The 57,671-nt window shown below is 68.3% G+C and carries 46 protein-coding genes, 2 pseudogenes and 2 riboswitches (2 of these 50 cut by a window edge); of the genes and pseudogenes, 20 read left to right on the top strand and 28 right to left on the bottom strand.

Annotation, left to right across the window (positions count from 1 at the left end):
* Positions 1 to 1,529, bottom strand: the 5' portion of a protein-coding gene (locus G6N66_RS13500) for a CoA transferase (protein ID WP_085234570.1). The gene continues 883 nt to the left of window position 1, outside the view; the window shows 1,529 of its 2,412 coding nt (coding positions 1-1,529); its start codon is at positions 1,527 to 1,529; its stop codon lies off the left edge, out of view.
* Positions 1,530 to 1,571: 42 nt separating this feature from the next.
* Here G6N66_RS13500 and G6N66_RS13495 point away from each other — a divergent pair, with 42 nt between their 5' ends.
* Positions 1,572 to 2,471, top strand: coding sequence for an undecaprenyl-diphosphate phosphatase (locus tag G6N66_RS13495; RefSeq protein WP_085234468.1), 900 nt, complete (start codon positions 1,572 to 1,574; stop codon positions 2,469 to 2,471).
* Here the strand turns inward: G6N66_RS13495 and G6N66_RS13490 are convergent.
* Positions 2,468 to 2,971, bottom strand: a complete 504-nt coding sequence (locus G6N66_RS13490; protein WP_085234467.1) for a GNAT family N-acetyltransferase — start codon at positions 2,969 to 2,971, stop codon at positions 2,468 to 2,470. The genes G6N66_RS13495 and G6N66_RS13490 overlap by 4 nt on opposite strands.
* A gap of 136 nt (positions 2,972 to 3,107) precedes the next feature.
* Here G6N66_RS13490 and G6N66_RS13485 point away from each other — a divergent pair, with 136 nt between their 5' ends.
* On the top strand, positions 3,108 to 4,160 hold the full coding sequence (locus tag G6N66_RS13485) for a hypothetical protein (protein ID WP_139825353.1): 1,053 nt from the start codon (positions 3,108 to 3,110) through the stop codon (positions 4,158 to 4,160).
* On the opposite strand, the gene G6N66_RS13480 is transcribed toward G6N66_RS13485, so the two are convergent.
* From G6N66_RS13480 to G6N66_RS13465, 4 genes are all read right to left on the bottom strand, one after another.
* Positions 4,157 to 6,847: an ATP-binding protein gene (locus tag G6N66_RS13480; protein WP_232079295.1), complete on the bottom strand. Its 2,691-nt coding sequence runs from the start codon at positions 6,845 to 6,847 to the stop codon at positions 4,157 to 4,159. The two genes, G6N66_RS13485 and G6N66_RS13480, sit on opposite strands and share 4 nt — an antisense overlap.
* 45 nt (positions 6,848 to 6,892) lie before the next feature.
* Positions 6,893 to 7,420, bottom strand: a complete 528-nt coding sequence (locus G6N66_RS13475) for an ester cyclase (RefSeq protein ID WP_232079294.1) — start codon at positions 7,418 to 7,420, stop codon at positions 6,893 to 6,895.
* Between the two features lie 71 nt (positions 7,421 to 7,491).
* Positions 7,492 to 7,965, bottom strand: coding sequence for a CHAP domain-containing protein (locus tag G6N66_RS13470; protein ID WP_232079293.1), 474 nt, complete (start codon positions 7,963 to 7,965; stop codon positions 7,492 to 7,494).
* Between the two features lie 273 nt (positions 7,966 to 8,238).
* Positions 8,239 to 10,845, bottom strand: a complete 2,607-nt coding sequence (locus G6N66_RS13465; RefSeq protein ID WP_085234463.1) for a flavin-containing monooxygenase — start codon at positions 10,843 to 10,845, stop codon at positions 8,239 to 8,241.
* Positions 10,846 to 10,929: 84 nt separating this feature from the next.
* On the opposite strand from G6N66_RS13465, the gene G6N66_RS13460 reads away from it, so the two are divergent.
* From G6N66_RS13460 to G6N66_RS13445, 4 genes are all read left to right on the top strand, one after another.
* Positions 10,930 to 11,778 carry an SDR family oxidoreductase gene (locus tag G6N66_RS13460; RefSeq protein ID WP_085234462.1) on the top strand — a complete coding sequence of 283 codons (849 nt, stop codon included), beginning with the start codon at positions 10,930 to 10,932 and terminating at the stop codon, positions 11,776 to 11,778.
* Positions 11,779 to 11,824: 46 nt separating this feature from the next.
* Positions 11,825 to 14,203 carry a phosphoketolase family protein gene (locus G6N66_RS13455; RefSeq protein WP_085234461.1) on the top strand — a complete coding sequence of 793 codons (2,379 nt, stop codon included), beginning with the start codon at positions 11,825 to 11,827 and terminating at the stop codon, positions 14,201 to 14,203.
* An 89-nt stretch (positions 14,204 to 14,292) separates the two neighbouring features.
* On the top strand, positions 14,293 to 14,946 hold the full coding sequence (locus G6N66_RS13450; RefSeq protein ID WP_232079504.1) for an MOSC domain-containing protein: 654 nt from the start codon (positions 14,293 to 14,295) through the stop codon (positions 14,944 to 14,946).
* Positions 14,947 to 14,982: 36 nt separating this feature from the next.
* Positions 14,983 to 15,708 carry a CPBP family intramembrane glutamic endopeptidase gene (locus tag G6N66_RS13445; RefSeq protein ID WP_139825352.1) on the top strand — a complete coding sequence of 242 codons (726 nt, stop codon included), beginning with the start codon at positions 14,983 to 14,985 and terminating at the stop codon, positions 15,706 to 15,708.
* A 1-nt stretch (position 15,709) separates the two neighbouring features.
* Here G6N66_RS13445 and G6N66_RS13440 read toward each other — a convergent pair whose 3' ends face one another.
* The 7 genes and pseudogenes from G6N66_RS13440 to modA form a co-directional block, all read right to left on the bottom strand.
* The gene (locus G6N66_RS13440; RefSeq protein ID WP_085234459.1) at positions 15,710 to 16,723 is read right to left on the bottom strand and encodes a zinc-binding alcohol dehydrogenase family protein; all 1,014 of its coding nucleotides are present in this window, start codon (positions 16,721 to 16,723) and stop codon (positions 15,710 to 15,712) included.
* Between the two features lie 7 nt (positions 16,724 to 16,730).
* Positions 16,731 to 17,018, bottom strand: a complete 288-nt coding sequence (locus G6N66_RS13435) for a GlsB/YeaQ/YmgE family stress response membrane protein (RefSeq protein WP_085234458.1) — start codon at positions 17,016 to 17,018, stop codon at positions 16,731 to 16,733.
* 24 nt (positions 17,019 to 17,042) lie between these two features.
* Positions 17,043 to 18,107 carry an alanine and proline-rich secreted protein Apa gene (locus G6N66_RS13430; protein ID WP_085234457.1) on the bottom strand — a complete coding sequence of 355 codons (1,065 nt, stop codon included), beginning with the start codon at positions 18,105 to 18,107 and terminating at the stop codon, positions 17,043 to 17,045.
* Positions 18,108 to 18,190: 83 nt separating this feature from the next.
* Positions 18,191 to 19,303: a sulfate/molybdate ABC transporter ATP-binding protein gene (locus G6N66_RS13425; RefSeq protein ID WP_085234456.1), complete on the bottom strand. Its 1,113-nt coding sequence runs from the start codon at positions 19,301 to 19,303 to the stop codon at positions 18,191 to 18,193.
* Positions 19,300 to 20,097 carry an ABC transporter permease gene (locus tag G6N66_RS13420; RefSeq protein ID WP_179968349.1) on the bottom strand — a complete coding sequence of 266 codons (798 nt, stop codon included), beginning with the start codon at positions 20,095 to 20,097 and terminating at the stop codon, positions 19,300 to 19,302. The genes G6N66_RS13425 and G6N66_RS13420 overlap by 4 nt, the downstream gene beginning before the upstream one ends.
* 75 nt (positions 20,098 to 20,172) lie before the next feature.
* Positions 20,173 to 22,081: pseudogene (locus G6N66_RS30425) on the bottom strand (PE family protein).
* A gap of 181 nt (positions 22,082 to 22,262) precedes the next feature.
* Complete coding sequence (modA, locus tag G6N66_RS13405; RefSeq protein WP_085230991.1) at positions 22,263 to 23,069, bottom strand: molybdate ABC transporter substrate-binding protein; 807 nt, start codon at positions 23,067 to 23,069, stop codon at positions 22,263 to 22,265.
* 215 nt (positions 23,070 to 23,284) lie between these two features.
* On the opposite strand from modA, the gene G6N66_RS13400 reads away from it, so the two are divergent.
* From G6N66_RS13400 to G6N66_RS13390, 3 genes are all read left to right on the top strand, one after another.
* The gene (locus tag G6N66_RS13400) at positions 23,285 to 23,962 is read left to right on the top strand and encodes an SDR family oxidoreductase (protein ID WP_085230992.1); all 678 of its coding nucleotides are present in this window, start codon (positions 23,285 to 23,287) and stop codon (positions 23,960 to 23,962) included.
* A 43-nt stretch (positions 23,963 to 24,005) separates the two neighbouring features.
* Entirely contained in the window at positions 24,006 to 24,914 is a 909-nt protein-coding gene (locus tag G6N66_RS13395; protein ID WP_085231018.1) for an LLM class F420-dependent oxidoreductase, read from the top strand.
* Positions 24,915 to 25,055: 141 nt separating this feature from the next.
* Positions 25,056 to 26,444, top strand: coding sequence for an NAD(P)/FAD-dependent oxidoreductase (locus tag G6N66_RS13390; RefSeq protein WP_085230993.1), 1,389 nt, complete (start codon positions 25,056 to 25,058; stop codon positions 26,442 to 26,444).
* 7 nt (positions 26,445 to 26,451) lie between these two features.
* Here the strand turns inward: G6N66_RS13390 and G6N66_RS13385 are convergent, their stop codons facing one another.
* Positions 26,452 to 26,868 carry a PaaI family thioesterase gene (locus G6N66_RS13385; RefSeq protein WP_085230994.1) on the bottom strand — a complete coding sequence of 139 codons (417 nt, stop codon included), beginning with the start codon at positions 26,866 to 26,868 and terminating at the stop codon, positions 26,452 to 26,454.
* A gap of 357 nt (positions 26,869 to 27,225) precedes the next feature.
* Between G6N66_RS13385 and G6N66_RS13380 the strand changes: the two genes are divergently transcribed.
* From G6N66_RS13380 to G6N66_RS13340, 9 genes are all read left to right on the top strand, one after another.
* A complete protein-coding gene (locus tag G6N66_RS13380) occupies positions 27,226 to 27,642 on the top strand; it encodes a BlaI/MecI/CopY family transcriptional regulator (protein ID WP_085230995.1) in 417 nt (138 codons plus the stop codon).
* Positions 27,643 to 27,656: 14 nt separating this feature from the next.
* Complete coding sequence (locus G6N66_RS13375) at positions 27,657 to 28,607, top strand: M56 family metallopeptidase (protein WP_085230996.1); 951 nt, start codon at positions 27,657 to 27,659, stop codon at positions 28,605 to 28,607.
* 88 nt (positions 28,608 to 28,695) lie between these two features.
* Positions 28,696 to 30,162 carry an NADP-dependent phosphogluconate dehydrogenase gene (gene gndA, locus G6N66_RS13370; protein ID WP_085230997.1) on the top strand — a complete coding sequence of 489 codons (1,467 nt, stop codon included), beginning with the start codon at positions 28,696 to 28,698 and terminating at the stop codon, positions 30,160 to 30,162.
* Between the two features lie 21 nt (positions 30,163 to 30,183).
* Positions 30,184 to 31,632 carry a GuaB1 family IMP dehydrogenase-related protein gene (locus G6N66_RS13365; protein ID WP_085230998.1) on the top strand — a complete coding sequence of 483 codons (1,449 nt, stop codon included), beginning with the start codon at positions 30,184 to 30,186 and terminating at the stop codon, positions 31,630 to 31,632.
* A gap of 91 nt (positions 31,633 to 31,723) precedes the next feature.
* Complete coding sequence (locus tag G6N66_RS13360; RefSeq protein WP_085230999.1) at positions 31,724 to 33,103, top strand: hemolysin family protein; 1,380 nt, start codon at positions 31,724 to 31,726, stop codon at positions 33,101 to 33,103.
* The gene (locus tag G6N66_RS13355; protein ID WP_085231000.1) at positions 33,103 to 34,143 is read left to right on the top strand and encodes a hemolysin family protein; all 1,041 of its coding nucleotides are present in this window, start codon (positions 33,103 to 33,105) and stop codon (positions 34,141 to 34,143) included. Before G6N66_RS13360 ends, G6N66_RS13355 begins: the two co-directional genes overlap by 1 nt.
* 223 nt (positions 34,144 to 34,366) lie before the next feature.
* Positions 34,367 to 36,574, top strand: coding sequence for a malate synthase G (locus G6N66_RS13350; protein WP_085231001.1), 2,208 nt, complete (start codon positions 34,367 to 34,369; stop codon positions 36,572 to 36,574).
* Between the two features lie 53 nt (positions 36,575 to 36,627).
* A complete protein-coding gene (locus G6N66_RS13345; protein ID WP_085231002.1) occupies positions 36,628 to 38,571 on the top strand; it encodes a substrate-binding domain-containing protein in 1,944 nt (647 codons plus the stop codon).
* Between the two features lie 126 nt (positions 38,572 to 38,697).
* Positions 38,698 to 39,522: an MBL fold metallo-hydrolase gene (locus tag G6N66_RS13340; RefSeq protein WP_085231003.1), complete on the top strand. Its 825-nt coding sequence runs from the start codon at positions 38,698 to 38,700 to the stop codon at positions 39,520 to 39,522.
* On the opposite strand, the gene gcvP is transcribed toward G6N66_RS13340, so the two are convergent.
* From gcvP to G6N66_RS13280, 12 genes are all read right to left on the bottom strand, one after another.
* Entirely contained in the window at positions 39,519 to 42,341 is a 2,823-nt protein-coding gene (gcvP, locus tag G6N66_RS13335) for an aminomethyl-transferring glycine dehydrogenase (RefSeq protein WP_085231004.1), read from the bottom strand. The two genes, G6N66_RS13340 and gcvP, sit on opposite strands and share 4 nt — an antisense overlap.
* A gap of 44 nt (positions 42,342 to 42,385) precedes the next feature.
* A riboswitch (glycine riboswitch) is annotated at positions 42,386 to 42,507 on the bottom strand.
* Positions 42,508 to 42,605, bottom strand: a riboswitch (glycine riboswitch).
* A gap of 100 nt (positions 42,606 to 42,705) precedes the next feature.
* Entirely contained in the window at positions 42,706 to 43,344 is a 639-nt protein-coding gene (locus tag G6N66_RS13330; RefSeq protein WP_085231005.1) for a MerR family transcriptional regulator, read from the bottom strand.
* A 252-nt stretch (positions 43,345 to 43,596) separates the two neighbouring features.
* The gene (locus tag G6N66_RS13325; protein WP_085231006.1) at positions 43,597 to 44,091 is read right to left on the bottom strand and encodes a bifunctional nuclease family protein; all 495 of its coding nucleotides are present in this window, start codon (positions 44,089 to 44,091) and stop codon (positions 43,597 to 43,599) included.
* Between the two features lie 59 nt (positions 44,092 to 44,150).
* On the bottom strand, positions 44,151 to 44,909 hold the full coding sequence (gene ftsR, locus G6N66_RS13320; protein WP_085231007.1) for a transcriptional regulator FtsR: 759 nt from the start codon (positions 44,907 to 44,909) through the stop codon (positions 44,151 to 44,153).
* Positions 44,909 to 45,391, bottom strand: coding sequence for a glycogen accumulation regulator GarA (garA, locus tag G6N66_RS13315; protein ID WP_085231008.1), 483 nt, complete (start codon positions 45,389 to 45,391; stop codon positions 44,909 to 44,911). Before garA ends, ftsR begins: the two co-directional genes overlap by 1 nt.
* Before the next feature lie 284 nt (positions 45,392 to 45,675).
* Positions 45,676 to 46,074: a glycine cleavage system protein GcvH gene (gene gcvH / locus G6N66_RS13310; RefSeq protein WP_085231009.1), complete on the bottom strand. Its 399-nt coding sequence runs from the start codon at positions 46,072 to 46,074 to the stop codon at positions 45,676 to 45,678.
* 34 nt (positions 46,075 to 46,108) lie between these two features.
* On the bottom strand, positions 46,109 to 46,852 hold the full coding sequence (locus G6N66_RS13305) for a DUF881 domain-containing protein (protein ID WP_085231010.1): 744 nt from the start codon (positions 46,850 to 46,852) through the stop codon (positions 46,109 to 46,111).
* Between the two features lie 10 nt (positions 46,853 to 46,862).
* Positions 46,863 to 47,195, bottom strand: a complete 333-nt coding sequence (locus G6N66_RS13300; protein WP_085231011.1) for a small basic family protein — start codon at positions 47,193 to 47,195, stop codon at positions 46,863 to 46,865.
* Between the two features lie 19 nt (positions 47,196 to 47,214).
* A complete protein-coding gene (locus tag G6N66_RS13295; RefSeq protein WP_085231012.1) occupies positions 47,215 to 48,129 on the bottom strand; it encodes a DUF881 domain-containing protein in 915 nt (304 codons plus the stop codon).
* On the bottom strand, positions 48,122 to 48,748 hold the full coding sequence (locus tag G6N66_RS13290) for a CDP-alcohol phosphatidyltransferase family protein (RefSeq protein WP_085231013.1): 627 nt from the start codon (positions 48,746 to 48,748) through the stop codon (positions 48,122 to 48,124). Before G6N66_RS13290 ends, G6N66_RS13295 begins: the two co-directional genes overlap by 8 nt.
* A 159-nt stretch (positions 48,749 to 48,907) precedes the next feature.
* Entirely contained in the window at positions 48,908 to 51,232 is a 2,325-nt protein-coding gene (gene secA2 / locus G6N66_RS13285; RefSeq protein WP_085231014.1) for an accessory Sec system translocase SecA2, read from the bottom strand.
* Between the two features lie 97 nt (positions 51,233 to 51,329).
* Positions 51,330 to 52,973, bottom strand: coding sequence for an acetolactate synthase (locus G6N66_RS13280; protein WP_085231015.1), 1,644 nt, complete (start codon positions 52,971 to 52,973; stop codon positions 51,330 to 51,332).
* A gap of 94 nt (positions 52,974 to 53,067) precedes the next feature.
* Here G6N66_RS13280 and G6N66_RS13275 point away from each other — a divergent pair, with 94 nt between their 5' ends.
* Together G6N66_RS13275 and G6N66_RS30060 are read left to right on the top strand one after the other, a co-directional pair.
* Positions 53,068 to 54,978 (top strand): ABC transporter ATP-binding protein/permease, encoded by a 1,911-nt coding sequence (locus G6N66_RS13275; protein ID WP_085231016.1) that lies wholly within the window; start codon positions 53,068 to 53,070, stop codon positions 54,976 to 54,978.
* 136 nt (positions 54,979 to 55,114) lie between these two features.
* Positions 55,115 to 56,161 (top strand): annotated as a pseudogene (locus tag G6N66_RS30060) (PE family protein); the annotation flags it as partial.
* A gap of 11 nt (positions 56,162 to 56,172) precedes the next feature.
* Here the strand turns inward: G6N66_RS30060 and G6N66_RS13265 are convergent.
* Complete coding sequence (locus G6N66_RS13265) at positions 56,173 to 57,630, bottom strand: FAD-binding protein (protein ID WP_139825403.1); 1,458 nt, start codon at positions 57,628 to 57,630, stop codon at positions 56,173 to 56,175.
* Positions 57,627 to 57,671, bottom strand: partial view of a VOC family protein gene (locus G6N66_RS13260; RefSeq protein WP_085235093.1) — the 3' portion only. The gene runs 456 nt beyond the window's last position; 45 of the gene's 501 nt are visible here — the last part of the coding sequence; its start codon lies beyond the right edge, outside the window; the stop codon is at positions 57,627 to 57,629. Before G6N66_RS13260 ends, G6N66_RS13265 begins: the two co-directional genes overlap by 4 nt.

The following is a 57,671-nucleotide window of genomic DNA, read 5'->3' as shown; positions in this document are numbered from 1 at the left end:
CCCGCGAGCACGATCCGGGGATTCAAGCTGCGCAAGGTGTCGAACGAAAACCCAAGCGCGCTAAGGGTTCCCGGTTTGAAGTTGGCGAACACCGCGTCGGCGTCGGCGACCAGGCGGCCGAAAATTTCCTTTCCCTCCGCGGTGCGCAGGTCAAGGCCCAGCGCGAGGTGGTTGCGGTGCGTCCAGGCGAACGACTCGCTCATCACGGCGCCGAAGCGAGATTGTCGCAGCCCGTCGGGATAGTCGGCGCTTTCGACCTTGATGACCTGCGCTCCCATGTCGCCGAACAGCCGGCTCAGCTCACCCCCGGCGACGATCACCCCCAGATCGAGGATGCGCAGGCCCGCGAACGGATAGTCGCCGAGGCGGCCCGGTTTGGGGCCGGATAGCGGCGTCTCCGGATCGGCCAGCCAGCGCGGTTGATCGTGCCCGGCGACCGGGGCGGGGGTGCGAAAGCCACAGCGCTCGTCGTCGACGACGAAATATCCGGTGGGCACGTCGGTGCGGACGCCGGGGACGAGTTCGGCGTGGGTGATCGCGCCCACCGCCTGAAAGTGTTCGGAGCCCAGGATCCGCGACGGCGTCAGCACTGCCGCGATCGGCACGCCGTGCGCCTGCCCCTCGGCGACCAGCTCCTTCATCGTCTTGTCGGCGAACAACGCGTCGACCAGCACGCTCAGTCGCGGCCACGCGGCGAAGCGCGGGCCGAGCGCGTCGTAGGCGGGGTCCTGGAATTCTTCCGGCTCCCCCAGCCAGCGGCGCAGGCCGCGCCATTGCCGTGGCGCCATCACGCACAACCGGACGAAGCCGTCCTGGCAGGGGCAGATCGGGTAGGGGTCCTGATTCTTCGGGCGGCCCCGCCATCCGCTGCTGCGCTGCCCGGCGCTGGCCTGCCCGTGTGAACCGAACGCCGGGTCGAGCGCCGTCACGATGGCGTCGAAGCGGGCAAAGTCGATGTAATCGCCTGTGCCGCAACGCAACCGGTTGTAGTACGCGACGAGTGTGGCCCAGGCGGCCTGCACTGCGGTGGTGGCCGTAGCGATGCCGTCGGGCGGCAACACCGGGGTGCCGGTGGGCGGGCCCGAGCGCGACAGCGAGCCCGACATCGCGAACAGCACGGGATCGGTCGCACGCCACGACGAGCGCGGGCCGGTGGCGCCGAAGTCGGTGATCGACACGGCCACTAGGTGTGGGTAACGGTCGGCCAGCTCGGCACACGACGTCCCGAAGGCGCCCGCCTGCCCGCCGCCGTCGACGACGATGTCGGCCTGCGCGGCGATCTCGCAGAACCGTTTTCGGTCGTTGTCGTCGTGCGGGTCCAGCACGGTGCTGCGCTTGTTGGCGTTGTGCACGGCGAACGGGATGCTGGCGCCGGCGAGTGCCGGAAGTGCGTGGCGGGCGGGGCTGCCGCCGGGCGGCTCCACCTTGAGTACGTCGGCGCCCAGGTCGGCGAACAGGCGGGTCACCGTGTCGGTGACCCCGCTCGCCGCGTCGAGCACCCGCACGGCCTCAAGCAGCCTGGTAGCCATCTGCTCACCGTATTGGGTGCGCGGACCATTACGCTCGCCCGGATGAGTGCGCACCTGAGCTACCTCGAAGCCGTCATCGTCGGCGCCGCCCAGGGCATCACCGAGTTGTTCCCGGTCTCCAGCCTCGGGCACTCGGTGTTGGTGCCGGCGCTGGCCGGCGGCCGATGGGCCCAAGATCTGAACGTTTCCGCACCGCAATCGCCCTACCTGGCGTTCCTGGTGGGCCTGCACGTCGCGACCGCCGCCGCCCTGCTGGTGTTCTTTTGGCGGGACTGGGTGCGCGTGCTGGCCGGGTTCGCCAGCTCGGTGCGGCATCGGCGCATCCAGACCTCCGGGGAGCGGTTGGCCTGGCTGCTGGTGGCGGGCACCATCCCGGTGGGTCTGGCCGGGCTGGCCTTGGAAAAGACATTTCGCACGACGCTGGGCAAACCCATTCCCGCGGCGGTGTTTCTGATTCTCAACGGCGTGGTGCTGTATGCGGGCGAGGTTTTGCGCAAGCGCGCGAGCCCCACCAGCGAAGCCGAACCCGAGCACGGCGGGGAGGCAGTCGACAACCGGCTCGCTCGAATGCCGATGCGCCGGGGCGTGCTGATCGGCTCGGCCCAAATCTTGGCGCTGCTGCCCGGGATCAGCCGGTCCGGCATCGCCATCGTGGCCGGGCTGTGGCGCGGGTTGTCACACGAGGACGCCGCGCGGTTCTCGTTCCTGCTGGCGACACCGATCATCCTGGCCGCCGGGGTGTACAAGATCCCGGAGTTGTTCGGGCCACTGGGCAGCGGGATCGGCGGTCAGGTGCTGGCCGGCAGCGTGGCGTCGTTCGTGTGCGCCTACCTCGCCGTGCGGTATCTGACCCGCTACTTCGAAACCCGCACGCTGACGCCGTTCGCGATCTATTGCGCCCTGGCCGGGGCGGCCAGCCTGGCCTGGCTGACGCTGCGCTAGAGATCGCGCCGGTAGCGCAGTTCTTGCACGGGCGCACCGCCATAGGTCCTAGTGCGCCGGGTGCCATCGAAGCCCCAGCCGTCGCGTTCGTAGAATCGCCGCGCGCGAGCGTTCCCGTCCAGCACCCACAGCGCGGCCTGCGGGTAAACCGTGCGCAGCCGCTCGCGAGCGGCGGCTATCAGCGCGCGCCCGACTCCGGTGCCCACGTGCGCGGGGTCGACGTAGATCGCCATCAGCTCACCGCAATTCGACAGCTCCGCGTCGCGGCACCTGCCGGTGGTTGCCAAGCCGCGGATCGTCGAGGCGTCGACCGCGACCAGGGTGTACGGCAACCCGATCCCGATGCGGCCGAACGTGTATGTGCCGGAATAGGTTTCCGGATCGAGGCCGTCGAGGTAGCTCTGGGCGATCAGTCCGCGGTACGCCCACTGCCACGACCGGACCTGCACGCTGGCGACGTCATGTGCGTCCTCAGGGACAGCCGGTCGCACCTGCGTCATTCCGGGGAAGCGTTCATGTCGCAGGAGTGCGTCACCATCGCGGAGGCGGTCATCGGGACATTGCACACCAACCCCAGCGACGGGTCGACCCCTGAATGCAAAACGCGACCGAGTCAAGGCGCCATTGGGATCGGTAGTGGTTCCGGTGCCCGATACTTTTGGCATGAGCGTCAACGAGCACTCGGCACCGTCGCGCCAGTTCGTAGCTTCCGCCCCGCCCATGGCCACCCAGATGAATGCGTTTGCCACCGGGAAGGGCCGGTACCTCGTGCAGGCGCCGATGTGTGCGGTGATCTTGGTGGTCGTCGCGTCGTTCGTCACCCGGCGGAGCGAGGGCTACACGATCGCCGTGGCTGGCCTCGTAGCGCTGTCAATCTTCGCTCTGGCCGGAACCGGCTACGTGTGGTGGCGGTCGCGGCGAAAGGTCCTGATCGGCGTCACCAGCGACGGCCTGACCGTCAATCAGCGGCGCGACGCTTTTCCCTTCGTCGATGCAAAGCTGGGCCCCTGGCCGAACATGGGTGTGGCCCTTCACCTCCAAAATGGTTCTCGCCGCTTCGTTCTCGGCGGACGAGACCGTCGCATTGCTCCCACCACACGGCTCGACGCGCAACCGGTCCAGGCCGTCGATGCGTGGTTGTGGGCCAACGAGTTCGACGAGCTTCTCGCCAGCGGTGGGCTGGCTGTGCGCGGGCCTGTGCCGGGGGAACCGACGCGGTGCTTGTTGTTTCCCAACCCCTATCTGGCCGAAGAAATGGGGTCGTTCGCACTCCGAAAGCAAATGCGCCATCAGCAATCGCTCTCGCAACCGAGCCTGATCCTCGACGTGGACAACCACGCTCTGCGGGTGATCGACCCGGACGGCGACGCGCGAAATGCCTCGGCTTCGCGTGCGCACGTGACGGCGACACCGGCAACGTTTCAGGCCGACAGCGTCCACAGCGGCGACGGCAGCACCTATGACTATCCCGCGACGCCCGGCCTGACCGTGCGTCTTCCCGGTGTGCAACCACTGACCATCGGCTGTCTCGACTTGGTGGGGTTGGAATCTCGCTTTTCGTGGCGCGGTAACTCGCCTCGGTCGAACGAACGGCCATCGTACGTGGCCTCAGCGGCGGATTTGCGAACGCTCGCTGAGGAATTCGGCTTGGCCGCGCAGCTGGAAGACAAGGCCAGGCGCGAAGATTAGCGCGTGGCCGCCTTCAGTTCTGCTGACGCCTGGTCGATTTGGTCGAGTGCATACACGGCTATGGCGGGTGCCGTCATCGCGCCGCCTTTGCGGGCCAGCGATTCGTATGCCGGCTCGCCGAGCACCTCTCGCAGATGGGCCACTGCAGTGTTGAGTTCGGGCAGTCCCGCGATGTTGAGCGGGTTGACTCCGAAGCCGGCGATCGTGGCCGCGGGTGCGTAGCGACCCAGCCGGTCGAAATGGGTGGCGAGCACTGCCAAAGCGGTACCGAGTGTCGCGGTGTTGCCGGAGTCGTGGACGGTGCGGATGGTCACGGTGATGTATTCCAAGGCGGCCAGCGGGTCGCCGTGCTTGGCCTCTAATCGGGCCAACACAGCCGCCAGGACGCTGATGTTGTACCGGCTACCGCTGGCTTGCGCGATCGCCATGCCCCGGCGCAGGGCTTCCAACGCGCGGATGGGATCGACCTCGCTGAAGGCGTAGCCATAGCTGAACAATGCATACGAGTGGCACCACGGGTTGCGGGTGGCCTCCGGGGAATCGACGAGGTTGTGCGCCAGTGCCATCGCCTCATCGGTGCGACCGGCCCACACCAGCGCGAGGACGAGGTTAGCGGCGGTGATTCCATAGGTATCGCGATTTCGGGCAAGTTGGGCGCTGCCCCACTCGACCGCACGTTCGGGTTGGCCGATGACGCTGTACGCACCCGCGAGGATGCCCTCCTCGCCGTAGCGCAAATCGTCGAATTCGCCACTCTCGATCACGGGCCGGCCGGCGTCGGCGTACTGAACCGCATCCTCGACCCGTCCAAGGACGTAGCACAGCGCCGCATACACGTATAGGGCCGCGAGCTTCGGATGGCGGACGGCTCGCGCGGGTTCGATGAGTCCTTCGGCCCATGTGAGGGGCTCGTATTTTTCGCTTTGAACGCCAAGCATCGACCCGTAGATCGCAATCGTCGCGGCGACGTCGAGATCAGCCTGGTCGGCGGCCCACCGATACGCGGTGCGCAAGTTGGCCAGCTCGGCGGTGAACCACGCGTAGGCATCAACCGGGCGCGGGCTGTCCCACACCGTCATGATGTCGGCTGCACGCCCCACGAAGTAGCGGGCATGCGCACGGCGGGTCGTTTCCGCTTCACCGCAAGCGACGAGCTGGTCCTCGGCGAACTGGCGGATCGTCTCCAGCATCGAGTACCGGGTCCGCCCCGTCGAGCGGTTGACGATGAGCAATGATTTGCGCACCAGCGCGTCCAGTAGATCGAGGATTGCATAATCGTCGACGTCCTGGGATTCGCTCAATCCGCTTATTGCGCAGGCACTTTGGAGGTCAAATCCGCCAGCGAATACCGAACACCTTGCCAGCAAGGTTCTTTCGGCTTCACCAAGAAGTTCGTAAGACCATGCCACCGCGTGGCGCAGGGTTTGGTGGCGTGACAGACCGCGCCGCGAACCGACCAGGAGGCGGAACCGCTGATCTAGCCGATCGCGCACCTCACCGGCGGTCATCGACGCCATCCGCGAGGCCGCCAATTCGATGGCTAACGGGATGCCGTCGAGTTTGCGGCAGATATCTATTACGGCCTCCGCTTCGAGGGGTTGGAGCAGCGAAAAGTCCGACACGACGCTTTGGGCACGGTCGAGGAAGAGGTGCACACCGGCGGATTCGGTTCCGGAGTTGACGTCGAGCGAGGGCACACGCCATAACTTTTCGTCGCCGGACCCCAACCCTTCGCGACTGGTCGCGAGGATCGTCACGGTCGCCGATGCGGCCAGAATCGCCTCGACGAGATCCGCGGCGCTGTCGACAACGTGTTCGCAGTTGTCGAACACCAGCAGCCGGACTCTGTCCTCCAACGCGGACGCGACGCTCTCCTCCACGGTTTTGCCCGGCTGCTGGACGATGCCCAGCGCCGCGGCCACCGCGTCCGGCACCGCGGCCGGGTCGGTGACCGCAGCCAAGTCGAGAAACCAAACACCGTCGGGGAATTCACCGGCCAGCCGTGCCGCGACTTCCAACGCAAGGCGAGTTTTGCCGACCCCGCCCACCCCGGTGAGTGTGACCAAGCGATTCGCTTTCAGTGCGGATTGCAGGTCGGCGACCTCCGACTCTCGTCCGATGAAGCTCGTGGTCGGAGGTCGCAGGTTCCCCGGAGTCGTATCCAGCGTCCGCAACCCGGGAAAGTCCGCCGGCAGGCCGGCCGCGCGGACCTGGAACAACCCGATCGCGGTCGGCAAATCCCGCAACCGGCGCGGCCCCAAATCCACCAGATCGACCCCGCCCAGCAGGCCGGCCGTCGACTCGGCCAATAGGATCTGACCCCCGTGCCCTGCGGCCATCACCCGTGCCGCACGGTTCAGCACGGCACCGAAATAGTCGCCGTCGCGGAGTTCCGCTTCGCCGGTGGCGATGCCCATCCGTACCGGCAGCTCCAGCGCCCTTTGCGCGGCCACCGCCGCGTCGACCGCACCGCTTGGCGAGGCGAACGCGGCGCACACCCCGTCACCCGTGTGCTTGAACAACCACCCACCCTGCGCGTTGATCGCCTCGCGCAGCACCGTGTCGTGCGCGGCCAGTGCCGCCCGCATGCCCTCGGCGTCGGCCTCCCACCGACGGGTGGACCCCTCAATGTCGGTGAACAGAAAAGTCACCACGCCCGAAGGAGCAGCAGCCGCGGACACGCCCACAGAATTTCACAGGACGCCCGCTCCCATCCCGAACATCGGTGGGTTTCACATGAACTTGCGGGTCATCAGTGTGTTGCTGGGCAGAGAAACGTCGAGTACTTTGCGCGCGGTCTCGACCCCAGCGATGGGAAGGCCGTCGAGATCGAGCAGACCCAGCTGAACGAGCACACTGGCTTGGTCCCAGTAGATGTGCTCGTGCACGAGTTTGTCTTCCTCAAATTGCACGACGGCCACCGTCGGAATTTCCACCGCGCGTCCGGTGGGCTCAATGCCGGGCAGCATCCAATCCATCCGAGTGGTGTGCGTGAAGCGGACGACGAACTCGTCGACGAGGGAACTCTCCCCGACCGTTCGGCTGACGGGAATCAGTTCGAAGTCGGGTGGATTCTGCCCGATGAAATGGTGCGCGTAGAAATGTCGCAAGCTCTCGAAGCCGACGCCGCCGGTCATGGTGGGGATGTGGTTGACGTAGGGTTCCGCCACCATGGTGGACATGGTGGCGTCCACGTCCCGCGTTTCGAACTCGTAGCGGCAGTGCGCGTCCCACAACGCGGCAAAATCGTAAGCGGCCATTGCCAGCACCTCTCTCGCGGAGCCCAGCCTACGACTGGCCGGCTGGCAACTCACGGTCGTCATCCGACGACTCACGGAATCAAGATGTAGCTGATTCCCGGGCCATCTTCGACGGTGCGCGTGTCGAATTGGTGGAAACCCGACGTGTGGTATCCGTTCGCGACGGTGGCCCCGTAGCCGGCGTTCATCTCGGTGATGGTTATGCGCCTGCCGTTGACGGCGTCGACCCAGGCGACATGTCCGACGCCCCCGACGACCGAGCTGCTGAAGACGGCGATCGAGTTGGGCTGAGCTTCGCCCACCACTGTCCAACCCGCCGCTTCGGCTTGATACGCCCAGTTTTCGGCGTTGCCGGTCAGCGCCTTGATGTAGTAGCCGGTGTGCTCGTGGATTTGTTCCTGGGCGCCCCAGGTGCAGTAGCCCTCATAAGGGCCGCTGTAAGGGTTGTGGTCAGTCGTGGCGCCCTTGGTTCGGTCCGCGTGGGCCGGTGGCGTCGTCAGCGACGCACCAAGCGAGAGTGCGCTGCCCACGGCGACGGCAGCCACAATTCCTCTGGCTTTCATTCGCCTCCCTTTCCCGGCGGTCGAGGCGCGAACGCATCAACTCGTTACCTTTCCTTTATCGCCGGGTGATCGGAATTCGTTTCACCATGACCGCGCCTAGCGGGCGGCGCCGCCGCTACGCTGCGCGAAGGCAATCGCCTCGTCGGTGGATAAAGCCGCGCCCGCGGCCCATTCGGAGGCGAATTCGTGCTCGCTGGAACCGGGCGCATCTGCACGCAGCAAACCGCGACCGGCGCTCTTTATTGCATCGCCACCTCAGGAGGCGGGCTCGGGGGTGCGCGTCGCGGCGAAGAAGCCGCGCAACGCGGCCGCCATCCGCGCGCGTATCGGTGCGCCTGAGATGACCGCGTCGACCATGGGCACCGACAGGTGGGTGTGCCCGCGGGCGCGGACATACTCGGTCGGTACCCCGGCCGCATCGAGCGCGGCGGCGTAGGCCTCACCGACATCACGCAGCGGATCGAACTCGGCCGTCACCACGATTGCCGGCGGCAACCCGGTCAGGTCGGCGGCCTCCAGGGGGGCGAACCGCGGGTCAGCGCGATCCGCCACGTCGATGTAATGGTCGTAGAACCAACCGAGTAGCGGCGTCGTGAGGCCGTAGCCGTCGGCGTTCTCGGCGAAGGATGCGCGCGTCATGTCGCCGGACGTCAACGGCGTCAACAACGCCTGACCGACGATGGTGGGCCCACCCATGTCTCGCGCCAATCGGCACACCACCGCCGCGATGCCTCCACCCGCGCTCCAGCCACACACGGCGAGCCGGCCCGGTCTGCCGCCGAGTGCCTCGGTGTTGTCCGCGACCCACCGCAGCGCGGCCATGCCGTCATCGATCGCCGCGGGAAATCGGTGCTCGGGCGCGTGGCGATAGTCCGCCGAGATGACGATCGCGTCGCTGCGCACACAAAGGTCCCGGCACAGGGGATCATCCGAAGTCGCGCCGCCCAGGACGTAGCCGCCGCCGTGGAAGTAGACGATGACCGGATGCGGGCCCGGGGTCGGCGGACGATAGAGTCGGTACGCCAAATCCCCTGCGGGGCCGGGCATTACGTCGTCGATGATTTCGCCAACGTCCGGCCCGGGCGGAAGCGTCGTCGACATCTGCTGGTACAGCGCGCGGGCGTCATCGACGGGCAACGATTCGATCCGCGGCGGATTCAGCGCCGCCGCCTCCATCAGGACCATTTCCACGTCTGGTTGCAGCCGGCGCACCACGCCGTCGTTGCACCGCGAGCCGTGGGGACCCGACAGCCTGAAGCCGAGGTAATCGCGTGCCGCCACCTCGTCGCAGCTGACGCGGTAGAAGTCGACGCCGGCACAGTACGGCAGAAACACCCGTGGCTTACCGGGCACGTTGGCGCCCATGTACCACGAGTTCGCGGCCGGGTAGAGCGTGATGTCGGCGCAGTCGTTGACGTGTTGCATCCAACCGGCTTCGGCGAGCTCGGTGGCCTCGATGACATCGAACCCGGAGGCGCTCAGGTGACCGAGGCAGTCGAGCACCCAGTCCGCGTGTTGTTCGATCGACACCGCCATGTTCGACAGCACGGAGGGGCTGCCGGGGCCGGTGATGAAAAACAGATTGGGAAAGCCGACCGTGGTCAAGCCGAGGTAGGTGTGCGGCCCGTCCGCCCATTTGTCCTTGAGGGCCAAGCCATTACGTCCCCTGAAGTCGACGGCGGTGATCGCTCCCGTCACGGCGTCGAAACCGGTGGCGAACACGATCGCGTCGAAGTCGAACGATTCGTCGGCGGTATCGATGCCGGTTTCCGTGACGTGCCGGATCGGATGTTTCCGGATGTTCACCAGCCGCACGTGCGGCAGGTTGTAAGTGGCGTAGTAGTTCGTGTCCAGGCAGGGTCGCTTCGTGCCGATGGGGTGATCGGTGGGGCACAGATCGGCTGCCGTCTGCGGATCCGCGACGATGGAGCGGATCTTGTTGCGGAAGAACTCGGCCAACTCGTGGTTAGCCGCGGGATTGCTGAGAACGTCGGAGAAAACAGTAAAGGTATCGAATAGCAGGCCACCCTGCCAGGCGCGCTCAAAGCGTTCCTGTCGTTCGGGCTCCGAGACGCTGAAGGTCTGGATGATGCTGCGTTCTCCCGGAATGCCACCCCACGAAATACGCGCCGCCGCACGGTATTCCGATTCATCGGTCAGTTGCGCGAGCTTTTCGGCCGATAGTGGGCCGTTGCGCGCTGGGATCGAGAAGTTCGGGGTGCGTTGAAATACCACCAGCTCTCGGGCTTCCTGCGCGATGACCGGAATCAATTGCACGCCAGAGGAACCCGTTCCGATCACCGCCACAATCTTGTTCGCGAAATCAACGGGTTCGTGCGGCCATCGGCTGGTGAAGTACACCTCACCACCGAATCGCTCGAGTCCGTCGACCTCGGGCGGCTTGGGCATGGACAGACAACCGGTGGCCATCACGACGAAGCGGGCGCTGACCTCGTCGCCGCCGTCGGTGCGGACACGCCATAGCGATGCGTCGTCGTCCCAGCGTGCCCGTTCTACCCGCGTCGAGAAGGTGAGGTGACGCCGCAGGTCGTGCTTGTCCGCGACATGGTTCAGGTAGCGCAGGATTTCCGGCTGGGTGGCGTATTTCTCCGACCATTGCCAGTCCCGCCGCCAGTCGGGGTCGAAGCTGAACATGTAATCGACGCTGGGCACGTCGACTCGCGCACCCGGATACCGGTTCCAATACCAGGTGCCGCCGAGATCGTCGCCGGCTTCGAACACGCGAAATCCGTACCCGGCGCGGCTGAGGCGGTAGGCGAGATAGAGGCCGGCGATACCTGCGCCCACCACGACCACGTCGACGGCGGGCGCCGTTCGATCGGTATTGACTGGAGCGGTCATCTTGTGATCATCACGCCGCGCCGGTCCGCTGTCACGAGTACCGCAGTACTTCATAATTTCCGGCCGTCGTGCTGTGCTTACCGCATGGCAGACACGGCATCGATCGGCGTCAAGGTCCGAGGAAAAGTCATCGTGATCACCGGCGGTGCACGCGGGATCGGACTGGCCACCGCGACCGCGCTGCACAAGTTGGGCGCCAAGGTCGCGATCGGCGACGTCGACGAGGCCAAGGTGAAGGACTCCGGTGCCGACCTCGGGCTCGACGTCTACGGCAAGCTCGATGTCACCGACAAGGATTCGTTTGCCGATTTCCTCGACCAGGTGGAGCGCCAGCTCGGACCGATCGACGTGCTGGTCAACAACGCCGGCATCATGCCCGTCGGCCGCATCATCGACGAGCCGGACGCCGTCACCCGGCGCATCCTGGACATCAACGTCTACGGCGTGATCCTGGGCAGCAAACTGGCCGTCCAGCGGATGGTGCCGCGCGGGCGCGGGCACGTCATCAACGTCGCCTCGCTGGCCGGTGAGCTCAACGTCGTCGGGCTGGCCACCTACTGCGCCAGCAAGCACGCGGTGATCGGCTTCACCGATTCGGCCCGGCTCGAGTACCGGTCCGCGGGTGTGAAGTTCTCGATGGTCTCGCCGACCTTCGTCAACACCGAGCTCACCGCGGGCACCGCCGGGGTCAAGGGATTGCGCAACGCCGAGCCCGCCGAGATCGCCGACGCGATCGTGGGCCTGGTGGCCCGCCCCAAGCCGCGGGTGCGGATCACCAGGGCGGCCGGCGCCATGGTGGTGTCGCAGAAATTCTGGCCGCGCGCCATCGGAGAGGCCCTGAACCGGCGGCTCGGCGGCGACCATGTGTTCACCGACGACGTCGACGTCGAGAAGCGCCGGGCCTACGAGGCTCGGGCCCGCGGCGAGGAGTGACCTTAGTTTCTAGCGGCGTTCACCAGCGGGGCGGACAATCGGCCGGGTGAGCCTGGAAACCGACACCGCGACCGCAATCCTTTCCGACGACGAACTGGCCGTGATCGACGCGTATTGGCGCGCCGCCAACTATCTCTCGGTCGGTCAGATCTACCTGTTGGACAACCCGCTGCTGACCGAACCGCTGTCCGCCGAGCACGTCAAACCGCGGCTGCTGGGACACTGGGGCACCACGCCCGGGCTGAACCTGATCTATGCGCACCTCAACCGGATCATCCGCACCCGCGACGCCAACGTCATCTACATCACCGGACCAGGTCACGGTGGCCCCGGGCTGGTGGCCAACGCGTATCTCGAAGGCACTTACAGCGAGGTGTACACCGGCATCGACGAAAGCATCGACGGAATGCGAAAGTTGTTCCGGCAGTTCTCTTTTCCCGGCGGCATCCCCAGCCACGTCGCCGCCCAGACGCCGGGATCCATTCACGAGGGCGGCGAACTCGGCTACGCGCTGGTGCACGCCTATGGCGCGGCGTTCGACAACCCCGATCTGGTGGTCGCGTGTGTGATCGGCGACGGCGAAGCCGAGACCGGGCCGCTGGCGGCCGGGTGGCACTCGAACAAATTCCTCAACCCGGCCGTCGACGGCGCGGTGTTGCCGATCCTGCATCTCAACGGCTACAAGATCGCCAATCCCACTGTCCTGGCGCGTATTCCGCATGCCGAGCTGGAATCGCTGCTGCGCGGCTACGGCTACCGCCCGATCACGGTCGCCGGGGACGACCCGGCCGGCGTGCACCAAAAACTGGCGGCCGCGCTGGAGGATGCGTTCGACGACATCGCGGCCATTCAGCGCGCCGCGCGCGTGTCGGATCACGCCGCGCGGCCGGTGTGGCCGATGATCGTGCTGCGCACACCGAAAGGCTGGACCGGGCCAAAAGTGGTGGACGGCAAGCACGTTGAGGGCACCTGGCGCTCACACCAGGTTCCGCTGGCCGAGACGCACGACAACCCCGAGCACCGCGCGCAGCTCGAAGAATGGCTGCGCAGCTATCGGCCCGCGGAGCTGTTCGACGAGAACGGCGCGCTGCGGGCCGAGTTGCGGGCACTGGCGCCGTCGGGTGATCGGCGGATGAGCGCCAACCCGCACGCCAACGGCGGCCTGTTGCTGCAAGACCTGGACCTGCCGGACTTCCGCGACTATGCGGTGCCCGTCGAGCAGCCGGCCGTCGCGACCCACGAGGCGACCCGGGTGCTCGGCACCTTCCTGCGCGATGTCATCACCCGCAACCTCGACAACTTCCGGCTGATGGGTCCCGACGAGACCGCCTCCAACCGGCTTTCGGCCGTCTTCGAGTCGACCGGCAAGGTGTGGCTGTCCGAGACCGGGCCCGACGACGACCACCTGGCCCCCGACGGCCGCGTCATGGAGGTGCTCTCCGAGCACCTGTGCCAGGGCTGGCTGGAGGGCTACCTGCTGACCGGGCGGCACGGCCTGTTCAACTGCTACGAGGCGTTCGTGCACATCGTCGACTCGATGTTCAATCAGCACGCGAAATGGTTGTCCACCAGCCGGGAGCTACCGTGGCGGCGGCCGATCGCATCGCTGAACTACCTGCTGAGCTCCCACGTGTGGCGCCAGGACCACAACGGCGCGTCGCACCAGGACCCCGGGTTCATCGACCTGGTCGCCAACAAGCGCGCCGAGGTGGTGCGGGTCTACCTGCCGCCGGATGGCAACACGCTGCTGTCGGTGGCGGATCACTGCCTGCGCAGCCGCGACTACGTCAACGTCATCGTGGCGGGCAAGCAGCCCGCGCTGTCCTACCTGTCCATCGACGACGCCATCCTGCACTGCACCCGCGGGCTGGGCATCTGGCCGTGGGCGAGCACGGCGAGCGGTGAGCCCGATGTGGTGCTGGCCTGCGCCGGCGACATTCCCACGCTGGAGACGGTGGCCGCCGCCGACATCCTGCGCCGCGAGCTGCCGAAGCTGCAGGTGCGGGTGGTCAACGTCGTTGACCTGATGCGGCTGCAGCCCGAGTCCGAACACCCACATGGCTTGCCCGACAAGGAATTTGACGCGCTGTTCACCGCCGACAAGCCGGTGATCTTCGCCTACCACGGCTATCCGTGGCTGATCCACCGGCTCACCTATCGCCGCGCCAACCACGCCGGAATGCACGTGCGGGGATTCAAGGAGCGGGGCACCACGACGACGCCGTTCGACATGGTCATGCTCAACGACCTCGACCGCTTCCATCTGGTGATGGACGTCATCGACCGGGTGGACGGGCTGGCCAGCCGGGCCGCCGTGCTGCGTCAGCGCATGGTCGACGCGCGGCTGGCCGCGCGCCGCTACACCCGCGAGCACGGCGAGGACGACCCGCAGATCGCCGGCTGGACCTGGGCGGCCCGCGGATAGGTCATCGAGTCTGCGTACAGAGCGCTTCGGCGCCCGATTTTTCGATCTGAGCGCAGTTTCGGCGCTGTTACGGTGAATCCGTGTCGAGCGTGATATCGGTCAACGTGGCGCAGGCGATGGCGAACCCGGATCCGCGCGCGATGTCGAACGTGACCGGCATCGACAAACTGGCGGCCGGCGAGCCGGTCATGGTGCGCGCGCCTGAAGGGGTGGGCAGCGGGCTGGTCGGCGATTTCATCGGCAATCCCAAGTTCCACGGCGGTGACGACCAGGCCGTCTACGTCTACGCGCGCGAAGACCTCGACGAGTGGGAGCGTCAACTCCAGCGACCACTCGCCAACGGAAACTTCGGCGAGAACCTGACCACTTCGGGCATCGACGTGACGGGGGCGCGGATCGGTGAACTGTGGCGCATCGGTTCCGACGGCCTGCTGCTGGAGGTCTCCGCGCCGCGCACACCATGCCGGACATTTCAGGCCTTCCTCAACTTAAATCACTGGATCAAGACCTTCACCGAGGGGGGAAAACCCGGCGCCTACTTGCGGGTGATTTCGCCGGGGACCGTGCGGGCGGGCGACGCCATCAGCCTCGAACACCGTCCCGACCACGACGTGACGATCGGTCTGGTCTTCTGCGCCCGAATGTCCGAACCGGCCTTGCTCCCCCAGCTGCTGGTGGCCGACGCGCTCTCGGCGGAACTGAAGGACTATGCGCGCCAGCGAGTCGTCTCGAACGTCGAGTAAGCCGGGCGGCCACAATCGCGCGGGTAAACTTGCCAGGTGCCCGACATCACCGCCGCAGCCGACACCAGGTTCCGACTGCATGTCGACATCGCGGTGGTCGTCCTGACCTTGGTGCTGACGAATCTGATCGCGCACTTCACCACCCCGTGGGCGAGCATCGCCACCGTGCCGGCCGCGGCCGTCGGGCTGGTGATCCTGGTTCGTTATCGGGGATTGGGCTGGGCCGAACTGGGTCTGGGCCGGGAGCATTGGAAGTCCGGGCTGGGGTATGCGCTGGGTGCCGTGGCCCTCGTCGGATCGGTGATCGCCATCGGTGTCCTGCTGCCGATGACCCGGCCGATGTTCCTCAACCACCACTACGCGACGATTTCCGGTGCACTGGTCGCCTCGATGGTCGTCATCCCGCTGCAGACCGTCATCCCGGAGGAATTGGCGTTTCGCGGGGTGCTGCACGGCGCGCTGCATCGGGCCTGGGGGTTTCGCGGTGTGGCGCTGGCGGGTTCGCTGCTGTTCGGACTTTGGCACGTTGCGACGTCGCTCGGCCTGACGAGCAGCAATGTCGGGTTTACGCGGCTGTTCGGCGGCGGCGTCGCCGGGATGCTGGCCGGCGTCACGCTCGCGGTGCTGGCCACCGGGGCGGCGGGGTTTGTCTTCAGCTGGCTGCGCCGGCGCAGCGGCAGCCTGATCGCGCCGATCGCGCTGCACTGGTCACTGAACGGGCTGGGCGCCCTGGCCGCCGCGCTGGTCTGGCATTTCGCCTAATTCACACCAGCAGCACGGCGGCCCCGGCGATACGACCCTCGCTGAGGTCGGTCAGCGCCTGATCCGCTTGCCCGAGTGGGTATTCCGGCGTGGTGACCTCGATGTGGTGCTCGGCGGCGAAGGCAAGGAACTCGCGGGCGTCGGCGCGGGTGTTCGACGTCACCGACCGGATCTGACGTTCCTGGAACAGGTGCCGCTGGTAGTTCAGCGCCGGAATGTCGGACAGGTGAATGCCGGCGATCGCCAGCGTGCCACCGCGGTCGAGCGCCTCCAGCGCGGGCAACACCAGATCACCGACGGGTGCGAACAGGATCGCGGCGTCCAGCGGCACCGGCGGCGGGTCGGCGGCACCCTGGGCCGACGCGGCGCCGAGTTCCATCGCCAGCCGCTGGGCGCTTTCCCCGCGCGTCATCACATGCACCTCGGCCCCTTGCGCCAACGCCACCTGCGCCGTGATGTGGGCGCTGCCGCCAAAGCCGTAAAGCCCGAGGCGACCGCCGGGCGGCAGCTCGGCGCGCAGCAGCGACCGATACCCGATGATGCCGGCGCACAACAGCGGCGCCAGCTCGGTGTCCCCGTAGCCGTCCGGTAAGTGGTGCGCGAAAGCCGCAGGGACAGTGGCGAATTCGGCGTATCCGCCGTCGGCGTCCCAGCCGGTGTAGCGGGACTTCGGACACAGGTTCTCGTCGCCCCGACGGCAATACGTGCACACGCCGCAGGTGTAGCGCAGCCAGGCGATGCCGACGCGGTCCCCCACACTGAATCCGTCGCCCGCCTCGGGGCCGACCTCGACAACCTCGCCGACCACTTCATGCCCGGGGGTGACGTGTTCGCGGTGCACGGGCAGATCGCCCTCGGTGACGTGCAGGTCGGTGCGGCACACCCCGCACGCGCGCACGGCCACCAGCAACTCGGCGGGTCCCGGGCGGGGCACATCGGTGGTGACCCGCTCGAGCGGGCGAGTCTTCATGGGGCCAGGCCGGCGCACGCGCCAGGCCGTCATGCTCGCGGGCATTGTCTATCTAACGCCTGCGCACCAGGCTGACGACCCAGAGCAGAACGACCGCTCCGAGGAGTGAGATGAAGAACGTAAACCATATGCGCCCATGCTCGACATCGACGTGAAGCCAGCCGAGGATCATGCCGCCGATGAATCCGCCGACGACGCCGATGGCGACGTTCAACAGGATGCCGGCGTTGCCGACCTTGACGATCTTGCCGGCTACCCAGCCGGCGATTCCGCCGATGACGATGTAGGCGAGCCAGCTCACCGCCGTGGGCGGAGCGAGGGACGCCGCCGAGACATCCATGCGACTCTCCTGACCCTGGAGTCCTTAAGCGGGCTGGGTCTGCTGCGGCGTCGGGGTGGGCGTCGGGGTGACTTCCCCGGCCGGGGCCTGGGCGGGCGCCGGAGCCGGTGCGCCCGGTGCGGGCGCCGGAGCTGGAGCGCCCTGGACCGGGGCGGGTACCTCAGGCGCAGGGGCCGCCGGAGGTGGCGGGCCGATGACCGGAGCACCCGGGGGCAGAGCCCCCGGAACGGGAGCCCCGGCGGGCGGCGGAGTCCAGGGCTGAATCGACTCGGCGAGCGCTTTGGCCGCGACCTTGTCGACGGGGTCGTTCGAGGTTCCGAGCCACACCACAAACCACCGCTGCGGCGGGCCGGCGTTGCTCGCCGGCGCGCCGATCACGCCGGTCCAGATCTGGCCGTTCGGCTTGGCCGCATCGCTGAACTTGACCTCGTAATACGACGCGCTGCCGGATAACCCATTGGCGGCGAGCGGCGTGGCGTCCTGGTTAATTCGCATGCCGGGGTACGGCATGAAGAATTCACCCATGTCCGAGCCGAGCCGCACCGCGGCCTTGGCGTCGTTGGCTTCGGCACTGGCATAAAGCTTTTGGTCCAGCCGCCCGAGCACGACGCGGGTGTCGTTGGCCACCGGCGGCGGCTGGCCGGGCATGGGCGGCTGCCCCGTCGTCTTGCTCAGCATCGCCGAGCCGTAGTCGAGATGCGAGGCGTCGGACTCCACCCAGCCCGGGGGCACGACGAAGCTGAATCCACCCACTGCATTGGTGACGCGGCCGGCGTTCGGGTCGACCGGGGGTGGCTGCGGCGCGTTCGGGTCCACCGGAGGTGGTGGCGGCGCGGCGTTAGGTGGTGGCGGCGCGGCATTGGGGTCCCCCGGCGGCGCTGGCGGCGGTGTGGCGGGCGCACCCGGTGCGGCGGGCGCGGGCGAAGCGGCGGGCGGCGGCGCGGTGTTGGTCGGCGGCGCGGGTACCGGATCGGCCGTGGAGGTCGCCGGCAGCGCGATCGCGACGGCGCTGGCGCTGGTCACCGCGGTGATCGCCAGCGTCGCCCAAAGTCCCTTGTGACGGGTCGAGCTCGGGTCCACCTGGTCCATGGCGACGAACCTACCGCGTTACGGCTGTGACGCAAGGGTGCCGTGCTGAGGATGTGGTGTGGTTTTCCGGATCGCGACGCAGCTCATCGGTGCGCCATCGGGTACAGCGCCACCTCGAGCGTTTTGACGCTGAACCACACGCGATCCCCGGGGGTGAGCCGCAGCTCCGCGGCGGCCTCGACAGTGATCTCGGCGGCCAGACCGGGCGCCCCATCGGGCTGCTCGGGACCACGCACCAGCACCGCGGCTCCCCGCACATCCAGCTCCGCGACGGTCTGCTCGACGGTGTTGCGGGGGCTGCCGTGCGGTTCGTCCCGATAGACGGCCACCGCCGTCGGCGGAAACACCGCGACGCCGTCGTGTCCCTCCGGGAGCGCTTCGGCAAGCTCGGGGGCCGGAATCCCGTGCCAGTGCACACCCGACCGGGCACGCAGCGAACCGTCCGGGCCGATGGTGCCGTTGACCAGGTTGACGCCGGCGATGCGAGCGCCGAAATGACTGCGCGGCGCGGCGAGCACGTCGGCGACGGCCCCGATCTCGGCGATCTTGCCCGATTCGAGGACCAGCACCCGATCGGCCAGGGTGAACACGTCGAGCAGGTCGTGGGTGATCAGGATGACGGCGCAGCCGCTGCGGCTGACCACGGCGCGCAGCACCGCCCGGATTGACGCGGCCGCCGCGACGTCGAGCCCGGTCAGCGGCTCGTCGAGCAGCAGCACCGCGGGTTCGGCGGCCAGCGCCCGCGCGATCGCCACCCGCTGGGCCTGACCGCCGGACAGCTGGCGCGGCTTGCGGTCGGCGAACTGCTCGGCGTCCACCTCGCGCAGCCAGCGCAGCGCGGTCGCCTTGTCCTTAGTGCGCGCAAACAGCCGGGCCATTCCGCCCCGGCTGTGCGCCCCGAACGCGACATTGGCGGCGACGCTCATGTGCGGGAACAGCAACGGGTCCTGCAGCAGCAGTCCGACGCGCCGGTCATGCGTGGGCACGTTCACCCCGGTTTCGGTGTCGGTCAACACCCGGTCGCCCAGGCGCACGCGACCCGCGTCCGGGTGGACCAGCCCGGCGATGACGTGCAGTGCGGTGGATTTGCCCGCGCCGTTGGGACCCAGCACGGCCAGTACCTCCCCGGCGCCCACCGAGAACTCCACATCCAGCTGGCGCTCGGCCACCACCGCGCGAAGCTGCAATTCGCTCACGTCGGATCGCTTCCGGTCAGGCTGCGCGCGCCCAACCCCAAGACCACCGCCGCGGCCACCGCGACCAGCAGAATCGACAGGGCCACAGCGGCATTCGGGTCGCTGACCCGTTGCAGATAGATCTCCAGCGGCAGCGTGCGGGTGACGCCCTGCCGGGAACCGGCGAACGTCAGCGTCGCGCCGAACTCCCCCAGCGAGCGGGCGAACGCCAGCACGGCCCCTGACAGCATGCCCGGCACCAGCAGCGGGAGGGTGACCCGCCACCAGACGGTGCTGGGTCGCGCGCCGAGCGTGGCCGCCACCACTTCGTAGTCGGCTCCGGCGGTGCGGGCGGCCCCCTCAAGGGAGATCACCAAAAACGGCAACGAGACGAACGTCTGCGCCAACACGACTGCAGTCGTGCTGAACGCGATGGAAAGGCCGGCGGCCTCGAGGTAGCGCCCGATGAGTCCGAGCCGGCCGAACGCATACAGCAGCGCGATGCCGCCCACGACCGGGGGCAGCACCAGCGGCAGCAGAATCAGCGGGCGCAACAAGCGCACCAGGCGCGCGCGGCTGCGGGCCAGCACCAGCGCCATCGGAACGCCAAGCAGGACGCACAGCGTAGTGCTGGCCGCGGCGGTCTTAAGGCTGAGTAGCAGCGCCGTCTTCGAGGAGTCGCTGGTGATCAGCGACCAGAAATTCGGCCAGTCGACCTTGACCGCGACCGCCAGCAGCGGCAGCACCACAAAGAGCGTCCCCACCGCGGCGGGGAGGTACACCCAACGGGGTAGTTCGCTGCGACGCTTGCTAATCCGAAGACCCTAACCGCCAGAACGCAGGAGATCGTCAAATCAAGAACAGTGAGCCAAAGATACGGCGTGGTCGAGTTAGGCGTGTTGGCCGTTGCCGCCATCGTTGACGCCGCCTACGCCTAGGCCACCCGCGCCGCCATTGCCGGCTGCGCCGCCGTTGCCTCCGCTGTTGTTTTCGGTACCGCCTGTGGCGCGCTGGCCACCGGTGCCGCCAGCGCCGCCGGCGGCGCCGGCCCCACCGTTGCCCGCCAAGCCCGGCGGCGGCGCAACGGTGGGGTCGACGGTGGCGCCGCCGCCCCCACCACCGCCGGTGTCTGCGCCGCCCGATCCACCGGCGCCCCCGCTGGGAGCGGCAGGGACGCCGCCGATGACGCCGACCGCACCGCCGCCGGCGCCGCCGTGACCACCGGTGCGGCCGGCGACGGCACCACCGCCGCCACCGCCGCCCCCGCCCCACGCTTGACCCCCGGAGTTAACGGTGCCGCCCGCGCCGCCTCCGCCGCCGGCTCCGCCGGAGCCGCCGATGCCGCCCGAGCCGGCTGCGCCGTTCCCGCCACCGCCCCCGAGGCCGCCCGACGCGACATTGGGGCTGAGGTTGAGGTGGGCGTTGCCGCCGTTGCCACCGGCGCCGCCGTTGCCGCCGGTGCCGGCGTTGCCGCCGCTGCCACCGGTGCCGGCGTTGCCGCCCGTGCCGCCGGCGCCTCCGCCGCCGCCGCCACCGCCGAAAAAGGTTCCGGTCGAGGTGGTTCCGCCGGTGCCGCCGGCACCCCCGTTGCCGCCGGCGCCGCCGGTGCCGTTGGTTCCGGTCGTGCTAGCGGCGCCGCCGGCCCCGCCGGCCCCGCCGGCGCCGCCATTTCCGCCATTGCCGCTGATGGCGGAAGCGTTGACGGTGCCGTTGGATCCGCCGGCGCCGCCGGTGCCGCCGAGGCCGCCGTGACCGCCGTTTCCGGCGTGCCCAAACAACCCTCCGCCGGCGCCGCCCGCCCCACCGGCTCCACCGGTTGCGCCAACCCCACCGGCTCCGCCGTTCCCGCCAACGGTGGGGTCGCCCGCGCCGCCCTGCCCGCCGTTGCCGCCGTTTCCGCCGGCCCCGCCCGCCCCGCCGGTCCCGCCTAGCCACGCTTGGTTGGCGCCGCCAACCCCACCATCACCGCTGGCCCCGCCAGGTTTGCCGGTCTCCCCGACGGGGTTGGCCGCGGCGCCCGGCAGACCCGTGCCACCGGCGCCGCCGGCCCCGCCGGCCCCACCGACGCCGTGGAGCGACAACAGTTGCCGGTTGGCCCCGCCGGCCCCGCCGGAGCCACCGGGCGAGCCCGCCCACCCGCCCGCCGGCGCCGCCGTTCCCGCCGTTTCCGCCGCCGATCAAGCCATTGGCCCCGCCGGCGCCACCGTTACCGCCTTGGCCGATGACGCCGCCGACGGCTCCGGCGCCGCCGTTGCCGCCGTGGCCCCACAGGCCCGCTGCTCCACCGGCCCCGCCGTTACCGCCGGTTCCGAAAAGCTGGCTTGCGCCTGCCCCTCCGTTGCCGCCGTTACCGATCAGCCACCCGCCGTCCGCGCCTTTACCGCCAGAGCCGCCGGGGGTGCTCGCGTTCGCGCCGTTGGCGCCGTTGCCGACAAGCGGTCGCCCCGTCATGTCCTTCACGGGTGAGAACACCGCCAAGCTCTGAGCGCCCTGCACCGCGGCTGTCAAGGGTGACGCATTAGCCGCCTCGGCGGCCGCATAGGCGCTCGCGGCGTTATTGAGGGCCTGCACAAACTGGCTATGAAGCACCGCCGCCCGAGCGCTAAGCGCTTGAAAGTCCTTGCCGTGATTGGAAAACAGCGCAGCGACGGCCGTCGACACCTCGTCGGCAGCCGCGCTCATGACCGCCGTTATCGGCGCCCCTGCGGCACTGCTGGCCGCGCTGAGCGACGAGCCGATGCCCGCCGCGTCAGCCGCTGCCGCCTGCACTAGTTCCGGAGCCGCGATCACACACGACATATCGACCACCTACTCGCAAGCCCCCCTGGTTGTCAGGAGCCCGGCGGTCCCCGGCCGTCAGAACCAGCTAATTGTAGGCGTCTGGTGTGTCCTTTGCTGGCTTTCCATTGGAGCTTGATTTAGCCGCGCCAGATCGGCATCAACCCGAGTTGCGAGCCCTTCGGCGTGACCTGGCCACCCGTCAGGGCTTGGCAAACCCCGCCTGCGCCAGGATGTTCTGGCCGGCGTCGCCGGTCACCAAGGCCACGAACCTTTTTGCCAGCGCCGGTTGGGGGGCCTTCTTCAGCACCCCAATCGGATAGACGTTCACCGCGCCCGCCGCCTCGGGGAACTTCACCGTCGTCACCTTGTCTTTGGCGCTGAGCGCATCGGTCACGTAAACCAGCGCCGCGTCGGCCTGCCCGGTGGTGACCTTGTTGAGCACGTCGGTCACGCTGAGTTCCTCACTGACCGGGTGCAGCTGGACCCCGGTGCTGTCCTCGACGCGCTGGGTCGCCGATCCGCACGGCACCGGCTTCTGGCAGATCACCACGTTGAGCCCGGGCTTATTCAGGTCGGCGAAGGATCCGATCTGTTTCGGGTTGCCCGGCGCGGTGACGATGACCAACGTGTTGGCGGCGAAGTTCGTCGGGTTGCCGTTTACCAGGCCGGCCTTGACGACCGTGTCCATCTGCGCGGTATCCGCTGATGCGAAGACATCCGCCGTCGCACCCTGCGTCAACTGAGTCGCCAGCTCGGAGGAGCCCATGAACTCGAAATTGACGTCGCTGCCCGGATTGTCGGCCTTGAACTGCTGACCGATCTTGGTGAACGAGGGCTTCAACGACGCCGCCGCGAAAACGACGATCGTCCCGGATGCCTGCGAGGGTGCCGAGGGGTGTGAGGACTGGGCAGACGGCGGCGATGTGGAGCTGCACGCGACCGTTGCGCCCAGCAGGCCAGCCACCAGCATCGTCGACAAACCCGTCAGCACGCCGATCCGAAGCACGAGTCAAACCCTAACCGGGCCATGTTCGCGGCGACGGTACTAAGTGATGGCCGAATAGTTACGAAAAATCATCCGCGCGTCGCGCGATTAAGATTTCCTTAAATAGCTACTGTCCAGTAACATCAACGTCGATTGATGCCATAACACGCTGAGATCCCCGGCGGCGGACCCCTGAACTGCCAGGATCTGAGTTCGACACCGAACGCGAGGAGGTCATCGCAGTGGAGGTCTTGGTCACCGGCGGCGATACCGACCTGGGGCGCGCGGTCGCCGAGGGCTTCCGCGACGACGGCCACAAGGTAACCCTGTTGGGTGCCCGTCGCGGTGACCTGGAGGTCGCTGCCAAAGAGCTCGACGTGGACGGGATCGTCTGCGACACCACCGATCCGGCCAGCCTCAGTGAGGTTCGCGGGGTGTTCCCGCATCACCTGGACACCATCGTCCACGTGCCGGCGCCGAGCTTCGACGCGGGCGACCCCCGCACCTACGCGCTGTCCGATACCGCCAATGCGTGGCGCAACACGCTGGACGCGACGGTGCTCTCGGCGGTGCTGACGGTGCAGGCCCTCGGTGATTACCTGCGGTCCGGGGGCTCGATTATCACCGTGATGGCCGAAAACCCGCCCGCGGGAAGCGCCGACGCCGCGATCAAGGCCGCCCTGTCGAGCTGGGTCACCGGGCAAGCGGGCGTGTACGGAACCCGCGGCATCACGGTCAACGCCATCGCCTGCGGGCGCGGCGTCCAGCCCGGCTACGACGGCCTGTCTCGGACGCCGCCATCGGTCGCGGCCGAGGTCGCCCGGCTGGCACTGTTTTTGACCACCACCGGCGCGCGCCACATCACCGGTCAGACGCTGCACGTCAGCCATGGCGCACTGACCCAGTTCGCCTGAGCGCTCTCTTTCTCCAATAGCGCCGAAAGCTACGGTGGAAGCCGTGACTATTCGGCTGGGCTACCAGATCCCCAACTTCTCCTACGGCACCGGTGTGGAAAAGCTTTTCCCGACGGTGATCGCCCAAGCCCAGGAGGCCGAGGCGGCGGGCTACGACTCCTTGTTCGTGATGGACCACTTCTACCAACTGCCGGTGATCGCGCCGCCCGAGGAGCCGATGCTCGAGGCCTACACCGCCCTGGGCGCGCTGGCGACCGCCACGCAGCGCCTGCAGCTGGGCACCTTGGTCACCGGCAACACCTACCGCAACCCGGCGCTGCTGGCCAAGATCATCACCACGCTCGACGTGGTGAGCCAGGGCCGGGCGATCCTGGGTATCGGTGCCGGCTGGTTCCAACTCGAACATGACCAACTCGGATTCGAATTCGGCACCTTCACCGACAGGTTCAACAGGCTCGACGAAGCCCTGCAGATCATCCTGCCGATGATCAGGGGCGAGCGTCCCACGTTCTCGGGCAAGTGGTACCGAGCCAGCGAGGCCATGGCGAATCCCCGCTTCCGCGACCACATTCCGCTGATGATCGGCGGCGGCGGTGAAATGAAGACCTTTGGACTCGCCGCGCGCTACTTCGACCATCTCAATATCATTGCGTCCCTTGACGATCTGCCGCGCAAGATGGACGCGCTGAAGGCCCGCTGCGACGAGGCCGACCGGGACCCCGCGACGCTCGAGACGAGCCTGATGTTGACCGTGATCTTCGACGAGAACTTCGACCAGGCGAAAGCGAGCCCGCGCCGGATCGCCGGCGGCGCGGCCCAGATCGCCGACCAGATCCAGGCCAAAATTCTCGACGTCGGCATCGGCGGAGTGATCATCAACCTGCCCAACGGCCACACGCCCGGAGTGATCACCGCGGTCGCGGAGGCGGTGCGCCCGCTGCTGGGCGTGTAACCCAGGCCGTGGCGGGCCCTCGTTGTGGCTGATGACACACGCCCGCGGCTTGGGGTTGCCGACCGCGTTTGACTAGGCTGAGAAGGGTTACTAGCTAACTGCATTCGCGCACCGAGGAGACCTCGTCAGGAGCAGCCCGAAATGAGCCCCCAGCCAGAAGGCACAGCTGAAGCGCCGCGTCGCCACCGCGTGGTCATCATCGGTTCAGGGTTCGGCGGGCTGAATGCAGCAAAGAAACTCAAGCACGCCGACGTCGACGTCAAATTGATCGCCCGGACCACGCATCACCTGTTCCAGCCGTTGCTGTACCAGGTGGCCACCGGCATTCTTTCGGAGGGCGAGATCGCCCCGGCAACCCGCGTGGTGTTGCGCCGGCAGCGCAACGTCGAGGTGCTTTTGGGCAACGTCACCCACATCGACCTCGCCAACCGGACCGTCGTCTCCGAACTGCTCGACCACACCTACGACACGCCTTACGACACCCTGATCGTCGCCGCCGGCGCCGGCCAGTCCTACTTCGGCAACGACCAGTTCGCCGAGTTCGCGCCCGGCATGAAATCCATCGACGACGCCCTGGAATTGCGCGGCCGCATCCTGAGCGCTTTCGAGGCGGCCGAGCGGTCCAACGACCCGGAGCGCCGCCAGCGGCTCCTGACGTTCACCGTGGTCGGCGCCGGGCCCACCGGAGTGGAAATGGCCGGGCAGATCGCCGAGCTGGCCGACCACACGCTGAAGGGTGCCTTCCGGCGCATCGACACCACCAGGGCGCGGGTGATCCTGCTCGACGCCGCCCCCGCGGTGCTGCCGTCGATGGGCGAAAAGCTCGGCCAGCGCGCGGCCGCGCGGCTGGCAAAGATGGGCGTGGAAGTCCAGCTCAACGCCATGGTCACCGGCGTCGATCGCACCGGCATCACGGTCAAGGACCCCGACGGCACCGAGCGGCGCATCGAGTCGGCGTGCAAGGTGTGGTCTGCCGGAGTCCAGGCCAGCCGTTTGGGCCGCGACCTCGCCGAACAATCCGCCGCCGAACTGGACCGGTCCGGCCGGCTCAAGGTGCTTCCCGATCTGTCGGTCCCCGGACATCCCAACGTGTTCGTCGTCGGCGACATGGCCGCCGTCGAAGGCGTTCCGGGGGTGGCGCAGGGCGCCATCCAGGGCGCCAAGTATGTCGCCAACATCGTCAAGGCCGAACTGGCCGGCGCCGATCCCGCCGAACGCGAACCCTTCCAGTACTTCGACAAGGGCTCGATGGCGACGGTGTCGCGGTTTTCGGCGGTCGCCAAGATCGGCCCGCTGGAGTTCAGCGGCTTTATCGCCTGGCTGGCCTGGCTGGTGCTGCACCTGGTCTACCTGGTCGGATTCAAGACCAAGGTCAGCACGCTGCTGTCCTGGACGGTGACGTTCGTCAGCACGCACCGGGGTCAGCTGGCCATCACCGAACAGCAGGCGTTTGCCCGGACGCGGCTCGAACAGCTGGCCGAGCTGGCCGCCGAGGCACGAGATGCGGCCGCCACCAGGGCCGCCAGCTAATCCCGCTCTAAGCCTCGAGGTTCTGCAACCGCACCTGCCCGCGGGCCACTGCCCGGCTGTCGTCGTCGGTGATCGTCACCAGCCACAGCTGCTGGCGGCGACCGCGGTGGATCGGCTCCGCGGTCCCGTACACCGTTCCCGAGCCGATGGAACGCAGAAAGTCGGTGTTGTTGTTCACGCCGACGACGTTGCCGCCCGTGCCGTTGCCGGAGTTCAGCCAGGTGAACGCCGCCACGCTGGCCATGCTCTCGATGATCGAGCAGTACACGCCGCCGTGAACCAGGCCCATCGGCTGCAGCAGCTTGGGCGTGACCTCCAGCTGGGCGCGAGCGCCGTCGGGCGTGAGCTCGGTGAACCGCAGCCCCAATTCCTGGTCGAACGGCGCGGTGAAATCAGGCGGGATGATCGCTTCCGGCGGCTGCACGTCCTTGTGTTTACACCATCACACCAGCACCGCACGCGAGCCGAACCGTGCTGCGAAAATCCGCGCCGGAATTCGCAGCCTGGTTCGGTTCGCGGTAATGCGCGCGCTCCAGACACGGGCGAGCCCCGTGCGTATAGGGCACGGGGCTCGCCGATCGAGTAGACCCGGGGTCACTGCAGCCCTCAGGACGCCGCTGCGGTCATAGTCGCTCGATCGTGGATTAGCATAGGCAAGGCTTCCCTAATTTTGCAAGCGTTTTTGCGGCATACTGACGGGAACCCCTCGGGCCTTGCATACGACAGTCGGTAGTAAGCCGGAGTACGCTGGACACCAACTTTCGGGAGATGGAACGAACCAATGGCCAAGCTGACGCGGCTCGGAGATTTAGAACGCGCTGTCATGGACCACCTCTGGTCCACGCCGGAGCCGCAGACGGTCCGGCAGGTGCATGAAGCGCTGTCGGCACAACGCGACCTCGCCTACACGACGATCATGACCGTGCTGCAGCGGCTGGCGAAAAAGAATCTGGTGTCGCAGCTGCGCGACGACCGCGCCCACCGCTACGCCCCCGTGCACGGCCGCGACGAACTGGTGGCCGGGCTGATGGTGGACGCGCTGGCCCAGGCCGAGGACAAGGGGGGCAGGCAGGCCGCGCTGGTGAATTTCGTCGAGCGTGTCGGCGCCGACGAGGCCGACGCGCTGCGCCGCGCCCTCGCGGAATTGGAAGCCGCGCAACGTAATACGCCGTCGGTTGGCGTTACTGCGGAGGAGTAAGGGAGACTTACACCGTGTCCGCGCTGGTATTCACCGTTCTCGCGGTGCTACTGGTCGGCCCGGTACCGGCCCTGTTAGCCCGAGCGACGTGGCCGCTGCGCGCGCCCCGCGCCGCGATGGTGTTATGGCAGGCCGTCGCCCTGGCCGCCGTCTTCTCGGCGTTCAGCGCGGGCATCGCGATCGCGACTCGGGTGCTCATGCCCGGCCCCGACGGCCGGCCGACCGCCAGCATCGTCGGCGCGGCCGACCGGCTCGGGTGGCCGCTGTGGACGGCATACATCGCGGTCTTCGCGCTGACGGTGCTGATCGGGGTCCGGCTGATGGTGGCGCTGGCGCGGGTGGCCATCGCCAATCGGCGACGGCGCGCGCATCACCGCATGGTGGTGGACCTGGTCGGCGTCGGCCACGATGCGGCCCTGGCGCAGGCGCGCGCGAACACGCGCGATCTGCGGGTCCTGGACGTCCCGCAACCCCTTGCCTATTGCCTGCCGGGCGTGCGTAGCCGAGTGGTGGTCAGCGAGGGAACGCTGAACACGCTCACCGACGCCGAAGTCGCGGCCATCCTCACCCACGAGCGGGCCCATCTGCGCGCCCGCCACGACCTGGTCCTCGAGGCGTTCACCGCGGCGCACGCCGCCTTCCCGCGATTCGTCCGCAGCGCCAACGCGCTGCGCGCGGTGCAACTGCTCGTCGAGTTGCTCGCCGACGACGCCGCCGTGCGCGCCACCGGGCGCACTCCCCTGGCTCGGGCATTGGTCGCCTGCGCGTCCGGACGGGCGCCGTCCGGCGCGTTGGCCGCGAACGGGCCCAACGCGGTGCTGCGGGTGCGTCGGCTGTCCGGGCGCGGCAACAGCGCGGTGCTGGCCGCGGCCGCGTACCTGGCCGCGGTCGGCGTCTTCGTGGTGCCCACCGTGGCGGTGGCCGTACCGTGGCTCACCGAGCTGCGCCGCCTGTTCAACGTCTAAACACCCCGGAATGCCAGTCGGAGTCGGCTGTGCCACAGTGTGATCCGACGGCGTGTCGAGAATGCTCTGCAACCTGAGAGGCAGAACCATGAGTGCCCAAAAGTCCGATGGATCGAAGACGGGAACGGCGCAGATCGGCGTTACCGGCCTGGCGGTGATGGGGTCGAACCTCGCCCGCAATTTCGCCCACCACGGCTACACGGTGGCGCTGCACAACCGCTCGGTCGCCAAGACCGATGCCCTGCTAGAGCAGCACGGTGACGAGGGCAAGTTCGTCCGGTCGGAGACCATCGAGGAATTTTTGGACGCGCTGGAAAAGCCGCGGCGGGTGATCATCATGGTCAAGGCCGGCGACCCGACCGACGCCGTCATCAACGAGCTCGCCGAAGCGATGGAAGAGGGCGACATCATCATCGACGGCGGCAACGCGCTCTACACCGACACCATCCGCCGCGAGAAGGCGATCCGCGAGCGCGGCCTGCACTTCGTCGGCGCCGGGATCTCCGGCGGCGAGGAGGGCGCACTGAACGGGCCGTCGATCATGCCGGGCGGCCCCGCCGAGTCCTACAAGTCGCTGGGCCCGCTGCTCGAGGAGATCTCGGCGCACGTCGACGGCGTGCCGTGCTGCACCCACATCGGCCCCGACGGCTCCGGGCACTTCGTCAAGATGGTGCACAACGGCATCGAGTACTCCGACATGCAGCTCATCGGCGAGGCCTACCAGCTGCTGCGCGACGGGCTCGGCAAGACCGCCCCCGAGATCGCCGACGTCTTCGCCGAATGGAACAAGGGCGATCTGGACAGCTACCTGATCGAGATCACCGCCGAAGTGCTGCGCCAAACCGACGCCAAGACCGGCAAGCCGCTCGTCGACGTCATCCTCGACGAGGCCGAGCAGAAGGGCACCGGCCGCTGGACGGTGAAGTCGGCCCTGGACCTTGGTGTGCCCGTCACCGGCATCGCCGAGGCCGTCTTCGCCCGCGCGCTGTCGGGTTCGGTGGCCCAGCGCAAGGCCACCACTGGGCTGGCGTCGGGCGGGCTGGGCAGCCGGCCGAGCGACGCGGCCCAGTTCATCGAGGACGTCCGTCAAGCGCTCTACGCGTCGAAGATCATCGCCTACGCCCAGGGGTTCAACCAGATTCAGGCCGGCAGCGCCGAATACGACTGGGGCATCACGCCTGGCGACCTGGCCACCATCTGGCGCGGCGGCTGCATCATCCGGGCCAAGTTCCTCAACCGCATCAAGGAGGCGTACGACTCCGACCCGGATTTGGCGACGCTGATCGTGGCGCCGTATTTCCGCAGCGCGATCGAGGCCGCCGTCGACGGCTGGCGACGTGTGGTGGTGACCGCGACCCAACTGGGTATCCCGATTCCGGGTTTCGCCTCGGCCCTGTCCTACTACGACGCGCTGCGCACCGAACGGTTGCCCGCCGCGTTGACCCAGGGTTTGCGGGACTTCTTCGGTGCGCACACCTATGGGCGCACCGACGAGGAGCCGAGCAAGAAGTTCCACACGCTGTGGAGCGGGGACCGCAGCGAAGTGCCGGTCTAGTTAGGGGGCAAGCCGACAGCGATGAGGTTTCTGAACGGGCACTCGCCCGGGTACGACCTGACCTACAACGACGTCTTCATCATGCCCAACCGCTCAGACGTCGACTCGCGGTTCGACGTCGATCTGTCTTCCGCCGACGGCTCGGGGACCACGATCCCGGTGGTGGTGGCCAACATGACCGCGGTGGCGGGACGGCGGATGGCCGAGACGGTCGCGCGTCGCGGCGGCATTGTCGTTCTGCCGCAAGATCTTCCGATCACGGCCGTGCAGCAGACGGTGGGGTTCGTTAAAAGCCGTGACCTGGTCTGGGACACCCCGGTGGTGCTGGAGCCCGACGATTCGGTGTCCGACGCGACCGCCCTGATTCACAAGCGCGCCCACGGTGTCGCGGTGGTGCTCTTCGAGGGGCGACCCATCGGGCTGGTCAGCGAAGCCAGTTGCCTGGGCGTCGACCGCTTCACCCGGGTGCGCGACGTCGCGATCACCGACTTCGTCACCGCACCGGTGGGCACCGAGCCGCGCAAGATCTTCGACCTGCTCGAGCACGCCCCGATCGGGGTCGCGGTGGTGACCAACGCCGACGGCACGCTGGCCGGGGTGCTGACCCGCACTGGCGCCATCCGCGCCGGCCTCTATACCCCGGCCACCGACGCGCGCGGGCGGCTGCGGGTGGGCGCGGCCGTCGGGATCAGCGGCGACGTCGGCGCCAAGGCGCGCTCGCTGGCCGAAGCCGGCGTCGACGTGCTCGTCATCGACACCGCTCACGGGCATCAGGCCAAGACGCTGGCCGCGATCAAGGCGGTGGCGGAGGTTCTTTCCGAGTTGGGCCTCGACGTCCCGCTGGCCGCGGGCAACGTGGTGTCGGCCGAGGGCACCCGGGATCTGCTGGCCGCCGGGGCCAGCATCGTCAAGGTCGGCGTCGGACCGGGCGCGATGTGCACCACCCGGATGATGACCGGCGTCGGCCGCCCGCAATTCTCCGCGGTGCTCGAATGCGCTTCTGCGGCAGCCGAACTCGGCGGTCACGTGTGGGCCGACGGCGGGATTCGCCATCCGCGCGACGTGGCGCTGGCGTTGGCCGCCGGGGCGTCGAACGTGATGATCGGCTCGTGGTTCGCCGGCACCTACGAGTCGCCCGGGGACCTGATGCGCGACCGCGACGACCGGCCGTTCAAGGAGAGCTACGGCATGGCGTCCAAGCGGGCGGTGGTCGCGCGCACCGCCGTCGACACCGCGTTCGACCGCGCGCGCAAGGCGCTGTTCGAGGAAGGCATCTCGACGGCCCGGATGGGGCTGGACCCGGATCGCGGCGGCGTGGAGGACCTGCTCGACCACATCACCTCCGGCGTGCGCAGCACCTGCACCTACGTCGGCGCCTCCAGCCTGGCGGAGCTGCACGAGCGGGCCGTCGTCGGCGTGCAGTCGCCGGCCGGCTACGCCGAGGGTCACCCGCTGCCCACCGGCTGGTGACGCCTCTGTCCGTGACGGCGCCGGAAGTTGTGGCAAACGTTTCGCTAGCATGTTGCGTGACATCGAGCGATAGGGATGAGCTGAGCCGGCCGTGGGTCTGTCCATCACCACCGTCAGCGTGCTGGCCATCGTGGTGCTCATCTTCGGCAACGCGCTGTTCGTCGCGGCCGAATTCTCGCTCACCGCGCTGGACCGCAGCACCGTGGAGGCCAACGCCCGCAGCGGCAGGCGCCGGGACCGCTTCATCCAGCGCGCACAGCAGCGGCTGTCGTTTCAGCTGTCGGGCGCGCAGCTGGGCATCTCGATCACCACGCTGGTAACGGGTTACCTCACCGAACCGCTGGTGGCGAACCTGCCGCATCCCTGGTTCGACGCGATGGGGATGTCCGATCCGGTGGCCGACACGATCATGGCGGTGGTGGCGCTGGTGATCGTCACCTCGGTGTCGATGGTGTTCGGCGAGCTGGTCCCGAAGTACCTGGCGGTCGCGCGTCCGCTGCGCACCGCCCGCACCGTCGTCGGCCCGCAACTGGTGTTTTCGGCGCTGCTCACCCCGGCCATCCGGGCCACCAACGGGGCGGCGAACTGGATCGTGCGCCGGTTCGGCATCGAGCCCGCCGAGGAGCTGCGCTCGGCCCGCTCGGCGCAGGAGCTGTTGTCGCTGGTGCGGACGTCGGCGCGGAGCGGGTCCCTGGACCTTGCGACCGCGTCGCTGGTGCGTCGGTCGCTGCAGTTCGGCACGCTGACCGCCGAGGAACTGATGACGCCGCGCACGGAGGTCGTCGCGCTGCAGACCGACGACACCGTCGCCGACCTGATCGCGGCCGCCGCGGAGTCCGGGTTCTCCCGATTTCCGCTCGTCGACGGCGACCTCGACTCGACCGTGGGCATCGTGCACGTCAAGCAGGTGTTCCAGATACCGCCGGCCGATCGCGCGAGCACCCTGCTCACCTCGGTCGTCAAGCCGGTTCCCGTGGTGCCCTCGACACTGGACGGCGACGCGGTGATGGCCGAAATCCGCGCCAACCCGCTGCAGACCGCGCTGGTCGTCGACGAGTACGGCGGTACGGCCGGCATGGTGACCATCGAGGACCTGATCGAAGAGATCGTCGGCGATGTGCGCGACGAGCACGACGACGCCACCCCGGACGTGGTGGCCGCCGGCGGCGGATGGCGGGTGTCGGGCCTGCTGCGCATCGACGAGGTGTCCACCGAGACCGGATACCGGGGCCCCGAGGGCGAATACGAGACCATCGGCGGCCTGGTGCTCGAACAGCTCGGCCACATCCCCGAGCCCGGGGAGACGGTCGAGCTGCCCGCCCTCGACGCGGACGGCCTGCCCGACGAGTCGATGCGCTGGCGGGCGACGGTGTTGCGGATGGACGGCCGCCGGATCGACCTGCTCGAGCTGACCGAACTGGGCGCTCGGCCGGAAAGCCACGACGAAGCCAACTCGGAGCTGGGCCGCTGATGCACGAAGCGCTGGGCGTGCTGGCGGCGATCCTGCTGATCGCGGCCAACGCGTTTTTCGTGGGCGCCGAGTTCGCGCTGATTTCGGCCCGACGCGACCGCCTCGAGGCATTGGCCGAGCAGGGCAAGGCCAGGGCGGTCACCGTGATCCGGGCCGGTGAGCAGCTGTCGTCGATGCTGGCGGGCGCGCAGCTCGGCGTGACGGTGGCCTCCATCCTGCTCGGCCGGATCGGCGAGGCGGCGGTCGCCGACCTGTTGCGCGAATCGTTCGCGCTGACCCGGATGCACCCGGCGCTGGCGCACTCGCTGGCGTTCGCGATCGCCCTGGCGATCGTCGTGACGCTGCATGTGCTGCTCGGCGAGATGGTGCCGAAGAACATCGCCCTGGCCGGCCCGGAGCGGACGGCGATGCTGCTGGTACCGCCCTACCTGGCCTATGTGCGGATAGCTCGACCGTTCATCGGGTTCTACAACCAGTGCGCCAATGCGGTGCTGCGCGGGCTGCGGGTGGAGCCGAAAGACGAGCTGGACAGCACGGTATCCCCGGCCCAACTGTCCGAGATGATCGCCGAGTCGGTGTCCGAGGGGCTGCTGGACGCCGAGGAACACACCCGGCTGACCCGGGCGCTGCAGATCCGCACCAGGGTGGTGGCCGACGTCGCGCGCCCGCTGGCCGACATCCACGCGATCCAGGTCGCGGATTCCGGCTCGGGGCCGACCGTCGGCGCGGTGGAAGCGGCCCTGGCCCAGACCGGCTACTCCCGCTTTCCGGTGATCAGCCGCGACGGTGGCTACATCGGATACCTGCACATCAAGGACGTGCTGACGCTGGGCGACGACCCGGCGACCGTCATCGACCCGGCGCTGGTGCGGCCCCTGCCGCGGGTCCCCGAGTCATTGCCGTTGGTCGATGCCCTGTCCCGGATGCGGCGCAGCAACAGCCATCTGGCGCTGGTCACCGGCGAGGCGGGGCAATTGGTCGCGATGGTCGCGATGGAGGATTTGGTGGAGGACTTGGTCGGCGCGATGCGCGATCATTAGCAGCCCGTATGATCACCAGCGGCGGTAGTCGACCTGGAATTGCCCGCAACAGTGCGCCGGTTCGCCAGAGGCGATTCCCGCGACCGCCGAATCGGGATGACCGCAGTCGTCAGCGCGCCCTGACCTGGCTCCGACCTGGCAGGGCGCGCGACGGAATAGGTTCTTCGGGCTGCTGGTCGGTAGGCTGGACTAATTGCCGGTGAGGCAAAAATGGAGGAGAACAATGACCGATCGCGTGTCGGTGGGCAACCTGCGCATCGCCCGGGTGCTCTACGACTTCGTGAACAAAGAGGCGCTGCCCGGCACCGATATCGACCCGGACAGCTTCTGGGCCGGTGTCGACAAGGTCGTCACCGATCTCACCCCGCGGAACCAGGATTTGCTGGCCCGCCGTGACGAGTTGCAGGCGCAGATCGACCGATGGCACAAGCAACGCGTAATCGCCCCCGTCGACGCCGACGAATACCGGCAGTTCCTCACCGAGATCGGCTACCTGGAACCGGAACCCGACGACTTCACCATCACCACGTCCGGCGTTGATGACGAGATCAAGACCATGGCGGGCCCGCAGCTGGTGGTGCCGGTGCTCAATGCGCGGTTTGCGCTGAACGCGGCCAACGCACGCTGGGGCTCGCTGTACGACGCCCTCTACGGCACCGACGCGATTCCGGAGAAGGACGGCGCCGAGAAGGGCACCAGCTACAACAAGGTGCGCGGCGACAAGGTGATCGCCTACGCGCGCAAATTCCTTGACGGCGCCGTGCCGCTGGCCTCCGACTCATGGTCCAACGCCACCGGCATCACCGTCGAGGACGGGCGGCTGGCGGTCGCCCTGCCCGAAGGTGCCACCGGGCTCGCGGACCCCGGGCAGTTCGCCGGGTACACCGGCGAGCTTGGCTCCCCCAGCTGGTCGGTGTTGCTGGTCAACCACGGTCTGCACATCGAGATCCTGATCGACCCGGAATCGCCGATCGGCAAGACCGACCGCGCGGGCATCAAGGACGTGGTCCTGGAGTCGGCGGTCACCACGATCATGGACTTCGAGGACTCGGTCGCGGCCGTCGACGCCGACGACAAGGTGCTCGGCTACCGCAACTGGCTCGGCCTGAACCGCGGGGACCTGTCCGAAGAGGTCGACAAGGACGGCAAGACCTTCACCAGGAAGCTCAACGCGGACCGGCGCTACACCGCCCCCGACGGCAGCGAGTTCACCCTGCCCGGACGCAGCCTGATGTTCGTGCGCAACGTCGGTCACCTGATGACCAACGACGCCATCCTTGTCAGCGACGGCAACGAGGACAAAGAGGTGTTCGAGGGCATCATGGACGCCCTGCTCACCGGCGTGACCGCGATCCACGGGCTACGGGACGGGTCCCAGAATGACGGCGCCAACGGGCCGCTGCTCAACAGCCGCACCGGTTCGATCTACATCGTCAAACCCAAAATGCACGGGCCCGACGAGGTGGCGTTCACCGTCGAGCTGTTCAGCCGCGTCGAGGACGTGCTCGGGTTGCCGCAGGGCACCTTGAAGGTCGGCATCATGGACGAAGAGCGCCGCACCACGGTGAACCTGCGGGCGTGCATCAAGGCCGCCGCCGACCGGGTGGTGTTCATCAACACCGGGTTCCTGGACCGCACCGGCGACGAGATCCACACCTCGATGGAGGCCGGCCCGATGGTGCGCAAGGGCACTATGAAGAGCCAGCCGTGGATCCTCGCCTACGAGGACCACAATGTCGACGCCGGCCTGGGCGCCGGCTTCATCGGCCGTGCCCAGATCGGCAAGGGCATGTGGGCCATGACCGAGCTGATGGCCGACATGATCGAGCAGAAGATCGCCCAGCCCCGCGCGGGCGCCAGCACCGCCTGGGTGCCCTCGCCCACGGCGGCCACCCTGCACGCGATGCACTACCACTTCGTCGACGTGGCCGCGGTGCAGCAGGAGCTGTCCGGTCAGAACCGCACCAGCATCGACCAGCTGCTGACGATCCCGCTGGCCAAGGAACTGGCGTGGGCCCCCGAGGAGATCCGCGAGGAGGTCGACAACAACTGCCAGTCGATCCTCGGCTACGTGGTGCGCTGGATCGACCAGGGCGTCGGCTGCTCGAAGGTGCCCGACATCCACAACGTCGCGCTCATGGAGGACCGCGCCACCCTGCGGATCTCCAGCCAGCTGCTGGCCAACTGGCTGCGGCACGGCGTGATCACCGCCGAGGACGTGCGGGCCAGCCTGGAGCGGATGGCGCCGATGGTCGACCAGCAGAACGCCGGCGACCCCGCCTACCGGCCGATGGCGCCCAACTTCGACGACAGCATCGCCTTCCTGGCCGCCCAGGAGCTGATTTTGTCCGGGGGGCAGCAAACCAACGGCTACACCGAGCCCATCCTGCACCGGCGCCGTCGTGAAGCCAAAGCTCGGGCCGGTGCCTGATCGCGGCTCGATTGGCCGGGCGGTGAAGCGACGGGACGACAGCGGGCGCCGGCATGGGTAGGCACCGGAAGGACGACCGGGAGGAACGGGAGGAGTCTGGGCCGCTGCCGGCGGTCGATGAGGACGCCTACGCCGGCGATGCCGGCGATGTCTCGGCATCCGGACCCGCCCAGGAATTCCCCGAGTACCCCGACTTTCCGCCTCGTCAGTCCGAGGCGGTCGCCGCGCCCCCACCGCCAACCTCCGGCCACCGCGGATTCGGTGCCTGGCAGGGCGGCCACCGCAGCGCCGGCGGCCGGCGCGGGGTCAGCGTCGGGTTGATCGCGGCTCTGGTCGCGGTCGTCGTGGTGGTCGGCACCGTGATCATCTGGAGCTTCTTCGGCGACGCGCTATCGCACCGCGGGCACACCGCGGCGGCGCGCTGCCTGGGCGGCAACGAAACGGTCGCGGTGGTCGCCGACCCGTCGATCGCCGATCACCTGCAGGAGTTCGTCGAGGGCTTCAACGCGTCGGCCGGCCCGGTCGGCGATCGCTGTGTGTCGGTGAGCGTCAAGCCCGCCGGCGCCGACGCCGTCCTGGGTGGCCTGGCCACCAAGTGGCCCGCCGAGCTGGGCTGCCAGCCCGCGTTGTGGATCCCGGGCAGCTCGATCTCCGCGGCGCGGCTCGCCGCGGCCTCGGGTCAGAAGGCGATCACCGACAGCCGCTCACTGGTGACGTCGCCGGTGCTGCTGGCGGTGCGGCCCGAATTGCAGTCGGCGCTGGCAAACCAGAGCTGGGCCGCGCTGCCGGCCCTGCAAACCAACCCGAACTCGTTGGCCGGCCTGAACTTAGCGCCCTGGGGCTCACTGCGACTTGCGCTACCCAGCAAAGGCAACGCCGACGCCGCGGCGCTCGCCGGCGAGGCGGTGGCCGCCGCGTCCGTGCCCGCGGGCGCGCCGCCAACGCAGGGTGTCGGGCCGGTGCGGGCCCTGATCGGCGCACAGCCCAAACTGCCGGACGGCACGCTGACCGAGGCGATGGATGCGCTGCTCAAGCCCGGTGACGCGGCCGCGGCGCCGGTGCACGCGGTGATCACCACCGAGCAGCAACTGTTCCAGCGTGGCCAGTCGCTGCCGGACGCCAAGAGCACGCTGGGCTCCTGGCTACCGCCCGGCGCGGTGCCGGTCGCCGACTATCCCACCGTGCTGCTCAGCGGCTCGTGGCTGTCGAAGGAGCAGACCGAGGCGGCCAGCCAGTTCGCCCATTACCTGCACAAGCCGGAGCAACTCGCGAAGCTGGCCAAAGCCGGCTTCCGGGTTAACGGCGTCAAACCGCCGAGCAGCGCCGTCACCAGCTTCGCGGCGCTGCCCGCCACGCTGTCCGTGGGTGACGACGCGGAGCGCGCGACGCTGGCCGACGCGATCCGCACACCGTCGAACGGGGTGGCGGCGACGATCATGCTCGACCAGTCGCTGCCCACCGACGACGGCGGAAAGACCAGGCTGGCCAACGTGATCGCGGCGCTGCAGGACCGGGTCAAGGCGCTGCCACCCAACTCGGTCCTGGGGTTGTGGACATTCGACGGCCACGAGGGCCGATCGGAGGTGGCCGCCGGGCCGCTGAGCGACCCGGTCAACGGCCAGCCCCGCTCGGCCGCCCTGCTCGGCGCGCTGGACAAGCAGTATTCCTCCAATGGCGGTGCCGTGTCGTTTACCACGCTGCGCATCGTGTACGGCGAGATGCTCGCCAATTACCGTGGCGGCCAAACGAATTCGGTGCTGGTGATCACCGGCGGTCCGCACACGGATCAAACCCTGGACGGGCCGGGTCTGCAGGACTTCATCAAACGCAGTGCCGATCCGGCCAAGCCGGTCGCGGTCAACGTCATCGACTTCGGCGCCGACCCGGACCGGGCGACGTGGGAAGCCGTCGCCCAGCTCAGTGGTGGTAGCTATCGAAACTTGCCGACGTCGGCGACTCCCGAACTCGCCACCGCGATCACGACGTTTTTGGGCTGACCGCGCCATCTCCCGGTGGAGTCAGGTGGGTCCCACCCGCCCCCTGAAACCAGGGCAATGCAAGGCACGACACCTTTTGAAAGTTGCTGTCGCCGGTGACATCACGCTGTCCGCTGCAGGAACGCCATGAGCGTCGATTTCTCCCGTCTGGTCGGCAACAATCGGGAAATGACGTTGATTGCCGAGTCCGGCGAATCTGGCCCAGGTGATGTCACGGTGACGTTCGCCGGATCTGGCGATGCGTTCGGAAGTGGGGGGCGCTTGCAAGCCTGCATCGCAGTGCAGGCCGGTGGGCAGGGGCCGATTCTGCTCGACTGCGGGGCGACCAGCCTGGTCGCCCTCAAACGCCAAGGCATCGACCCCAATCAGGTTGGCGCTGTGGTGGTTTCGCATCTACACGTCGATCATTACGGTGGACTGCCGCAGCTGATCCTGGAGGGACAGTTCAACCGTCGTGAGGCCCCGTTGACGATTGCCGGGCCGGTCGGCACGGCCGACCGGCTCACCGCAGCCCTGGAGGTGATGTTTCCCGGCTCTTCGACGGTGCGCCGGCGGTTCGACGTCAACGTGATCGAATTGCAGCCCGACAACCGCGCAGAAAGCATCGACACCGCAGTGATACACGCCGTCGAGGTCGACCACGGGATGCCGGGCAACACCGCCCTGGGGTTGCGAATCGCTGTGGCCGGCAAGACGATCGCGTACACCGGCGACACCGCGTGGACCGACACCCTCATCGATCTGGCCGCGGACAGCGACCTCTTCATCGCCGAGTCCTACTACTGGGACAAACCGGTGCCCTACCATCTTCGGCATTGCGACCTCATCGCCCATCGCGATCAGCTGGCAAGCCGGCACATCATCCTGACCCACATGTCGGCCGACATGCTCGGCCATGCCGATGACGCGGCCTTCGATCTGGCGTTTGACGGCCGGGCCGTGAGTTTCTAAGCGAACGCCTCCACCGGCGGGCATGAGCAGACCAGGTTGCGGTCGCCGTACGCGCCGTCGATGCGCCGCACCGGCGGCCACACCTTGGGCCGGAAGGCCTTGCCCAGCGGGTAGGCGGCCTCCTCGCGGGTATACGGGTGATCCCAGTCGGCGACCAGGAGGCATTCGGCGGTGTGCGGTGCGCCGCGCAGCGGGTTGTCGTCGACGGTCCACTCCCCCGCGCCGACCCGGTCGATCTCGCCGCGGATGGCGATCATCGCCTCACAGAAGGCATCGAGTTCGGCCAGGCTCTCGCTCTCGGTGGGCTCCACCATCAGGGTGCCGGCCACCGGGAAGCTCATGGTCGGTGCGTGAAAACCATAGTCCGCCAAGCGTTTTGCGACATCGTCGACGGTCACGCCGGTGGCCTTTGTGATCGGCCGCAGGTCCAGGATGCACTCGTGGGCGACCATGCCGTTCTCGCCGGTGTAGAGCACCGGGAAGTGCTCGTCGAGCCGGCGAGCGATGTAGTTGGCCGCGGCGATCGCGGTGAGCGACGCCGCCCGCAGGCCGTCAGCGCCCATCATCCGGATGTAGGCCCAGGTGATCGGCAGAATCGACGCCGAGCCGTAGGGCGCCGACGAAACCGGCCGGCCGGCGGGCAGCTCCGGGGCGTAGGGGTGGCCGGGCAGGAACGGCGCCAGATGCGAGCGCGCCGCCACCGGGCCGACGCCCGGGCCGCCGCCGCCGTGCGGAATGCAGAACGTCTTGTGCAGGTTCAGGTGGCTGACGTCGCCGCCGAACTTGCCCGGCCGGGCCAGGCCAACGAGCGCGTTGAGGTTGGCGCCGTCGATGTAGACCTGGCCACCGGCGTCGTGCACGGCCGCGCAGATGTCGGCGATGTCGTGCTCGTAGACGCCGTGCGTGGACGGGTAGGTGATCATCAACGCCGCCAGCCGGTCGGCATGCTCGGCCACCTTGGCCCGCAGGTCGTCGAGGTCGACGTCGCCGTTTTCGCGGCAGGCCACCACGGCCACCCGCAGCCCGGCCAGGGCCGCCGACGCCGCGTTGGTGCCGTGCGCGCTGGACGGGATCAGGCAGATGTCGCGGTGCGGTTCGCCGCGGCTTTCGTGGTAGTCGTGGATCGCCAGCAGGCCGGCGTACTCGCCTTGCGATCCGGCGTTGGGCTGCAGCGAGACGGCGTCGTAGCCGGTGATGTCCACCAGCCAGCCCTCCAGGTCGGCGATCAGCCGGCGCAGCCCCGGGGTGTCGGAGGCCGGGGCGAACGGATGCTGTCGCGCGATTTCGGGCCAGGTGATCGATTCCATCTCCGCCGCGGCATTGAGCTTCATCGTGCACGAGCCGAGCGGAATCATGCTGCGGTCCAAGGCGATATCCTTATCCGCCAGCGTGCGCAGGTAGCGCATCATCGACGTCTCGGTGCGGTACTGGGTGAACGCCGGGTGGGTGAGGAACGCCGAGGTGCGGGTGGCGATCGGGCTGTCGACCGGCTCGCCAGCGGCAACTCCGAAAGCGTCCAGAACCGCGTTGACGTGCGCCCCGATGGTCGCCTCGTCGCAGGCCACCGACACGTGGTCGGCGTCGACACGCCACAGGTTGATGCCCTGCGCCTTGGCCTTGTCCACCACCTCGTCGGCGCGCCCCGGCACCCGGGCCAGCACGGTGTCGAAGTAGCGCTCGTGCACCAGGGCGTCACCCAGGCCGGCGGCGATCGCCTCGGCGTGACCGTGCACGCGGCGGGCGATCGCGGTCAGGCCCTCGGCGCCGTGATAGCTCGCGTACATCGCGGCCATCACCGCCAGCAGCACCTGCGCGGTGCAGATGTTGCTGGTCGCCTTGTCGCGGCGGATGTGCTGCTCGCGGGTTTGCAGCGCCAGCCGGTAGGCCGGCGACCCGTCGGCATCCACCGATACGCCGACCAGCCGGCCCGGTAGCTGCCGGGCGTGCTTGCTGTGCAGCGCCAGGTAGCCGGCGTGCGGGCCACCGAATCCCATTGGCACACCGAATCTTTGGGTGGTACCGAACGCGACGTCCGCCCCGATTTCGCCGGGCGGGGTGATCAGGGTGCACGCCAGCAGATCGGCGCCGACGGCCACCAGCGCGCCGCGCTCGTGCGCCTCGGCCACCAGATCCGACCAGTCCGTGATGCGCCCGCTGGCGCCGGGCAGCTGCACGACGACGCCGAAGAACTCACCGTCGGGCAGGCCGTCACGCAGGTCGGCGGTGACGACTTCGATGCCCAACGGCTTGGCGCGGGTGGCCAGCACGGCGGCGGTCTGGGCGAAGATGTCGGTGTCGACGGCGAGGCGGTTCGAGCCGCCGCGGGCGGCGCGGTGCAGCAGGGTCATGGCCTCGGCGGCCGCGGTGCCCTCGTCGAGCATCGACGCGTTGGCGATCTCGAGGCCGGTGAGGTCGGCGACCATGGTCTGGAAGTTCAGCAGCGCCTCCAGCCGGCCCTGACTGATCTCGGGCTGGTACGGGGTGTAGGCGGTGTACCAGGCCGGGTTCTCCATGATGTTGCGCAACAACACCGGGGGTGTGAGCGTGTCGTAGTAGCCCTGCCCGATCATCGACACGGCGACGGTGTTGCTGTCGGCCAGCGCCCGCAACTCGGCCAGCGCCTCGGCCTCGCTGGCCGCCGGGGGCAGCCGGTCCAGCCCGGGGGCGTCACCGTTGCTGAGCTTGTCCAGGATGCCGGCGGGCAGGGCCTTGGCCGCGAGTTCGTCGAGGGAGTCGACCCCGATGGCCGCGAGCAGGGTGGCGACGGCCTGGCCGTCGGGGCCGATGTGCCGGTCTGCGAATGACGATTGGTGAGCCACTGGCGAAACTCCTGACGGGTACAGCGGGCAGAGGGGACTACTGGCCCTCTCCCTCTGTCTTCACCCGCCAATCGGGCGCCTGAGAGATTCAGCGCCGTATGCCTGCGCCTTTCCCCATCGGCGGGCGTGGACCGGTATCCGTCCACGCCGCTTTCCAGAGGCATCGTTATCTCGCGCGGTCCGGGGGCCTGAGAGGTTGACGGAGAGGTATTGCTCCTTCGGCGTCCGTAGCTGGCGGCCACAGAACTCTCCCGCACGAGTGCGATGCGTTGTCGAGCTTACTAGACCGCGAGGGGCCCCGTAGGTACAGGGACACGCCGGTAAAGCGGTGCAAATGGGGACGCTCGCGCCAAATGGCGAGAAATCAGCCGATCTTGCGGTCGCGGTGCTTGCGACGGGAAGCCAGCTCGTCTTCCGGGGCGGCGATCGACTCGCCGCCGTCGGCGCGCTCACCGCGGAAGTCGGCGATGACGCCGGTCAGCTCGCGCATCGCACCGGACACCGCGATGCCGAACACGCCCTGACCGCCCTGCAGCAGGTCGACGACCTCTTCGGCCGACGTGCACTCGTACACCGTGGTCCCGTCGGAGAACAGGGTGATGTTGGCCAGGTCCTGGACGCCGCGCTGACGCAGATGATCGACGGCCACGCGGATGTTGTGCAGCGAGATACCGGTGTCGAGCAGCCGCTTGACGATCTTGAGAACCAGGATGTCCTTGAACGAATAGAGCCGCTGGCTGCCGGAGCCGGCCGCGCTGCGGATCGAGGGCACCACCAGCGAGGTCCGCGCCCAGTAGTCCAGCTGGCGATACGTGATTCCGGCGATCTGGCAGGCGCTGGGCCCGCGGTAGCCGACCAACTCGTCGGGCACGGAGTCGTCGGGAAACAGTCCGGGTTGCACGGGTGCGGTCGCGGTGGGGTTTTCCGGGGCGCCGTCACCACTGGTCGCGCCGTCCGCGTGGTCACCAAGGTCCAGTTGACCTTGACGTGGCTGCTCGCTCACGGTGCTTCCTCTCGCCGATCGCGCTGTGGTCGCTAGCTGCGTCTCTGACTGCCTGGACAGCCACCCTTGGTCAGGCCCGAGTGCTAGAAAGCTTACTGCTGTTCGATAGCTACTGTGACCTAAGTCTTGATGAAAGTATGGCCGCCGCTTCGGTCGGTAGGTGGCTAACCGGCAGGCGTGTCGCGTTTCGGGGCTAGATGAGATGCATCCGTGACTATTGACAACCCCCGAAACAGCTAAACCCCTCCGCGGCTAGGTCGCCTTGAAATCGTCGGGTGACACGCTGTCGAGAAACTCCTTGAACTTCTCCACCTCGTCCTCACGGACGGCGGTGTTGCCCTCTTCGTCGGTCTCGTCGGGGATCAGCAGGCCGGCCTGGGCCAGCACCGCTTCCTCGACATAGATCGGGACGCCGACCCGCAGCGCGATCGCCACCGAGTCCGAGGGGCGCGCCGACACCTTGATGTCGCGGTCGAAAATCAGATCGGCGTAGAAGGTGCCCTCCTGCAGATCGACGATCCGCACCTCTTTGAGCGAATGTCCAAGCGCGGCAATGAGATCCCTGATCAAATCGTGTGTCAGCGGGCGGGGTGGTTCGACGCCCTGCTGTTCCAGCGCGATCGCGGCGGCTTCCGACTGACCGATCCAGATCGGCAAGTACCGGTCACCGTCGGACTCGCGCAGCAACAGCACCGGCTGGTTCTGCGGCTGCTCGACACGAATGCCGACCACACGAACTTCACCCATCTGTGTCTGCCCTCCGCCATGCCGCACGAACACCAAGTGTGTCCATCGAAGTCTAATCCTCAGCGCTGCAGAACGTCGCGCACCGCGGACTTGATCAACGAGGTGTGCAAAGTTATGGCGAGCGCGGCGACCTCCCGCGCCAAGTCGTCGGCGCGGTCGCGGGCACCGGCCCTACCGCCCTTGACCAACGGCCCCGCGATCTGCGCGATCAGGTCGGACTGCCGATCGGCCGCCGAGCGAAACGCCCGCAGATGGCGCGGCTCGACGCCGTACTCCGACAGCGCCCGCGCACATTGCAGGATCACGACCGCGTGCTCGTCGAAGAATCCGCCCCGCCCGGTGGTGATCACGCCCGCCCTGAGCAGCGCAGTCAGCAGATCGTCGTCCACCCCCGAGCGCTCCAGGACGTCCTTTCGGCTCAGCCGGACGGGGGCCGGTCCCGCCTCGGATCCGACTTTGGATCCGATGGGATGCTCAGCCCCCGAGCCGGCGCTGTCCCCCACCGACACCAATCGCGGTACGCCATAAGGCGATCCGAACGGCGGTAGCTCACCGTCGGGTTGAGCGTCCAGCTGCGCGCGGATCACCTTCAGGGGCAGGTAGTGGTCGCGCTGCGCGGTGAGGATGAAGCGCAGCCGTGCACAGTCGTACGCGGTGAATCTCCGATAGCCCGATGCGGCGCGCTGCGGCGTCACCAGCCCTTCGGCCTCCAGGAAGCGGATCTTGGAGATGGTGACGTCGGGGAAATCCGGCCTCAGCAGCTCGAGGACCCCCCCGATCGACATCCCGGCCAGTGCCGGGCTATCGGGCGCGCTCACTAGCCTCCGGTTCCCCCTCCCGAGTCGCCACCGTCGTCACCTTGCTTGGGTCCGGTCAGGAACACCAACCGGAACTTGCCGATTTGCACCTCGTCACTGTTGGCCAACACCGCCGAATCTACCGGCTCGCGGTTGACGTAGGTGCCGTTCAGGCTGCCGACGTCGACGACGTGGAACTCGTTGCCCTCCAACCGGAATTCGGCGTGGCGCCGGCTCACGGTGACGTCATCGAGGAATATGTCGCTGTCGGGGTGCCGGCCAGCGGACGTGATGGCCTGGTCGAGCAGGAAGCGCGACCCGGCGTTGGGTCCGCGTTTGACGACCAGCAAGGCCGAACCGGCGGGGAGTCCTTCCACCCCGGATACCGCGCTCTCGGTGCCCGCTTGTGCCGGAGCATCCAGTTCGTTGAGGAAATCGGCGCGAAAGACCGAGGTCGTCTCCACGGTGACTTCGTCAGAAGTCTGCTCGTTGTTGTCCGTCACCCGCTGCTCCTTCTGGCCCTGTGACTAGCTTCGCGGCTCTATATCGCCTTGTCTGACCGGGCCGTTCGGCCGGCCTCCCACTCGATTCTCCGCCTTGTTTTACCGATTACTACCGTCTCAACCGTCCAATACTCGCCGAAGCCCGACGGAGGCTCCCAGGCCGGTGTGTTGACCGTACCGCGCACTGCAACGCATCGTGCCCCCACCGCCGGATGAGCCTCGATGGTCCTCCGTGACCCCTATCGGCGCCCGCTGGCGAGCACCTCGGAAAAACTTAGCAACCGTCATTCGGTCAGCGTGCCGCGGTAGGCCTCGGCGTCGAGCAACTCGGACACCTCCGACTCCAAAGCGCCCAGGTCGGCGGCCTGCACATCGAGCAGCCAGCCCGCGCCGTACGGGTCGGAGTTCACCAGTTGCGGGCTGCCCTCGAGGTCGCCGTTGACGGCCACCACCTTGCCCGAGACCGGCGCGTAGAGATCGGAGACCGACTTGGTCGACTCCACCTCGCCGAACGACTCGCCCGCGGACACCTCGCTGCCGACGTCGGGCAACTGCACAAAGACGACGTCGCCCAGTGCCGACTGCGCGAAATCGGTGATCCCGACGCGCACGGTGTCTCCCCCGCTGCGGCGAACCCACTCGTGTTCGGCGGTGTAGTGCAGATCGGCGGGGATATCGCTCACGGTGATCCTGTTCTGGTCTGGCGGTCGGGCGGGTTCACTTGACGGGCTGAGCGTATTGGTGCGGTTTCGGTTGCCGCAAGGTGGTCACGTCCACCCGGTCCGACTGCTGCACGGTCATGCGCGCGCCCACGCGTTTGACGCTGTCCTCGGCGCCACCGGGAATGTTCATCGCGGCGGCCAGCGTCGGCGGATCACCAATCGCCAGAATCGAATACGGCGGCGACAGCGTTTTGTTGTCGATGGTCAGCGAGCCGGGCGCGCCGACCACCCAGGTGTCGACGCCGACGCGCACCGAATCGTGGGCGTCGTTGGTCTCGATCGCCTCGGCACCTGCGGCCCGCAACTCGTTGATCACGTCGAGCATCGCTTCCGGCGTCACGCCGGGTCCGGGGTCGTCGATGGTCAACGTGACACCGCGCCCGGTGGCACCCACCGCGCCGACCAGGATGGACAGCGCCGCCAGCCTGGCCTGAGCGCTCTGGATGGCGGCCTGGTCGCTGTTGCCCGAGGCTTGCAGCGAGTTCAGGGTGTTCTGCAGGTCGGCCACTTCGGTGTTGAGCGTTGCTTCGCGTTGCCGCAGCGAATCCAGCAACACCAACAGGTCCGCCGGGCGGGCGGTGTCCAGCGAGTCCCCGGAACGGGTCTGGCGGGCCTGGGTGACGATCGCGATCCCCAGCACCAGGCATAACACGACGGCTAGCGCGCCGAACGCCAACCGCGTTCGCCCGCCGCGCAGCTCGTGACGGCCGCGCTCCGGGGGGTCCTGGTTCTCGCTCATCGGATCTCCGTCAAGCCCCGAACAGCCGGCGGCGCAGGGCCGCCGCGTTGCCGAAGATGCGGATGCCCAGCACCACGATGATCGCCGTGGACAGCTGCGTGCCCACCCCCAGTTGGTCGCCGACGTAGACGATGAGCGCGGCCACCAAGACGTTGAACACGAACGAAATCACGAACACCTTCGGGTCGAAAATCCGCTCGAGGTAGGCGCGCAGGCCGCCGAAGACCGCGTCGAGAGCGGCGACCACCGCGATCGGCAGGTAGGGCTGGATGGCCTCGGGCACGCTGGGGTGGAAAACCAAACCCAACACGATGCCGATGGCAAGCGCCGCGATACCGATCATGTTGCCGAAGCTTCGTTCATCAGGGCCCAATCTGCTTGGCGAACTTGACATCCCGGACCGCGCCGGCCGGCAGCGACAGCCCGTCGGAAACCTTGACGGTGACGCCGACGCCGTAGGAGGTTTCCAGCAGGCGCAGCCGCTGCAGCCCCGGGCTGTGATCGAAGACATCGCGCATTGCGTGCGGCGGTCCCACGGCCAGGATGGTGTAGGGGCTGGCGGTGGGGTTGTTGTCGACCAGGATCGCGCCGCCGGCCTGTCGGATGGTCATATTCGGCCCGATCCGGGCGCCGCCGACGGCCATGGCCTCGGCACCGCTGGCCCACAGCGAGTTGACGACGAGTTGCAGGTCGCGGTCGAGAATGATCTGCCGGCTGCCGTTGACCCGCTGCTTGGACACGTCGGACAGGTTCGGGCCGACGCCGGGATCGGTGATGGTCACCGTCAGGCCCGGACCGATGACGGCCGTGCTGGCTGCCGCAAGGCTGAGCGCGTCGAGGCGGGTCAGCAGGCGCTGCCCCTCGGCGTCGCTGGCCAAAACGCGCCGTTGGTCGTCGTCGAGTTCCCTGGTGAGCACGCTGCGCCGTTGGGCCAACTTGGTGGCGGCGGCCTCGGTGGAGCGCACGCTGGTCGCCAGCAGCTGCTGGGCGCTGCGCACCCCGGGAGCCACCGAGCGCGCCTGCGCGACTGCGGCGGCGAACACCGCTGCGACCAGCCCCGCGGCCAGGGCCTGCCAAAACCAGCCGAATACGCGCGCCCGCGCGCTCGGCGGTGCGCTCGCGCGGGTGGCGGCCGCCGCGGCATAGCCGGGGTCGAGGTGCTCGGAGAGCAAGGCGCGCAGCAGGGAGGGCACCGGAATGTGCTTGGGCTGCGGCGCGTGGGCCCGGTACCCGGCGCTGGGGTCATAGCCCCCGAGCAGCCGATCCGGTTCAGCCATGTTCACCTGCTTCGTGGGCCAGCCGCTGATCGGCCTTGCTGAGCTTGGGCATCTGGCGCACCACCTGCGTTATCTGCACCACGTAGAGCACGAACGCCCACAGGTACATGTACATACCCCAGATCAAAAACCCCCATCCGAAGTTTCCCACCACGCGGCTCCACAGCGCGGGCCACTGCCCCAGCAGTACCAGCGGAAAGCCCGACATCAACGCGAACGTCGCGGCCTTGCCGACGTAGGTCACCGGCAGTGCCGAGAGCCCGCGGCTGCGCAGCAGCGGCAGCGTCGCGGCCAGCAGTGCGTCGCGCGCCAGCAGCGTCACGACGAACCACCACGGCACGATCCCGCGCACCGCCATCGTGACCGGAACCGCCACCATGTAGAGCCGATCGACGGCCGGGTCGAGCAGGACGCCCAGGCGCGACGACTGGTTCAGCGACCGGGCGATCTTGCCGTCGGCCCAGTCCGAAGCGCCACTGAACATCAGGATTGCCACCGCCCAGCCCTGGGCGTGCGCGACCAGCAGCAGATAGATGAAGACTGGGATGAGCGCCAGCCGAATGGCGCTCAGCAGGTTGGGCACCGTCAGCACCCGATCTGGCGGAAGCTCGGCCTCCATGAGCCGTGACCTTAACAGTGGTGGCGACCCGCCGCGCCCGGCTACGCCGCGCTTGCGATCGCCACGAGACAGTGGTGGCGACCCGCCGCGCCCGGCTACGCCGCGCTTGCGATCGCCACGAGACAGTGGTGGCGACCCGCTGCGCCCCGCTGCGCCGCGCTAGCGGAAGACCCCGGGCAGGCTCAGCGTCGACAGCGTGTCATCGGACAGCGGGTTGTCGTTGACCATGTAGGTCCACGTCGACGTCGGCCGCGCCAGCTTGGACAGGTCCAGCCCCTGCTCCTCTTCGAGGACGTTGGCGGTTTCGAACGTCTGCTGGGCCGCTTCGATCGCGTCGGCCGCCAGTGACGCGAACGCGTCGACGGCCATCCGGTGAAACTCGTCGAGCGGGTTCTGCCGGCCGAGCGCGCGCAGGTGGATGCTCTCGCGGATGTCGGCCAGGTACGCCAGATGGTCGGCCCAGCCGCGGTCGAGGTGAAAGAGCATGATCTGCCGGCAAATCGTCTCGAGGCGCTCCTCGTCGATGTCCTTGGACAGCTCCTCGTAGCGGTCGGGCGCCAGTTCGGCCAGCTCCTCGCGCGCGGTTGCGGTGCGCAGCAACGTGTTTCGCCGATCGACGATGATGGCGCGCTGCTGGGCGATCAGCTGGTTGTAGCGCCAGGTGTTGGCGTGCACATCCAGTAGCCGGCCCTCGGCGACGCGCTGCGCGTGGTCGAGCAGCCCGCTGCTCTTGGGGCTGACGATCCGGCCGTCCTCGTCGGTTTCGGTGGGCAGCTTGTTGCGGTCGAGGTTGGCCGCGACGACGTCGTCCTCCCAGCTGGAGAAGAACACCGACGACCCCGGGTCGCCCTGGCGTCCGGCGCGGCCGCGCAGCTGGTTGTCCAGCCGCTCGGTGTGATGGCGGCCGGTGCCGACCACGTGCAGCCCGCCCAGCTCGGCGACCCGGTCGTGGTCGGACTCGTCGGAGCCGCCGAGCCGGATGTCGGTGCCGCGGCCGGCCATCTGGGTGGACACCGTGACGGTGCCGTAGGTGCCGGCCTCGGCGATCACCTGCGCCTCCTCGGCGTCGTTCTTGGCGTTGAGCACCACCGCGGGCACGCCGCGGCGCACCAGCCGCTCGTGCAGCTCCTCGGATTCGGCGACGTCGCGGGTCCCGACGAGCACCGGCTGCCCGGTGTCGTGCACCTCGGCGATGTGATCGACGATCGCGTCGTTCTTGGCGGCCGCGGTGATGTACACCCGGTCGGCCTCGTCCTCGCGAATGTTGGGGGTGTTGGGCGGTATCGGTGACACGCCGAGCTTGTAGAACTGGCGCAGCTGCTCGCCGGCGGCCAGCGCGGTACCGGTCATGCCGCACACGGTCGCGTAGCGGTTGATCAGCGCCTGCACCGTGATGGTGTCGAGCACCTCACCGGTCTCGGTGGTTTCGATGCCCTCCTTGGCCTCGACGGCGGCCTGCAGGCCGTCCGGCCAGCGCTGCAGTTGCGCGATGCGGCCGCGGGAGGCGTTGATCAGGTGCACCGCGTCGTCGCGCACGATGTAGTGCACGTCGCGCTGCAGCAGCACGTGGGCGTGCAGCGCGACGTTGACCTCGGTGAGCGTGGTGCCGACGTGTTCCTCGGAGTACAGGTCGATGCCGCCGAGCGCCTTTTCCACCTTGCGGGCGCCGACGTCGGTGAGATGCACGTTGCGGTTGTCGGAGTCGGTGTCGTAATCGGTCTCGGCGTCGAGCTGGCCGACCAGCTCGATGATCTCCAGTCGCGGCGTCTCGCGGTGCGTGGTGCCGGCCAGCACCAGCGGCACCAGCGCCTCGTCGACCAGCACGGAATCGGCCTCATCGATCAGCGCCACATCGGGATTGGGCGACACCAGGTCGGCGACGTCGGTCACCAGCTGGTCGCGCAGCACGTCGAAGCCGATCTCGTTGACCGAGGCGTAGGTGACGTCGCATTCGTAGGCGGCGCGGCGCTCTTCGCTCGTCGACTCCCCGGTGATCCAGCCGACGGTCAGGCCCATGGCCTCGATCAGCGGACCCATCCACTCGGCGTCGCGGCGGGCCAGGTAGTCGTTGATGGTCACCACGTGCACGTGCCGGCCCGCCAGCGCATAGCCCGCGGCCGCGATCGCGCCCGCGAGCGTCTTGCCCTCACCGGTAGCCATCTCGATCACGTCGCCGGCCAGCATCCGCAGCGCCCCCAGCAGCTGAACGTCGAAGGGCCGCAACCCCGTTGAGCGTTCCGCCGCTTCCCGGGCGATCGCCAGGAACTGCGGAATGTCTTCGGAGTCGGCGAGATCCTCCAGCTTGAGCAGCCCCGCCGCCTTGCGCAGCTTGTCGTCGGTGAGCTCGGCGGCTTCCTCGTTGTACTCCTCCGAGGCGGTGACCTGAGTGAGGGAGCGGCTCTGATTCTTCTCGGTGCTGGCGCCGAGCAGGCGCCAAAATCGGCTGCTGAAGCGGCCAGGCCGGTCGCTGGTGGTCTTTGACACAGCTCAACGGTACCGGGTGCCCACCTCACCGCGAGCGTCCCCGTATGTACAGCGACACGCCCTAAAAGCTGTACATTTGGGGACCCTCGCGCGGCCGTCAGGCCAGGTTGGAGCGCCTTGGGTAGACGACGTTCGGGTCGGTGAGCACGTTGACCACAGCGGGCCGCCCACTGGTGAAGGCGCGTTCGAGGGCGGGCCGCAGCTCGGCCGGCGTCGAGACCAGCTCGCCGTGGCCACCGAGCGCGCGCACCACCTCGTCGTAGCGGGTGCCGGGCCGTAGCTCGGCCACCACCGAATAGCCGTACAACGCCTCCATGGGATGCTTTTCGAGAGCCCAGATTCCGTTGTTGCCGATCACCGAGACGACGGGCACGTTGTGCCGCACCAGGGTGTCCCATTCCATGCCGCTGAACCCGAACGCGCCATCGCCCTGCAGCAGGACGACCTGACGGTCGGGTCGGGCGAGTTTGGCGGCCAACGCGTAGCCCGGGCCCGAGCCGAGGCAGCCGAACGGTCCGCTGTCCAGCCAGCAGCCGGGCAAATAGCTGTCGATCACCCGGCCGGCATAGGAGCCGAAATCCCCGCCGTCGATGACGACGATGGCGTCGCGGTCCAGCATGGGCGCCAACTCGGCGTACACCCGCATCGGGTGCAGCGGGGTCCGATCGTCGGCCAGCTCGGCCCGCTCGCCGGCACGCGCCGCGGCCTCGGTCGCGCGCAGCTCGCCGATCCAGTCCCGATGCTCGCCGGCACCGGCGCCCGCCAAAGCCGAAAGGGTGTGCGTCAGGTCGCCGTACAGTCCGGCCGCGACGGGGCGCGGATGCTCGCGTTCCGGGACGACACGGTCCGCCACGATCAGCTGGGTCTGCGCGCCGAACACCTTGCCGAAACCCAGCCGGAAATCCATCGGCACCCCGATCACCACGGCAACATCAGCCTCCCCCAACGCTTTTGAGCGTGCGCGGGAGAACGCCAGCGGGTGGTCGGCGGGCACCGCGCCGCGGGCCATGCCGTTCATCAGCACCGGGATCCGTCGCTGCTCGGCCAGGCGGAGCAGCGCGGCCTCGCCGCGTCCCCACCAGACGTTGGTGCCGGCCATGATCACCGGGCGTTGCGCCGCGGACAGCAGCTGGCAGGCCCGATCGACGGCGTCGGGGTCGGCGTGCGGCGCGGCCGGCAAGCTGTCCAGGGCGCCAGGCCGGCCGTCATCGTCGGAGCTGGAGAACACGTGGTCCATCGGGAAGTCGACGAAGCCGACGCCCGAGGGGGCGCCGACGGTCGCCCGCAGCGCGTCGTCGACCAGCCGACCCGCGGCCTCGGCGGACTGCGCGGTCGCCGCGAAGCGCGTCAGCGGGGCCACGAACGGAACATGGTCGATCTCCTGGAGCGATCCCATGCCCCAGCGCAGCGCCGGGGCGCGGCCGCCGAGAATCAGCAGCGGCGAGCAGTTCTGCTGCGCGGCGGCCATCGCGCTCATCCCGTTGGTGACGCCGGGTCCGGCCGTCAGCGCGGCCACCCCCGGCACCCGGGTGACCTTCGACCAGCCCTCGGCGGCGAAGGCGGCGGTCTGCTCGTGACGGGTGTCGATCAGCCGGATGCCCTCGCTGCGGCAGCCGTCATAGATGGAGAACAGGTGGCCGCCGGACAGGGTGAACATCGTGTCGATGCCGCTGGCCCGCAGCCGCCGCGCGATGAGTTGACCGGCGTGCACGGTCTGGGTGGAGGGAGCGTCGAGACTCATATCCGGAGCCTAGCCACCGGCTTCGGGTACCTTCGCCGACAGGGATTTTTGGTGAGGCGCCGCTCGGGCACCTCGAAAGCAAGGAGACTTGAAAGTGGAGCCGAAGCCGTTCAAGCCGTCCATCAACTGGTCTGCGGCATTCCACGACTCCGTGCTGTGGACGCTGAAAGCCTGGGCGATCGCCGCGGTGGTCGTCCTCATCGTGCTGGTGCTGATGCGCTACCTCACCGTCTGGGGCCGGCAATACTGGCGGATCACGGGCGCCTACTTCAAGGGGCGCCGAGCCGTGCCGGTGTGGCTGATGTTTGGGGTGCTGCTGTTGTCGGTCATCGTCGCGGTGCGGCTCAACGTGTTGTTCAGCTACCAGAGCAACGACCTTTACACGGCGGTGCAGACGGCGTTCGAAGGCATTGCCGTCGGCGACGACAAGATCAAAAGCTCAGGCGTCCATGGCTTTTGGATGTCGATCGCCATCTTCTCTCTGCTGGCGGCGTTGTTCATCGGCCGGATAATGCTCGACATCTATCTGACCCAGCGCTTCATCATCGCGTGGCGGGTGTGGCTGACCGGACACCTGACCGACGACTGGTTACACGGCCGGGCCTACTACCGCGACCTTTTCATCGATAACACCATCGACAACCCCGACCAGCGCATCCAGCAAGACATCGACATCTTCACCGCCGGCGTCGGCGCGACCCCCAACATCCCGTCCAACGGTACGAACTCCACGCTGCTGCTGGGTGCGGTCCATGCCGTGGTGTCGGTGGTCTCCTTCACCGCGATCCTGTGGAATCTCTCGGGGCACCTGAACATCCTCGGCTTCCAGCTGCCGCGCGCGCTGTTCTGGATAGTGGTGCTCTACGTGCTGCTCGCGACGATCGTCGCCTTTTGGCTGGGGCGCCCGCTGATCTGGCTGAGCTTCAACAACGAAAAGCTCAACGCCGCATTCCGTTACGCCCTGGTGCGGTTGCGTGACGCCGCGGAGGCGGTGGGCTTCTACCGCGGCGAACGGGTGGAGCGGCGCCAACTGTGGCGGCGTTTCACACCGATCATCGACAACTACCGCCGCTTCGTGCGCCGGACCATCATCTTCAACGGGTGGAACTGGTCGATGACGCAGATCATCGTCCCGCTGCCCTGGGTCGTGCAGGCCCCGCGGCTGTTCGCCGGGCAGATCCATTTCGGCGACGTGGGCCAGTCGGCATCCGCATTCGGCAACATCAACGACTCGTTGTCGTTCTTCCGCAACAACTACGACGCGTTCGCCGCATTCCGCGCGGCGATCATCCGGTTGCACGGGCTGGTCGACGCCAACGAGAAGGGGCGCGAATTGCCCAAGATCGCAACGGGTTCCACCAATGACGGTTCGGTGCGGCTCGAGCGCATCGAGGTGCGAACACCGACGGGCGAGCGATTGATCGATCCGCTCGACCTGGACCTGCCCAGCGGAGATTCGTTGGTGGTCGTCGGCTCGTCGGGGGTCGGCAAGACGACGCTGCTGCGCAGCCTCGCCGAATTGTGGCCGTACGCGTCGGGCACGCTGAGTCGGCCGGAAGGCGACAACGAAACGATGTTCCTGTCGCAGCTGCCCTACGTGCCGCTGGGGAGTCTGCGCGACGTTGTCTGCTACCCGAACGAACCCGGCGACATCCCCGACGCCGCCCTGCGCGAGGCCCTGACCAAGGTGGCGCTGGCCCCGTTGGGCGATCAGCTCGACCAGGTCGACGACTGGGCCAAGGTGCTCTCACCCGGTGAGCAGCAGCGCATCGCCTTCGCCAGAATTCTGTTGACCAAACCGCGCGCGGTGTTCCTCGACGAGGCCACCTCCGCGCTGGACCCGGGGCTGGAGTTCGCGCTCTACCAGTTGGTGCGAACCGAACTGCCCGACTGCGTCGTCGTCAGCGTCAGCCACCGGCCGACGGTCGAACAGCACCACAACCACATGCTGGAATTGCTGGGCGAAGGCCAATGGCGGTTGGGCCGGGTGGAGGCGCGCGTTTAGCTGGCCCGCCGGCGCTTCGATGGTCAGATCTGACTATCGCGCGGTGCGCGGCAAATGCCTCGTTGTGGTCATGACGCGCCACCTGTCGCTTTCGTAGCGTCGCAACAGCAAGCGGGTGCGACGCAAAGGGGCTGCCATGTCTTTCGTGATCACCACGACTCCGATGATGGAGGCGGCCGCGACCGAGCTGGCGAACGTCGGCTCGTCGGTCAGCACCGCCAACGCTGACGCGGCGGCCATCACGACGAAGATTACGGCCGCCGGCGCCGACGAGGTGTCGACGGCGATCGCCGCGCTGTTTTCCGGGCACGCCAAGGAGTACCAGGCGCTCGGCGCGCGGGCGGCGGCGTTTCACGACCAGTTTGTGCGAACCCTCAGCGCCACTGCGAATGCCTATTCGGGCGCCGAGGCGGCCAACGTCACCCCGCTGCAAGAAGCGCTGAACCTGATCAACGCACCCACGATGGCGGTGATGGGGCGACCGCTAATTGGCAACGGCGCCAACGGAACCCCGGGAACCGGGCAAAACGGCGGGGACGGCGGCATCCTGTTCGGCAACGGCGGCGCCGGCGGATCGGGCTCACAGGGCAACCCTGGTGGCCGGGGCGGAAACGCCGGGCTGTTCGGCAGCGGCGGTGCCGGCGGCGCGGGCGGCGACACCGGGTCGGGCAACGGCGGCAACGGCGGGGCGGGCGGCCGCGGCGGCCTGATGTTCGGCTCCGGCGGGGCGGGCGGTTCCGGCGGGGCCGGCGGCATAGCGAGCAAGGGCGGGACCGGTGGGGCCGGCGGGACCGGCGGACTGTTCGGCGGGACCGGCGGGGTCGGCGGGATGGGCGGTGTCGGGGGCACCGGCGGCGGTGGGGCTGGCGGGGCCGGCGGCCACGGCGGGCAACTGTTCGGCGCCGGCGGGTCCGGCGGCATGGGCGGGGCCGGCGTCGAAGACAAGGGTGGGCCCGGCGGGGCCGGTGGCGCTGGCGGCGACGGGGGCCTGCTGCTCGGCGACGGCGGCAACGGCGGCGCGGGTGGATTCGGGCCCGGGCAACACCCCGGTGGCAACGGCGGGAACGGCGGCAATGCCGTCCTGATCGGCGACGGCGGCAACGGCGGCAACGTCGGGCTGGGCGGAGCCCCCGGTCCCACGCCGGGGATCAATGGTTCGGGCGGGCTGATCGGCAAGGACGGCGTGACGCCGAACTAACCCCGCGTTGCCGCGTGCGCGCCCGCGCGGCGGCCGAAGAACGACCCCTCACCCAACTGCGTGCCGCTGGCGTAGCCCTTGCCGTCCTGGGCGATGTTGGAGGCACACGCCCCGACGGCGTACAGGCCGGGCACCACCGTGTGATCCTCGCGCAGCACCTGGCCGTCGACCGATGTGGCCAGTCCGCCTAGCGTGAATCCGGCGTACATCGCCTTGCCCAGCGACATGTCGAACGCGCCCCACGGCCCTTTGTCTTGCGGCGCAAGGAATTCCGGCTGCTTGTGGAAGTCCGGGTCCTCGCCGAGCGCGGCATACGTGTTGTAGCGGTCCAGCGTCGCGACCAGGTTGCCCTGGGGGATGCCCAGCGCGGCTTCCATTTCGACGACCGTTTCCCAGCCGTCGATCAGGGGGACCAGCGGCATGGTGGGGTGTTCCAGATGCGCCTCGTCGACGATCAAATACGCCGCGCTGTCGGGCTGTTCCATGATGAAACCCGCTGTCCGGGAGTGGTAGGAGTCTTCGGTGACGAACCGCTTGCCGAGCTTGTTGACAATAATCCCGGTGAGCAGGATCGACGGCGGGTACGGCGGCGCGGTGATGAAGGCCTGGTCCATGTGCTGGGTGAACCCGCCGGCCGAGACCCCCAGCCGGATGCCGAGGCCGTCGTCGTAGGTGTTGCCGAGCACGAACGGCTTCTCGGCAAGCTTCGGGGTGTACGCGGCCACCATATCGGGGTTCATCACGAATCCCCCGGCAGCAATGATCACCGACTTTGCCTTGATCGCACCGACTTCGGTGAACCGCTTCCATTGCACGCCGGTCACCGCACCCGCGTCGTCCACGACGAGCTCCGTGGCGCCGGTCTCGTATCGCACCTGCACGCCGAGGCTGGCGGCGCGCTTGAGCAGTAGGTCGATCACCATGCTGGCCCCGCCCGTGTCGCCGGGGACCGGTACCTTGTGCCCGCGCGGTGCCGGCACCGCCTGCTCGAGGAACGGCCACACCTTCTCGTTGCCGGTGAACATCAACCCCTCGGTGTTGGGCTGGATCACCGCCTTGCCGGGAAAATAGCTGCGCTCGAATTGGAAGCCCAGGTCTTCCAGCCAATCGAAGTGCTCGACGCTGCCGTCGCAGTATGCGCGGATCTTTTCGTGATCGGGCTGCTGCGACACCGCGACCAGGTACTTGTACATCTCCTCCGGCGAGTCGGGGTGACCCGTGGCCTGTTGCACCGCGGTTCCCCCGCCGAGGTAAAAGTGGCCGCCGGCAAGCGAAGTGGTGCCGCCCGCGACCGCCGCTCGCTCGAGCACCAATACCTTCGCCCCGGCCGCGGCCGCACTCACCGCCGCGCAACCACCGCCGATGCCGAAACCGATCACCACCACGTCGACGTCGTCCGACCAGGACGTCACGGTGTTGGCGTTGACCGTCTGCGGTATGTCGGTGGTGTTCACCGCTGCTCCTGTTTGATGTAGTCGTAGAAGGCTTGCATTTC

Origin of the sequence: Mycobacterium conspicuum, from assembly GCF_010730195.1 — a bacterium.
In the GTDB taxonomy this organism is placed as follows: domain Bacteria; phylum Actinomycetota; class Actinomycetes; order Mycobacteriales; family Mycobacteriaceae; genus Mycobacterium; species Mycobacterium conspicuum.
Note: the sequence above shows the minus strand (reverse complement) of the source record. Positions and strands in the feature narration are given on the sequence as shown.

What these genes read in the sequence shown, in the direction of transcription:
- G6N66_RS13495 (WP_085234468.1), top strand. Translation starts at nt 1,572, where the DNA reads ATGAGTGCGCACCTGAGCTACCTCGAAGCCGTCATCGTCGGCGCCGCC.
- G6N66_RS13490 (WP_085234467.1), bottom strand. Translation starts at nt 2,971, where the DNA reads ATGACGCAGGTGCGACCGGCTGTCCCTGAGGACGCACATGACGTCGCC.
- G6N66_RS13475 (WP_232079294.1), bottom strand. Translation starts at nt 7,420, where the DNA reads ATGGCCGCTTACGATTTTGCCGCGTTGTGGGACGCGCACTGCCGCTAC.
- G6N66_RS13465 (WP_085234463.1), bottom strand. Translation starts at nt 10,845, where the DNA reads ATGACCGCTCCAGTCAATACCGATCGAACGGCGCCCGCCGTCGACGTG.
- G6N66_RS13460 (WP_085234462.1), top strand. Translation starts at nt 10,930, where the DNA reads ATGGCAGACACGGCATCGATCGGCGTCAAGGTCCGAGGAAAAGTCATC.
- G6N66_RS13440 (WP_085234459.1), bottom strand. Translation starts at nt 16,723, where the DNA reads ATGCCCGCGAGCATGACGGCCTGGCGCGTGCGCCGGCCTGGCCCCATG.
- G6N66_RS13435 (WP_085234458.1), bottom strand. Translation starts at nt 17,018, where the DNA reads ATGGATGTCTCGGCGGCGTCCCTCGCTCCGCCCACGGCGGTGAGCTGG.
- G6N66_RS13430 (WP_085234457.1), bottom strand. Translation starts at nt 18,107, where the DNA reads ATGGACCAGGTGGACCCGAGCTCGACCCGTCACAAGGGACTTTGGGCG.
- G6N66_RS13390 (WP_085230993.1), top strand. Translation starts at nt 25,056, where the DNA reads ATGAGCCCCCAGCCAGAAGGCACAGCTGAAGCGCCGCGTCGCCACCGC.
- G6N66_RS13380 (WP_085230995.1), top strand. Translation starts at nt 27,226, where the DNA reads ATGGCCAAGCTGACGCGGCTCGGAGATTTAGAACGCGCTGTCATGGAC.
- gndA (WP_085230997.1), top strand. Translation starts at nt 28,696, where the DNA reads ATGAGTGCCCAAAAGTCCGATGGATCGAAGACGGGAACGGCGCAGATC.
- G6N66_RS13365 (WP_085230998.1), top strand. Translation starts at nt 30,184, where the DNA reads ATGAGGTTTCTGAACGGGCACTCGCCCGGGTACGACCTGACCTACAAC.
- G6N66_RS13355 (WP_085231000.1), top strand. Translation starts at nt 33,103, where the DNA reads ATGCACGAAGCGCTGGGCGTGCTGGCGGCGATCCTGCTGATCGCGGCC.
- G6N66_RS13350 (WP_085231001.1), top strand. Translation starts at nt 34,367, where the DNA reads ATGACCGATCGCGTGTCGGTGGGCAACCTGCGCATCGCCCGGGTGCTC.
- G6N66_RS13345 (WP_085231002.1), top strand. Translation starts at nt 36,628, where the DNA reads ATGGGTAGGCACCGGAAGGACGACCGGGAGGAACGGGAGGAGTCTGGG.
- G6N66_RS13340 (WP_085231003.1), top strand. Translation starts at nt 38,698, where the DNA reads ATGAGCGTCGATTTCTCCCGTCTGGTCGGCAACAATCGGGAAATGACG.
- G6N66_RS13325 (WP_085231006.1), bottom strand. Translation starts at nt 44,091, where the DNA reads ATGGGTGAAGTTCGTGTGGTCGGCATTCGTGTCGAGCAGCCGCAGAAC.
- G6N66_RS13305 (WP_085231010.1), bottom strand. Translation starts at nt 46,852, where the DNA reads ATGAGCGAGAACCAGGACCCCCCGGAGCGCGGCCGTCACGAGCTGCGC.
- G6N66_RS13300 (WP_085231011.1), bottom strand. Translation starts at nt 47,195, where the DNA reads ATGATCGGTATCGCGGCGCTTGCCATCGGCATCGTGTTGGGTTTGGTT.
- G6N66_RS13295 (WP_085231012.1), bottom strand. Translation starts at nt 48,129, where the DNA reads ATGGCTGAACCGGATCGGCTGCTCGGGGGCTATGACCCCAGCGCCGGG.
- G6N66_RS13290 (WP_085231013.1), bottom strand. Translation starts at nt 48,748, where the DNA reads ATGGAGGCCGAGCTTCCGCCAGATCGGGTGCTGACGGTGCCCAACCTG.
- G6N66_RS13280 (WP_085231015.1), bottom strand. Translation starts at nt 52,973, where the DNA reads ATGAGTCTCGACGCTCCCTCCACCCAGACCGTGCACGCCGGTCAACTC.